The sequence below is a fragment of the Salibacterium salarium genome, assembly GCF_030813635.1.
Lineage (GTDB): Bacteria > Bacillota > Bacilli > Bacillales > Marinococcaceae > Salibacterium > Salibacterium salarium.
This window is the reverse complement of sequence record NZ_JAUSUM010000003.1, coordinates 346,029-403,699: the sequence shown is the minus strand read 5'-3', so window position 1 is coordinate 403,699 and position 57,671 is coordinate 346,029. Positions and strand designations below refer to the sequence as shown.

The 57,671-nt window shown below is 40.3% G+C and carries 49 protein-coding genes and 1 pseudogene (2 of these 50 cut by a window edge); 36 read left to right on the top strand and 14 right to left on the bottom strand.

The features are described 5' to 3' along the window. Together J2S78_RS13545 and J2S78_RS13540 are read right to left on the bottom strand one after the other, a co-directional pair. Nucleotides 1–650, bottom strand: the 5' portion of a protein-coding gene (locus tag J2S78_RS13545; protein ID WP_306899388.1) for a FecCD family ABC transporter permease. Its footprint begins 394 nt before the window's first position; only the first 650 of its 1,044 coding nucleotides appear in the window; the start codon lies at nt 648–650; the stop codon falls past the left edge of the window. Continuing rightward, the gene (locus J2S78_RS13540; RefSeq protein ID WP_306899385.1) at nt 625–1,710 is read right to left on the bottom strand and encodes an iron-siderophore ABC transporter substrate-binding protein; all 1,086 of its coding nucleotides are present in this window, start codon (nt 1,708–1,710) and stop codon (nt 625–627) included. The genes J2S78_RS13545 and J2S78_RS13540 overlap by 26 nt, the downstream gene beginning before the upstream one ends. Before the next feature lie 135 nt (nt 1,711–1,845). On the opposite strand from J2S78_RS13540, the gene J2S78_RS13535 reads away from it, so the two are divergent. The 5 genes from J2S78_RS13535 to J2S78_RS13515 all read left to right on the top strand — a co-directional run bounded on the left by J2S78_RS13535 (nt 1,846) and on the right by J2S78_RS13515 (nt 6,969). Beyond that, nucleotides 1,846–1,986 (top strand): hypothetical protein, encoded by a 141-nt coding sequence (locus J2S78_RS13535; protein WP_306899383.1) that lies wholly within the window; start codon nt 1,846–1,848, stop codon nt 1,984–1,986. Nucleotides 1,987–2,230: 244 nt separating this feature from the next. Then, nucleotides 2,231–2,977, top strand: a complete 747-nt coding sequence (locus J2S78_RS13530; RefSeq protein WP_306899381.1) for a hypothetical protein — start codon at nt 2,231–2,233, stop codon at nt 2,975–2,977. A gap of 536 nt (nt 2,978–3,513) precedes the next feature. Then, nucleotides 3,514–4,341 (top strand): YitT family protein, encoded by an 828-nt coding sequence (locus J2S78_RS13525; RefSeq protein WP_306899380.1) that lies wholly within the window; start codon nt 3,514–3,516, stop codon nt 4,339–4,341. Nucleotides 4,342–4,605: 264 nt separating this feature from the next. Further along, complete coding sequence (locus J2S78_RS13520; protein WP_306899379.1) at nt 4,606–6,324, top strand: ABC transporter ATP-binding protein; 1,719 nt, start codon at nt 4,606–4,608, stop codon at nt 6,322–6,324. Between the two features lie 174 nt (nt 6,325–6,498). Then, complete coding sequence (locus tag J2S78_RS13515) at nt 6,499–6,969, top strand: glutathione peroxidase (RefSeq protein WP_306899376.1); 471 nt, start codon at nt 6,499–6,501, stop codon at nt 6,967–6,969. 92 nt (nt 6,970–7,061) lie between these two features. Here the strand turns inward: J2S78_RS13515 and J2S78_RS13510 are convergent, their stop codons facing one another. Next, complete coding sequence (locus J2S78_RS13510) at nt 7,062–8,453, bottom strand: MFS transporter (RefSeq protein WP_306899375.1); 1,392 nt, start codon at nt 8,451–8,453, stop codon at nt 7,062–7,064. Between the two features lie 131 nt (nt 8,454–8,584). On the opposite strand from J2S78_RS13510, the gene J2S78_RS13505 reads away from it, so the two are divergent. After that, entirely contained in the window at nt 8,585–9,574 is a 990-nt protein-coding gene (locus tag J2S78_RS13505) for an AraC family transcriptional regulator (RefSeq protein ID WP_306899374.1), read from the top strand. Nucleotides 9,575–9,667: 93 nt separating this feature from the next. Next, nucleotides 9,668–11,242, top strand: coding sequence for an alpha-L-rhamnosidase-related protein (locus J2S78_RS13500; protein ID WP_306899372.1), 1,575 nt, complete (start codon nt 9,668–9,670; stop codon nt 11,240–11,242). 77 nt (nt 11,243–11,319) lie between these two features. Here J2S78_RS13500 and J2S78_RS13495 read toward each other — a convergent pair whose 3' ends face one another. Further along, nucleotides 11,320–12,306: an aldo/keto reductase gene (locus tag J2S78_RS13495; RefSeq protein WP_306899370.1), complete on the bottom strand. Its 987-nt coding sequence runs from the start codon at nt 12,304–12,306 to the stop codon at nt 11,320–11,322. A gap of 310 nt (nt 12,307–12,616) precedes the next feature. On the opposite strand from J2S78_RS13495, the gene J2S78_RS13490 reads away from it, so the two are divergent. From J2S78_RS13490 to rpsN, 5 genes and pseudogenes are all read left to right on the top strand, one after another. Further along, the gene (locus J2S78_RS13490; RefSeq protein WP_306899368.1) at nt 12,617–14,311 is read left to right on the top strand and encodes a SulP family inorganic anion transporter; all 1,695 of its coding nucleotides are present in this window, start codon (nt 12,617–12,619) and stop codon (nt 14,309–14,311) included. Nucleotides 14,312–14,343: 32 nt separating this feature from the next. After that, the gene (locus tag J2S78_RS13485) at nt 14,344–15,528 is read left to right on the top strand and encodes an ROK family transcriptional regulator (RefSeq protein WP_306899367.1); all 1,185 of its coding nucleotides are present in this window, start codon (nt 14,344–14,346) and stop codon (nt 15,526–15,528) included. A gap of 392 nt (nt 15,529–15,920) precedes the next feature. Continuing rightward, a complete protein-coding gene (locus tag J2S78_RS13480) occupies nt 15,921–17,234 on the top strand; it encodes a metal ABC transporter solute-binding protein, Zn/Mn family (protein ID WP_306899364.1) in 1,314 nt (437 codons plus the stop codon). Between the two features lie 17 nt (nt 17,235–17,251). Continuing rightward, nucleotides 17,252–18,442 carry a GTP-binding protein gene (locus J2S78_RS13475; protein WP_306899363.1) on the top strand — a complete coding sequence of 397 codons (1,191 nt, stop codon included), beginning with the start codon at nt 17,252–17,254 and terminating at the stop codon, nt 18,440–18,442. Nucleotides 18,443–18,467: 25 nt separating this feature from the next. Beyond that, a pseudogene (gene rpsN / locus J2S78_RS13470) lies at nt 18,468–18,736 on the top strand (30S ribosomal protein S14). Nucleotides 18,737–18,847: 111 nt separating this feature from the next. On the opposite strand, the gene J2S78_RS13465 reads toward rpsN, so the two are convergent. From J2S78_RS13465 to J2S78_RS13450, 4 genes are all read right to left on the bottom strand, one after another. Next, entirely contained in the window at nt 18,848–19,735 is an 888-nt protein-coding gene (locus J2S78_RS13465) for a fructose bisphosphate aldolase (protein ID WP_306899359.1), read from the bottom strand. A 209-nt stretch (nt 19,736–19,944) separates the two neighbouring features. Continuing rightward, entirely contained in the window at nt 19,945–22,002 is a 2,058-nt protein-coding gene (locus J2S78_RS13460) for a glycosyl hydrolase 115 family protein (RefSeq protein ID WP_306899357.1), read from the bottom strand. A 511-nt stretch (nt 22,003–22,513) separates the two neighbouring features. After that, nucleotides 22,514–23,812: a glycoside hydrolase family 30 protein gene (locus J2S78_RS13455; protein WP_306899355.1), complete on the bottom strand. Its 1,299-nt coding sequence runs from the start codon at nt 23,810–23,812 to the stop codon at nt 22,514–22,516. Between the two features lie 254 nt (nt 23,813–24,066). Next, a complete protein-coding gene (locus J2S78_RS13450; protein WP_306899353.1) occupies nt 24,067–26,805 on the bottom strand; it encodes a beta-glucosidase in 2,739 nt (912 codons plus the stop codon). Between the two features lie 926 nt (nt 26,806–27,731). Between J2S78_RS13450 and J2S78_RS13445 the strand changes: the two genes are divergently transcribed. The 13 genes from J2S78_RS13445 (at nt 27,732) to J2S78_RS13385 (ending at nt 38,924) form a co-directional block, all read left to right on the top strand. Further along, nucleotides 27,732–28,193, top strand: coding sequence for a GNAT family N-acetyltransferase (locus J2S78_RS13445; RefSeq protein ID WP_306899350.1), 462 nt, complete (start codon nt 27,732–27,734; stop codon nt 28,191–28,193). 353 nt (nt 28,194–28,546) lie between these two features. Further along, complete coding sequence (locus J2S78_RS13440) at nt 28,547–29,131, top strand: DJ-1/PfpI family protein (RefSeq protein WP_306899349.1); 585 nt, start codon at nt 28,547–28,549, stop codon at nt 29,129–29,131. Between the two features lie 176 nt (nt 29,132–29,307). After that, entirely contained in the window at nt 29,308–29,982 is a 675-nt protein-coding gene (locus J2S78_RS13435; protein ID WP_306899616.1) for a response regulator transcription factor, read from the top strand. Next, nucleotides 29,979–31,337: a HAMP domain-containing sensor histidine kinase gene (locus J2S78_RS13430; RefSeq protein WP_306899348.1), complete on the top strand. Its 1,359-nt coding sequence runs from the start codon at nt 29,979–29,981 to the stop codon at nt 31,335–31,337. The genes J2S78_RS13435 and J2S78_RS13430 overlap by 4 nt, the downstream gene beginning before the upstream one ends. Nucleotides 31,338–31,727: 390 nt before the next feature. Next, complete coding sequence (locus J2S78_RS13425) at nt 31,728–32,648, top strand: ABC transporter ATP-binding protein (RefSeq protein ID WP_306899346.1); 921 nt, start codon at nt 31,728–31,730, stop codon at nt 32,646–32,648. After that, nucleotides 32,632–33,363, top strand: a complete 732-nt coding sequence (locus tag J2S78_RS13420; RefSeq protein ID WP_306899345.1) for an ABC transporter permease — start codon at nt 32,632–32,634, stop codon at nt 33,361–33,363. Before J2S78_RS13425 ends, J2S78_RS13420 begins: the two co-directional genes overlap by 17 nt. 31 nt (nt 33,364–33,394) lie before the next feature. Continuing rightward, nucleotides 33,395–33,574: a hypothetical protein gene (locus tag J2S78_RS13415; protein ID WP_306899344.1), complete on the top strand. Its 180-nt coding sequence runs from the start codon at nt 33,395–33,397 to the stop codon at nt 33,572–33,574. 50 nt (nt 33,575–33,624) lie between these two features. Further along, nucleotides 33,625–34,398 carry an IclR family transcriptional regulator gene (locus tag J2S78_RS13410; protein WP_306899342.1) on the top strand — a complete coding sequence of 258 codons (774 nt, stop codon included), beginning with the start codon at nt 33,625–33,627 and terminating at the stop codon, nt 34,396–34,398. Nucleotides 34,399–34,548: 150 nt separating this feature from the next. Further along, nucleotides 34,549–36,723, top strand: a complete 2,175-nt coding sequence (locus tag J2S78_RS13405) for a malate synthase G (protein ID WP_306899340.1) — start codon at nt 34,549–34,551, stop codon at nt 36,721–36,723. Nucleotides 36,724–36,846: 123 nt separating this feature from the next. Continuing rightward, nucleotides 36,847–36,981 carry a hypothetical protein gene (locus J2S78_RS13400; protein WP_306899338.1) on the top strand — a complete coding sequence of 45 codons (135 nt, stop codon included), beginning with the start codon at nt 36,847–36,849 and terminating at the stop codon, nt 36,979–36,981. Then, a complete protein-coding gene (locus J2S78_RS13395; RefSeq protein ID WP_306899335.1) occupies nt 36,971–37,174 on the top strand; it encodes a hypothetical protein in 204 nt (67 codons plus the stop codon). The genes J2S78_RS13400 and J2S78_RS13395 overlap by 11 nt, the downstream gene beginning before the upstream one ends. Before the next feature lie 33 nt (nt 37,175–37,207). Beyond that, entirely contained in the window at nt 37,208–37,984 is a 777-nt protein-coding gene (locus tag J2S78_RS13390) for an alpha/beta hydrolase (protein ID WP_306899334.1), read from the top strand. 79 nt (nt 37,985–38,063) lie between these two features. Beyond that, nucleotides 38,064–38,924, top strand: coding sequence for an ROK family protein (locus tag J2S78_RS13385; protein WP_306899614.1), 861 nt, complete (start codon nt 38,064–38,066; stop codon nt 38,922–38,924). 338 nt (nt 38,925–39,262) lie between these two features. On the opposite strand, the gene J2S78_RS13380 is transcribed toward J2S78_RS13385, so the two are convergent. Next, nucleotides 39,263–41,086: a UbiD family decarboxylase gene (locus J2S78_RS13380; RefSeq protein WP_306899332.1), complete on the bottom strand. Its 1,824-nt coding sequence runs from the start codon at nt 41,084–41,086 to the stop codon at nt 39,263–39,265. 297 nt (nt 41,087–41,383) lie between these two features. Here J2S78_RS13380 and J2S78_RS13375 point away from each other — a divergent pair, with 297 nt between their 5' ends. From J2S78_RS13375 to J2S78_RS13365, 3 genes are all read left to right on the top strand, one after another. After that, complete coding sequence (locus tag J2S78_RS13375) at nt 41,384–42,415, top strand: metal ABC transporter solute-binding protein, Zn/Mn family (RefSeq protein ID WP_306899329.1); 1,032 nt, start codon at nt 41,384–41,386, stop codon at nt 42,413–42,415. Between the two features lie 159 nt (nt 42,416–42,574). Next, nucleotides 42,575–43,747, top strand: coding sequence for a TraB/GumN family protein (locus tag J2S78_RS13370; RefSeq protein WP_306899327.1), 1,173 nt, complete (start codon nt 42,575–42,577; stop codon nt 43,745–43,747). 14 nt (nt 43,748–43,761) lie between these two features. Further along, entirely contained in the window at nt 43,762–43,950 is a 189-nt protein-coding gene (locus J2S78_RS13365; protein WP_306899325.1) for a hypothetical protein, read from the top strand. A 322-nt stretch (nt 43,951–44,272) separates the two neighbouring features. Here J2S78_RS13365 and J2S78_RS13360 read toward each other — a convergent pair whose 3' ends face one another. Next, on the bottom strand, nt 44,273–45,514 hold the full coding sequence (locus tag J2S78_RS13360; protein WP_306899324.1) for a SulP family inorganic anion transporter: 1,242 nt from the start codon (nt 45,512–45,514) through the stop codon (nt 44,273–44,275). Nucleotides 45,515–45,583: 69 nt separating this feature from the next. After that, the gene (locus J2S78_RS17155; RefSeq protein WP_503167828.1) at nt 45,584–45,826 is read right to left on the bottom strand and encodes a YczF family membrane protein; all 243 of its coding nucleotides are present in this window, start codon (nt 45,824–45,826) and stop codon (nt 45,584–45,586) included. Between the two features lie 112 nt (nt 45,827–45,938). Here J2S78_RS17155 and J2S78_RS13355 point away from each other — a divergent pair, with 112 nt between their 5' ends. Genes J2S78_RS13355 through J2S78_RS13345 form a run of 3 tightly spaced genes read left to right on the top strand, consistent with a single transcriptional unit; the run spans nt 45,939 to nt 49,902 of the window. Continuing rightward, nucleotides 45,939–47,540: a spore germination protein gene (locus J2S78_RS13355; RefSeq protein WP_306899322.1), complete on the top strand. Its 1,602-nt coding sequence runs from the start codon at nt 45,939–45,941 to the stop codon at nt 47,538–47,540. Nucleotide 47,541: 1 nt separating this feature from the next. Next, nucleotides 47,542–48,762 (top strand): Ger(x)C family spore germination protein, encoded by a 1,221-nt coding sequence (locus J2S78_RS13350; RefSeq protein WP_306899321.1) that lies wholly within the window; start codon nt 47,542–47,544, stop codon nt 48,760–48,762. 27 nt (nt 48,763–48,789) lie between these two features. Beyond that, entirely contained in the window at nt 48,790–49,902 is a 1,113-nt protein-coding gene (locus tag J2S78_RS13345) for a GerAB/ArcD/ProY family transporter (protein WP_306899320.1), read from the top strand. Between the two features lie 59 nt (nt 49,903–49,961). On the opposite strand, the gene J2S78_RS13340 is transcribed toward J2S78_RS13345, so the two are convergent. From J2S78_RS13340 to J2S78_RS13330, 3 genes are all read right to left on the bottom strand, one after another. After that, a complete protein-coding gene (locus tag J2S78_RS13340) occupies nt 49,962–50,981 on the bottom strand; it encodes a DUF3231 family protein (RefSeq protein WP_306899319.1) in 1,020 nt (339 codons plus the stop codon). A gap of 70 nt (nt 50,982–51,051) precedes the next feature. Continuing rightward, nucleotides 51,052–51,537 (bottom strand): hypothetical protein, encoded by a 486-nt coding sequence (locus tag J2S78_RS13335; RefSeq protein ID WP_306899318.1) that lies wholly within the window; start codon nt 51,535–51,537, stop codon nt 51,052–51,054. A gap of 73 nt (nt 51,538–51,610) precedes the next feature. Beyond that, entirely contained in the window at nt 51,611–52,621 is a 1,011-nt protein-coding gene (locus J2S78_RS13330) for a DUF3231 family protein (RefSeq protein WP_306899317.1), read from the bottom strand. Between the two features lie 158 nt (nt 52,622–52,779). Between J2S78_RS13330 and J2S78_RS13325 the strand changes: the two genes are divergently transcribed. The 5 genes from J2S78_RS13325 to J2S78_RS13305 all read left to right on the top strand — a co-directional run. Next, a complete protein-coding gene (locus tag J2S78_RS13325; protein ID WP_306899316.1) occupies nt 52,780–53,622 on the top strand; it encodes an alpha/beta hydrolase family protein in 843 nt (280 codons plus the stop codon). A gap of 146 nt (nt 53,623–53,768) precedes the next feature. Then, the gene (locus J2S78_RS13320; protein ID WP_306899314.1) at nt 53,769–54,476 is read left to right on the top strand and encodes a response regulator transcription factor; all 708 of its coding nucleotides are present in this window, start codon (nt 53,769–53,771) and stop codon (nt 54,474–54,476) included. Next, nucleotides 54,473–55,474: a sensor histidine kinase gene (locus J2S78_RS13315; protein WP_306899313.1), complete on the top strand. Its 1,002-nt coding sequence runs from the start codon at nt 54,473–54,475 to the stop codon at nt 55,472–55,474. Before J2S78_RS13320 ends, J2S78_RS13315 begins: the two co-directional genes overlap by 4 nt. Nucleotides 55,475–55,560: 86 nt before the next feature. Then, on the top strand, nt 55,561–56,325 hold the full coding sequence (locus J2S78_RS13310) for an ABC transporter ATP-binding protein (RefSeq protein WP_306899311.1): 765 nt from the start codon (nt 55,561–55,563) through the stop codon (nt 56,323–56,325). Further along, nucleotides 56,300–57,671: the 5' portion of an ABC transporter permease gene (locus J2S78_RS13305; RefSeq protein WP_306899310.1), read on the top strand. 509 nt of this gene lie beyond the right edge of the window; 1,372 of the gene's 1,881 nt are visible here — the first part of the coding sequence; the start codon lies at nt 56,300–56,302; its stop codon lies beyond the right edge, outside the window. The genes J2S78_RS13310 and J2S78_RS13305 overlap by 26 nt, the downstream gene beginning before the upstream one ends.

The window sequence follows — 57,671 nt, the reverse complement described above, 5'->3', positions numbered from 1 at the left end:
ATAAAAAGAAACGGAAGAAACGTTGTAATCGCACTCCAGTTTCCCGCTCCTACGCTTCCCACCTGCCAAAACCTGAATTGATCCATGACATTGGTCCGCGGAATCATAATGGCACTTACCAGGGAGGAAAGGGCGGCGCTGGTGGCTGCACCCGCCAGGACAAGCTTAAGCGGTGTGGCGCCGTTGCGGCCCATTGAGCCGATACCATAGACGAAAACGGCAGTAATCATTGCCCCTGCTATCGCCAGCCATATGTATTCCCCAGCTGTGCTTATGTTCAAAAAAGCAATACCGCTGACGACAAACAGGGAGGCTCCTGTATTTACACCCAGAATGCTCGGGTCGGCAATCGGATTGCGGGTGACCGCCTGCATCAACGCGCCGGAAATGCCAAGAGCTGCCCCGCAGCATAAACTAAATACCGTCCTTGGGATTCGTTCGCGGACCACGGTGGCTCCGTAAGAGTCAATGTTCGGATGAAACAAGCCGGCAATCAGGTCCTCCTGCATTACCAGGCGGGCCCCAAAAACGAGAGAAGCTAACACGCTTGTAGCGAGCATTACAACAGAAAGGACCAGTACTGTCGTTAAATACTTCGGAAAATGTGCGCCCGGGCCAACGTTTTTACTCCTCGATGTTAGAAATGGCATCTCCAATTAACTCCAGGTAATCATCAATGGTATAAGGGATGGATAGCGCGCTCGGAGTGCCGGAAGCTGCCAACACTGTCCCATCGCCGATGAACGCAACCGAACCTCTCTCAATTGCCGGGACCTGGCCAAGGCGGGGATCCGCTTGAACAGCTTCTTGAAGACTTTCATCGCCGTATCCTATGATGAGATCTGCATCGTTTAGAACGTCTGCATTTTCAGCACTTATACTTAAGGAGAAGCTGCTGTCATCTTCAATCAGTTCTTTCACACTTTCAGGATATTCCATGTCCAGTTCTTCCGTTAGAAAAGAACCGCGGGAATCTGCAGGAGTATAAACATGAAACTCGGACAAGTCATCAGCCGAAAAGTTAGCCCAGACAACTTTTTTGCCTTCCATTCCAGGATATTCACTTGCTTTTTCGTTAATCAAGTCTTCCGTCTCCTGAACGAGCTGCTCGCCTTCTTCCTCCATGCCCATTCCTTTCGCATTCATTGTAATCTGGTCCCGCCATGAGGTGGTCCAAGGCGACTCAGGGTAGGCTACAACCGGTGCAATATCGCTTAATATCTCGTAATCTTCCTGGGTTATGCCGGAGTAAGCAGCGAGAATAACATCCGGGTTGGAAGCAGAAATCGCCTCAAAATCAAGACCGTCTGTATCCTGAAAGACATTAGGGTCGTCTTCACCAAGTTCCTCAACTTTTTCAGCTGTCCATGGTAAAAGACCGTTTTCGTCTGTAACACCGTAGTTCGCTGCCGAAAAACCTACAGGTACTACACCAAGAGCAAGGGCCGTGTCATGGTTTCCCCACTGAATGGTGGCCACTCTATCAGGCTTTTCTTCTAAGACCGTTTCGCCAAAAGCGTGTTCGATGACAATTGAATCTTCTTCCTCTGCTTCTTGAGAAGTGGTAGGTTCGTCCTTTTCTGAATCATCCTCCGCTGAAGTGGATGCTGGCGTTGTATCGGAGGACTCGCTTGAACAGCCAACCAGTGCAATCAATAACCCCGCCAAAATAAGTAAAACACTTAATGGAATCTTTCGTTTGGAAAACATTTCCTATCCCGCCCTTTAGCTATAATATGTTGAATATTGCGTTGAATGAATTGTCTTAAGATGTCTTACAGGGGTGTTAATTCGATAACGATAATCATTATCAATTATTGTATAACCACTTTGGTGAATTGTCAATTGAACATAGCGCTTTTTCTTTCGGCAGTTCTCGCTGGGTTTGTGAATGTAATGAGCATGGAGGAAGAATCGGATGAAAGATTAATAGATAAAATAGACAACGAGGAAGTGGAGGGGAAAACAGGAAGATATAAAACATAGTTTATCAGTCTTGAAGTGCCTCCATTGTGCGGACAAGTTTTACATAACCCTTAAACGAATACTTCCTTAGTTAGGATTGAGAACTAGAGTTAGAAAAAGGGAGTAGAAAAGCTTCTCCAATGTTATGAAAAAGAAAGGCTACTTGTTCCAAGTTAATGGATGCAGATAGACAATCGGGAGCTATTTTCTTATAACTATCCAAGTGAAAAATCTGATATAATCATTAAAAAGGAGGGCTGACATTTTGAATGAAGAGGATGTACTAAACCAGATTCTCGGCGTCGTACAAAGTTTAGAACAGCGTTTACAATCTGTTGAAACGAATATGATAACGAAAGAACAGATAGCTTTGCTTCCTACCAGAGACGAGGTAAACCAGTTTATGAAAGAAGAAACAAAGTCTTTGGCGACGAGAAAAGCCTTAGAAGACTTGGCTACCAAGGAAGAGATAGCTTCGTTGCCTACGAAAGATGAAGTATACCAGCTTGTGAAAAAAGAAACGAAGTCTCTCGCGACTAAAGAATCTCTTAAGGAACTAGCCACAAAAGAGATGCTAGAAGAATTAGCCACGAAGGAATCTCTTAAGGAACTGGCCACAAAAGAGATGCTAGAGCAATTAGCTACGAAGGAATCACTTAAAGATCTGGCCACGAAAGAGATGTTGGAGGAATTGGCAACAAAGGAGTCTCTTAAGGACTTGGCGACCAAAGAAATGTTAGAAGGACTAGCGACAAAAGATTCGCTCAAGGACTTAGCTACAAATGAGGCAATAAAAGATGTAGCAACAAAAAATGAGATTGGTGCACTTCAGGAAACAATGAACCGCATGGAAAGCAAGCAGGAATTGGTATATAATCAAACGGGCAAGCTATCCGAATATTATACTGATTTAAAAATGGAATTTTCGGATGTTAAAGACAGAATTTCCTTCCAGACACACAAACTTAGTGAGGCCGAACTAGAATTGTTTAAACTAAAAAAATCTCAATAAAAAGGCGCCAAGGACAGGTTCTCACTACCACAACAATGCATAACTATCCTCTAACTTTGTGTTCTTTTCTAAGCATTTCTCCAAATGCAACGACTTTCATGATTGATAGAAAAGTCCCTCATTTTCCCTTGAGCGTCATGGAACGACAGCCTTCTCGAAAACCAGTCACCCCATACTTCTGACTATGCAGAAAATAACCTAAACTAGAAACAAGGTAAATGATGTCGATGTAATCCCCTGTATTCTCCCCGAATCGTTTAATTGACTGCTACTCCGATTTGTTTTATTTTTCCCGAGCGTCCTGACTTGTTACTCGTTATCAACATCCCTATCTTTCTTCACCATCTATCGAAAAAATCAGCCTCTACCTTCGATATGGTTATCGAAGGTGATTGGAAGAGGTATTTGAGCTGTGATATGATAGAAAAAATGATAAGAAATCATCCTTATCGTAAAATCAGGGGGTGATTTCTTTTTTTAGGTTTAATTATCGTTTTTTACAATTCATAACTTACAATAGGAAGGGAGTATCTAACTTGAAAAATACGATTTATATCATCATAGGAACGCTACTGTTTGCCCTCGCTGTGACACAGTTGGGGATGCCGAACTCCATTGCCGAAGGCGGGATTGTCGGTATTTCTTTGCTTATTTACTATGGTATGGGTTTGTCACCGAGTATTTCCACCCCGATTATTTTTGTGTTGCTGTTAAGTATAGGGATCCGTTACCTGCCGCGGCATATGGTGTACAAAACGATTTTTAATGTTGTGTTATTCTCCTTTTATGTTTGGGTTTTTGAAGGGATGTATGCCCAGCCGCTGGAAGATACACTGCTGGCGGCGATTTTTGCAGGGATTATAACCGGAATCGGCTTTGGTTTTATTTATCAGGCGGGAAGCTCTGTCGGGGGTACATCGATTCTCGCCCGTGTCTTTAATCAGCAGCTGGGCTGGGATCTCACTGGGACAACGCTTGCCCTTGATGCAGTAGTAGTGATTACGGGAATATTCATTATTGGTCCCGTATATACCATGTATACATTAATCACCCTGTATATTGGCAAAGTGGTCACGGATTTTGTACTCGGTGGTTTTGATTCGAAAAAGGCTCTTAACATCGTTTCACCGTACTCCGAGGAGATATCCAAACGGATTACGCATGATTTGGCTTCAAGTGCCACCGTGTTTTACGGAGAAGGAGAATACATGAAAGAACAGCGCCGTGTGTTGTACATTGTTATACACACACATAAGTTGCTGCAGTTGAAACGGGTGATTAAAGAGGTGGACCCGGATGCGTTCATTGTCGTCCATAATGTCAAAGACGTTTCCGGCGGGTTTATCTCCGGAGCATCGTTTTGAACAAAAGAACAAACCACCCGGTCTTACAAGATTCCTGCCGTGAAAAAACTGGGATCTTCAAAAGATGAGAAAAGCATAACTTGGAAAAATGAAGAAGAGCCGGGGATTCGATCCCTGGTTTTTCTTTGTGCTACATGATTTTTTCGAAAATGATTATCATTATCATTTTTAAAATGGTAATATAATAAATGAACAAGACACGGGGTTTGCGGATGAATCGGCTGTGGACAACCATTTATTTATCGTGTATTAGGGGGATTGATCATGCTGCGCCGCTTTTTTGCCTACTATAAACCATATAAAAAATTATTCACGTTGACTTTCGCATGTGCGATTTTTGTTGCGCTTTTGGATTTGGTGTTCCCGCTCGTCGTCAACCAGGTGGTTGATACTTTACTTCCACAAGGGAACATTAGCGTTATCATTTGGGCATGCATTGCTCTTTTTTTCATTTACATATTTAACACGGGTGCTCATTTTGTCGTGACTTACTGGGGCCATCGCCTTGGTATTAATATCGAAACCGATATGCGCGACGAGTTGTTTGACCATGTTCAACGGCTTTCTTTTACGTATTATGACAATAATAAAACCGGGCATCTACTTTCCAATTTAACAAACGATTTGTTTGAAATTGGCGAAGTGGCCCACCACGGTCCGGAAGATGTGTTCATTGCATGTATGACACTTTTCGGTTCTTTCGGCGTTATGTTATATATCAATGTGAAACTCGCCCTGCTCACTTTTCTAATTGTACCGCTGCTCATTCTTATCATTATCTACTGCCATCGTCGTATGACAGCGGCTATGAAATTTATGCTGAAGCGGATGGCCGACTTTAACGCCCGGGTGGAAGATACGATCGGTGGCATTCGTCTCGTCCAAGCCTTCGCGAATGAAAAGCATGAACGCAAGTTATTTCAGCGGGACAACCAGAATTTTAAAGATGCGAAAATTTGGTCTTACCGTGTGATGGGGTTGAACAACTCCCTCAGTTATATGATGATGCGGATCATGACCCTGTTCGTTCTTTTATGCGGTGCTTATTTTATCGTGCAGGGTGAATTATCGATTGGAGATTTTATGGCTTTTATTTTATTGACAAATATATTTTTTCGTCCGATTGAAAAAATAAATGCTATCATTGAAAGTTATCCGAAAGGGTATGCCGGTTTTAAGCGTTACATTGCTTTGCTGGATACAGAACCGGATATTATGGACAGCCCTCATGCAAAACCGTTGGATGACGCGAAAGGAAATATAGTTTACAGCGGCGTTCGTTTTGGATATGATGATGAGCGCCCTGTACTAGACGGCATCGATCTTTTTATTAAGGCTGGGGAAACCGTGGCGTTTGTTGGTCCGTCTGGTGCTGGTAAAACGACACTGTGTAGCATGCTTCCTCGATTTTATGACATTCAGGATGGGGCGATAACAGTGGATGGGGAAGACATCCGTGACGTCCAACTGTCTTCTTTACGACGGCAGATCGGCATTGTCCAACAAGATGTCTTCATGTTTTCCGGTACGTTGCGTGACAATATTCGTTACGGCAAATTAGATGCAGCGGATGATGAAGTGTGGGAAGCTGCCCGACGCGCGGAACTGGAATCATTCGTTAAAGATTTGCCTGAGGGATTGGATACGATCGTTGGAGAACGCGGGGTGAAATTGTCTGGAGGTCAGAAACAACGCCTTTCCATCGCGCGTATGTTCTTGAAAAACCCACCTATTTTGATTTTGGATGAAGCGACATCGGCTCTTGACACAGAGACAGAGGCTTCGATTCAACGTTCCCTTTATGAACTAGCGGAAGGAAGAACAACGTTGATTATCGCCCACCGTCTTGCGACCATCCGCCACGCCGATAGGATTATTGTAGTGACGACTGAAGGGATTGAAGAACAGGGAACCCACGAAGAGTTGCTGCAGCGCGACGGTCATTATGCGAATCTGCACGGAGCGCAACATACGTATATATAACAATCACACTAGCAGAAACGTAGAGAGTAGAGAAGTTGCGCGGATATTTAGTCCGTTATTTGACAGGAATGATAACAAAACGAAACGATTTTCCAAGCTCCGTCCTTTATAAGCAGAATTTATAAATAAAAAAAGAAAAGCAGGTATAATGAAAATGAAAGAGGAGGGATAAGGATGAGTATTTATGATATGTCTGTTACGAAAGCAGATGGAGAAACGTATACGCTGGATGAATATCAAGGTAATGCCATGTTGATCGTTAACACGGCCACAAACTGCGGACTGAAAGGGCAGTTTGATAGTCTCGAATCGTTGTATCAAAAATATAAGGAGAAGGGCTTTGTTGTACTCGGTTTTCCATCGAATCAATTCAAACAGGAACTGGATGATGCCGTGGAGGCGGAACAATCCTGCCGGCTGAATTATGGAGTGACATTTCCGATGCATCAAATTGTCCATGTGAACGGCAGTGAGGCCCACCCGCTGTTTCAATTCATCACGGAACAACAGAAGGGCATGTTCGGAAGCCCTGTAAAATGGAATTTCACCAAATTTTTAGTAGATAAAAGAGGACAAGTGGTAAAACGATTCTCCCCCCAGACGAAACCGGAATCATTGGAAGAAGATATTCAACGTGTCTTATAATCAATCTAGGGGTTGTCTTTTTGAGACAACCCCTGAATTTTTATAAAGATATTTGACTATTTTTTCAAGCCTTTCGGACTGTTTTTTCCTGTTTACTGCCGGGTTGTATTTAATTCTTGTATAATTTTAGGGTACTCTTTATCTAGCTTATAAAATGAAAGAAAGACGGCCATTAGTAGTGCAACGATAATAGGAAAAAAGCTAAACATAAATTCAATAGCGGTAAACGCAGAAGTCGGCTGTTCAGCATTGCTTCCGCTTACATAACCTCCAATAGCGAGTACCCATCCGACCGAAGCCGAACCAAGGCCGCCTCCGACTTTTGTTCCAAAACTTCCTCCGCTGTAAACCATTCCCTCGGTACGGACGCCGGTTTTCCATTCACCGTATTCAATAGTGTCCGCCATCATGGCAAATACCGTTCCCAATAATGGGGCGAAACCGATTCCTCGGATGATGGAAGCAATAATTGCTACAGTGGCACTTGCCGGGTTAATGAATACGAATGCGCTTCCAATAATGATAAAGCAGATACCGACAAGCATGCTGTTTCGTTTTCCAATACGTTTGACAATTGGAGACATTGTCATGATGGTAATCAATGTCGGAAGCGTCAAGCTGATGGTTAAGGTGCCGACCATATTCGCATCACCCAGAATATTTTCTGCATAATAAATTGTAATTCCTGTGACACTCCCTTGAAACAGGAAGGTGGAGACCGCAATAAGCACAATAAGAATCCAGTACTTATTCTTCAGGAGCGACGAAAGAGCTTTTGTAAATGGTACTTCTCCTAGCCCCTGCGTCATCGTTGAAGGTGCAACTCTTTCTGTGGTGGAATGAAAGGTGATGTAAAATAAAAATATGGTAATAACAGAAAATGCACCGAAAGTCAGCTGCCACGACCCAGCTCCGCCTCCGAAAAAATTAACGAGCGGCAGTGTAAAAGTACTTACAAGAAGTGTGGTGATCTGCCCGGCAGACATTCGGAAAATATTTAGATCAGAACGCTGATTTTGGTCCTGGGTAATTAAGGAGTTTAATGTTCCATAGGGTACATTGATGGCTGTATAAACAAAAAACAATAGATTATATGTGACAGCGATGTATATCAGTGTTGCGGTAGTTCCCCAGTTTTCCGGCACACTGAAGACCAATGTTGTTACCACTGCAAATGGAATAGCCATCCATAGGATCCATGGTCTTGCTTTGCCATGTCTGGACTTTGTCTTGTCAATCAAAACGCCCATTCCAAGATCCGTCACCCCGTCTAAAAATCTCGATAAGAGAATAATAGTTCCGATGATTCCAGCGGATACTCCAATCACATCCGTATAGTAATACGTGAGAAACGAACTGACAGCGACCACGACAAGGTTACATGCCAAATCACCGAGGCTGTATCCAGCTTTTTCCTTGACAGAAATCTTTCCGTCCGCAGAAGCAGGATGAAACGATTGATTTTGATCCAATTCGGGTTTCATTTTTGTTTCCATCCTTTCGTTTTAGTTTTTTGAATGTGTTTTCATTGAACCACTCTGTAATAGCGCTTACAATATTCTTATCACATCTTTTATTGTTCGAATTACAGGTCACTTCTTCAAGGAGGAACAAAATGAACACGAAAGAATTGGATAGGTTTTTACGCGAATTTGATGATATCGAAAAACTTCAGTATAAAACCCATGAAAATATAAATGACTTTGACGGGTACGAGATGCAGATGGACACGAGAGAAGGGATATCCCGGATGCAGGATCATTATTTTTTTGATCAGGGGCATGTGTTTATTAGCAAGCATCACCGTTTTGCGCCGATGCCTCGACATGTTCATGCATTTATCGAAATTAACTATATGTATTCCGGAACCTGCACACAGTACGTGGATGGACAAGAAATACAGCTCTTTGAGGGTCAGGTTTGTCTGATGGACAGCGACGTTCCCCACAGCATCGAAGAACTTGGTATGAATGACATTCTTGTCAATGTCATTATGAAAAAGAAAACATTTTTATCTGCTTTTTTAGGAAAATTGAGCAGTCATGGACTGGTTACGGAGTTTCTGGTCAACGCCATTTCGGAAAACCAGAAACATGATCAGTATATTATTTTTCATTCCGAAAAAAACAAAGAACTGCACGATGTTTTTGAAAAAATGATGTGTGAATTTTTTGATCCTGCCGATTATTCGAGCGATATTATTCACGCTTATCTTCCGGTTATGTTTATTGAACTGATGAGAGTATATAAGTATGATATTAATTTTGACAGAAACAACGAAAAAGCAGTAATCGCCGAAATTCTTCAGTACATGGAAGAACATTATCAGGATTGTACGCTTTCGTCGCTTGCGGAAGAATTCAATTTTAATAAAAATTATTTAGGTAATCTTCTGAAGGAAAGAACCGGCAAAACGTTTATTGAATTTATCCAGATGCAGCGGATGATTCAAGCTGCTAATCTGCTCGCAAATACGGATGTGAGTATAGAACAGGCTGGAATAGAGGCAGGGTATGAAAGCACTAGCTTCTTTTACCGGAAATTTAAAAAATATTTTGGCATGACACCGAAAGCTTTCAGGGAAAATAAACGCACCTACCTGTAAATCGAGCAGAATGAACTGTAGAATATTCCTTGTCGGTCTGCGTCTTCTCTTTTATATTTCTATAAAGAGATACTGTTTTTAAGAGGTGTTTACGTGGAGAATCAAACTTTTTTTCAGCAGCACAACGGACAACAGGTGAACAGGGAAAAACAGCTACTCGACAAAGCAGAAGATGCAAGGCCTTCCCTTCACCATAAAGAGATACAGCCTGTATCGACGGTAAAGCTAGTAAGAGACGATTATTACATTCACGGTTGGAAAGCAGAGTTTTCTGAAACATATGAACGAGCTATCGGAAAAACATACCCTAGGGGAAGTGTGTTCACCTTAGACTTTGGTGAACATACTGTTGGGTACTTGAAGTTGCAGTTATCCCCTGTAGGAAGCCCGCCGGATGCTCCTCTCTGCTTAAAATTTAAGTTCGGGGAAATGCCGGTGGAAATTGGTGAATCTTTTTCTGAATACAACGGCTGGTTAAGCAGCTCGTGGCTTCAAGAAGAAACCATATACGTGGATACACTGCCGCAAGAATACCAACTGCCTCGGCGTTATGCGTTTCGTTACGTACAGGTGGAGGTGGTGGAGTCCTCTCCCAAGTACGATGTTTGTTTTGATTTTATATCCTGCACGGCGGTATCTTCGGCAGAAAAAGATAGATATCCGGTATATCTGACGGACGATAAACTGAAGAACATGGATAACCTCAGCGTGAAAACGCTGGCTGATTGTATGCAGGATGTTTTTGAAGATGGTCCTAAACGGGATCGCCGGTTATGGCTGGGAGATCTGAGACTGCAGGCTCTGACGAATTACTGGACATTTCAGCAGAATGATTTGGTGAAACGGTGTCTTTATCTGTTTGCAGGGGTTCCGAATAAAGAAGGACGAGTAGCAGCGAATGTATTTACGGAGCCGGCTGTTATTCCGGATGACACCTATCTGTTTGACTACGCGCTGTTTTTTGTTACATCCTTGGTCGATTATTATGAAGCGACTTCTGATATAGAAACATTACAGGAGCTTTGGCCGGTGGCTCGAAGGCAGATTGAGCTGTCTGAAAAACAAATCGATGAGAACGGTATACTGAAAGATCAAGAAGGCTGGTGGTCTTTCATTGACTGGAAAGAAGGATTGAACAAGCAGGCGGCTTCTCATGCCATTTTTATTTACTCGGTGAAAAAAGCCATTTCACTGACTGAGCTTCTGCACAACGGGGAAACAGAATGGCTGCACCGGCTGTTACACCGGCTGGAGCAAGCTGTATCCTTTTTCTGGGATGCGGAACAGCTGTTTTTTGTTAGCGGAAAAGAACGGCAGGTATCATGGGCTACCCAGATTTGGATGGTACTGGCCGGTGTGTTGAAGCCGGATGACAGCAGGGAGCTGCTAAAACGTTTGAGAAAATGTCAGCCTGCCTATTCGCTATCTACGCCTTATATGTATCATCATTTCGTGGAAGCATTGCTTTGTTCAGATATGAAACAAGAAGCTGTTGAGGTATTGATGGAATACTGGGGCGGGATGATGGATGAAGGAGCCGATACGTTTTGGGAATTGTATAAGCCACAGGATGCATCGTTTTCTCCTTACGGCAGTCATATTATTAATAGTTACTGCCATGCTTGGAGCTGCACCCCTGCCTATTTTATAAGAAAGTACCAGTTATAAAGATTAAAAACCGTATTCAAAGCGCCTTATAATCATAATGGAAAACCGCACCCAAACTGGACGCGGTTTTTCACTGCTTATTTGCTGATTGGAAGCGGAGCCTCCGGTGAAACGATTCCCTGCTCCCGCAGTTCGTGCCAGAATGCATCGGGAATGTTGGCGTGTAAAGCCGCTTTGTTTTCTTGGATCCGTTCCGGACGGGTTGTTCCCGGAATAACGGCAGCGACCGCAGGATGGGAGGCGGAGAACTGAAGGGCTGCTGCAATGAGATCAACGCCATGGCGCGCTGCAATTTCATTCATGTGGTCCACCCTGGATGTCACTTCTGACGGGGCTTTACCGTATTCGTAGTGAGTACCACCGGCAATGATGCCTGAGCCGTACGGGGCACCGACAACGATGTTCATCCCTTGCTCTTCTGCAGCCGGCATTAAGCGCTGCAGGGCATGTTCATGGTCGAGCAGGGTGTAGCGGGTGGCCTGCAGGCTGATATCCGGGTTAGCATTCTCCAAATCCAGTGCCAATTCAATCGGCTCCGTCCGGTTGACTCCGATGCCCCAGGACTTAATTACCCCTTCGCTGCGGAGGCGTTCCAGTTCGGGAAATGCACCGTTTCTTGCTTCATCAAATCTGGTGACCCACTCGTCTCCGTGAAAATCTGGTGAAATGTCATGAACGTAGATAAAGTCAAGCCGGTCGGTCTGCAGGCGTTCCAGACTCTGTTCGATGGACCGCCGTGTTCCTTCGGCGCTGTAATCGTCAATGACTTTGTTTGGACGCCCGTACTGGAACAGTCCTTCTTTTTCTTCTGTTTCTTCCGCAATATATCGTCCTACTTTCGTGCTTAACACGTAATCATCACGTTTATGTTTGGACAGAACCTTGCCAAGCCGTAATTCAGCAAGACCTGCTCCGTAAAGCGGCGCGGTGTCAAAGTAACGGATGCCGTTGTCCCAGGCTGCTTCCACGACCGCTTTCGCTTCTTCCTCCGGAATATCCCGGTACATGTTTCCTAATGGAGCGGTACCAAATCCGAGTTTTCCTTCCTGTTTCAAATCTATCATACGTCTACCTCCTTTTTGATTAAGGACAAATTACAATCTAACGAAGAAACTTCCTTTAGACAAATATATTGCTTAAAAGGAGTTCCTTATTTGTAGTAACCGTTTCTTCAAGATTGTAAACATTTGTAAGCGGATACGTCTAAAAATCAGTGCGACGGAGATTTTCTTAGAAGGATAGTCCGACATTTGATTTTCATGTATAAAAACAGCTCTTGAATGACATACAAAAACGAAGTATAGTGAAATTATATCACTTTTATCCAAAATGGATAAAATTAATCGATGCGTTTTTAGAAAAGAGGGAAGAGGAATGCCTAAGCTGCCTGAAGGAGTATTAAATCTTCCAAAGGACTATAATCGTAATTCATTAAAACAGGATATAATGGCGGGGCTAACCGTTATTGTTATGCTGGTTCCGCAAGGGATGGCTTATGCGCTTTTGGCCGGCCTACCACCGGTTATGGGGTTGTATGCTTCCACGGTTCCGCTCATTATATACGCACTATTTGGTTCTTCTAGGAAGCTAGCCGTCGGGCCTGTTGCTATGGCATCCATTCTCATATTCTCGGGTGTGTCCCTGCATGCGGAGCCCCAGAGTTCAGAGTATATTACATTGGTGCTGTTATTAACGCTTATGGTAGGCGTGATGCAGTTCGTATTAGGTGTTATTAATGCAGGGGCGTTCGTCAAATTTATTTCTCAAAATGTTATCAACGGGTTTACCTCGGCTGTTGCGATTACGATTGGGTTCAGTCAGCTGGGAAATTTTTTCGGCATTGAGATGCCGAACCAGAGTCGGATTCTGCCTTTATTAACGGCATTATTTCAAAACATTCCCGATATTCACATACCGACGGCTATGATAGGAACGGTAAGCCTGCTGGTCTTAACAGGCTTGAGAAGACGTACGAAACTACCGCTTGCTTTACTTGTTGTCACCTTGAGTATCGTAACCGTTTTCTTTTTCCGGTTGGATCAAGAAGGGGTGCAGATTGTTGGAGGCGTGCCGAAGGGATTTCCCGGTATCGCGCTTCCTCCTTTGGATTTATCCGCCATGCAGGTATTATTCCCTACTGCTTTAACGATTGCCCTAATCGCGATGATGGAGTCTCTTTCGATTACAAAGACGCTCGCTGGCAAAGACAGTCCGCCGCTGAATGTAAACAAAGAATTACGGGCGATTGGTCTATCCAATATGATAGGAGCTTGTTTCTCGGCTTATGCAGTCACCGGCAGTTTTTCACGAAGTGCGGTGAACCACGGGGCGGGAGCTGTATCGCAAGTGGCGATGATTATTACGGCGGCTGGCGTGGGACTAACTTTATTTTTTTTAACGCCATTGTTTTATTACCTGCCGCAGACTGCGTTGGCCGCCATCATTCTCTCCGCCGTGGCCGGATTGATCAATATCCCGTCTTTACGCTATGCCTTCCGTATCAAACCAGCCGACGGATGGGTCTGGGTTGTTACGTTTGCTGCCACTTTATTGATAGGCATCCAATGGGGACTGTTAATCGGCGTAGGAGTCTCACTCTGTATTCTTATCAACCGTATCTCTCACCCTCATATTGTAGAAGAAGGATGGGATGAAAAAAGCAAAAGCTATCGTGATGTGAAGCGTTTCCCGCAGGCAAAACGCGTGTCGGGAAAAGTGTTGCTACGTATTGATGCTAGAATCCACTTTTCCAACGTCAGTTATTTAGAAAAGGTGGTGGAAACAGCTATTAAAGAAGCAGAAGAAAACATGGATACGCTGCATGATGTTGTCATTGATATGGGTGGGGTAAATGATATTGACACCGCTGGCATTGAGGCGCTGGAACGGTTGATTCGAAAATATAAGTCCCGAGAACATATCAATGTTTGGTTTGTCCAGTTAAAAGGGCCGGTCCGGGACTTATTGTTGCGCGCCGGATGGAAAGAGCGGTTCCCTGATGTCATGAGCTATTTGCCGATGGATGAGTTTTTGAAGAAAAAACAGGAGCCAAATGATTATATGATATGATATTAAAAAAAATGGATGAAGGAGAAAATCCCGTGGTTGAGGAATTATTGCACCGCCATTCCCCTAAATTTTATGGAATGAAAGAAGTCTACCGTTGTATTCATCAAGAGAATTTTATTACGAAAGCGGAACTATTAAAGCGGACCAATATGAAGCAGACGACAGTGGTCCGACATTTAGATGCATTAAAAGAGTACGGCTTAATCCGTATTGCGTCCTATGATGAATCCTCCGGTGGAAGGCCGCCTGCCCTTTATGCCATCCAGCCTGAAGCGGCCTTTATCATTGGTATTGCTCTCTCCCGTGTGGAAACGACAATCACTATCGTAAACATGTCTTTTCAGCCTGTTGCAAGCGAAACCTTTCAAATGACAGAAAAGCATACTCCCTCCCACACGATATCTTTGTTGAAAGAAACCATTGCTTCTCTGTTGGAAGAACATCATATAGATATTAACGCCCTTTTAGGCATCGGTATTGGAACCGTAGGGCCACTGGATCGAAAAAAGGGTATCATGTATCCGGAAGGGTTTGTGGCTCCCGGCTGGCATAAGGTTGCTATTGTGGAAGAGATGAAAAGAACATTTCAGACGGATATTTTTCTCGAAAACGGCGCGAATACAGCAGCTTTATATGAATCTTTGCGTAATAATGGAGGCAATAAAACAATCCTTTATTGTATCAGCGGCTGGGGACTTCGCTGTGGGGTGCTGGCAAATGGCGCCATTATGCAGAGCCGGAAAGGGGACGCGAGTTCTTTCGGAGAAATGATCATTGACGTTACGTCTGGCAGAACCTTGGCTTCTTATATTTCCTATCACCAGATTGTCACAGAAGTAGCACGGATGATAAAAGCGAGTGAACGTAACACTGATTTTTATCCAGACCTGAATGACAATAAAAATGAAATCATGGAATATGTGCTTGATGAGCTGAAAAAAGGCAATTCAGTGATCGAAAATGTCGTGCTGGAGTCTGCCTATTATTATGGTATCGGTTTGGCAAACATGATAAACGTTCTCCACCCGGAAGTCGTTGTATTGAATAGTGAAATTATGAACATATATCCCGCTTATTATAATAAAGTGATTCACACAGCGGAGGCCTTCATTTTGCAAAACCATCAGCAGGAGCCGTCATTTCAGCAGGCCGAGGACGCCGAAAATCCAATCTCAATCGGGGCCTGTACCTTAACCTTCCAATCTAAAATTGGCTGAGTGGGAGATAGAATCGGCGTTTTTTGACAACGTACCAGCGAACCCAACTCCTCAACGCAAAATAGCCCAACATGGCCGGTCCGGAAGAAGTAACAAATTTATTATCTGTACCTGGCTTTGGATGAAATCAGTTATTCTAGTGGTCTGAATTCATTGTAGACGGAGGTATGACAACAGGATAAGAGAGAACTGGAATGGCTCAGGCTGTTCCGGTTTTTTCGTTCAAAAAGCATCGTGAAGGCTGAGTGGTAATGGTGAGGGAAATCATGCCCGGACAGGTGGAAGAACATTCACTAATCATAAATCGTAATTATTATTATTTACAAATCGTAATAGTTACGATATACTAACGAGGTATAAATCGTAATAATTACGAATTGGAGGAGCTACATATGATGAAAAATCGATTTAATTTTCCTCTTGTGGTGATATTATCTGTCCTGATGGTGGCTGCGTGCGTAAGTGATGAGGAACAGAACGCGGTAGAGGAAAATGGTGAAAATCAAACAGAACCTTTACAAATCTATACTACGTTGTTTGCCTGGAAAGATTTTGCGGAAAAAATTGGAGCAGAGGAAGTAGAAGTAGAAAATATTATACCGGCCGGGGCGGATCCTCACAGCTTTGAGCCGACATCTCAAACGATGATAGACATTGCCGAATCAGATTTATTTATACTTAATGGGGCTGGAATGGAAGGGTTTGCAGAGGCTGTGGAAAGAACACTGGAGGAAGAAGGAGTATCCTCGTTAGAAGTGACAAACGGCATCAATCTTATTGGTTTTCATGAGGAGCATAACCATTCTCACGATCATGATGAAGAGCACGATCATGATCATGGGGATGTTGATCCTCATGTATGGCTGGATCCGGTGAAATCTATGGAAGCCGTAGATAATATAAAAGATAAACTTATCGAACTACGCCCGGAGCAGGAGGAATATTTTGAGGAAAATGCGGAGGAGCTTCATAACGAGTTATCCGAATTGGATGAAACTTTTGCAGAGATGGCAGATACGGCAGAGAACAAGCAGTTCGTTGTATCCCACGCAGCTTACGGGTATTGGGAAGAACGTTACGGCTTAGAGCAAATCAGTGTTTCCGGACTATCTCCGTCAGATGAGCCTTCTCAAAAAGAATTAGAAAGTATCATAGAGACGGTGGAAGAAGCTAATATTGGCCATATTATGTTTGAACAGAATGTCGCTTCAAAAGTAACAGAAGTTATACAGGATGAAGTAGGAGCAGAAGCATTAGAGCTTCATAATCTATCGGTACGGACAAAGGAAGAAAGAGAAAACAAGGAAGACTATTTTCAGTTAATGAGACAAAACATAGACAATCTTGAGACTGCATTCAAAGCGGGAGGGCATTCCGAAGAAGATAGTAATGATAGGGAGACACTAGATATAACGGTGGAAGGTGCACAAGAACATTATCACACCGGGGATGAAATAGAACTGACATATAACATCGAAGGGGAGACAGACTCAGAGCATGTCCATTGGTTTGAACAAGGTCCAGAGGCAGAAGAAGCAGAGGTGGTTGGTGGAGAAGAAAGGTATACTGCTGAAGCCGCAGATGAATTGGAAGGCATGGAAGTATCTGTTGCGCTGTATGATGAAAACCATGAGATCATTGCTCAATCCGAACCAGTTGTACTTCACATCGATAATCATAACGAGGAGCATAATCACAGCCATTAAGAAAGGGTGTAAAGAGAATGAAAAAAATTCCTGTGACAGTGTTGAGCGGTTATCTTGGAGCTGGGAAGACAACGGTTCTGAATCATGTCTTAAACAACAGGGAAGGTCTTAAAACGGCAGTAATTGTGAATGACATGAGTGAAGTAAATGTAGATGCCGATATCATTTCTAATGGCGGCTTTAAACGAACGGAAGAAAAAATGGTGGAGATGTCAAATGGATGCATTTGCTGCACACTCCGGGAAGATCTGCTGGTTGAAGTAAAACGATTAGCGGAGCAGGGGGATATTGATTATATTTTGATTGAGTCCTCCGGGATCAGTGAACCTGTTCCTGTTGCCCAGACATTCAGCTATATAGATGATGAAATGGGTATAGATTTAACGAAATACTGTGAGCTCGACACTATGGTTACGGTAGTAGACGCCAATCGGTTTTGGGAAGATTTTTCATCGGGAGAATCATTGCTAGACCGAAAACAGCAGGCGGTGGAAGAAGACGAAAGACAGGTCGTGGATCTGCTAATTGATCAAGTAGAATTCTGTGACGTGATGCTCCTTAACAAAATCGACATGGTTCCACCCAAAGAAAGAGAACAATTGAGGGCTTTCTTACGGAAACTACAGCCGGAAGCGGTACTCATAGAAACGAATTACGGAAACGTTCAAGCGCAGGATATTGTCGGAACAGGACTATTTCACTTTGAGAAAGCAAGCGGGTCTGCAGGATGGCTGAAAGAGCTGGAAACAGAGGAACATACCCCGGAAACCGAAGAATACGGGATTCGTTCCTTTGTATACCGACGCAGAATCCCGTTTCATACGGAACGGTTAAAGCAATGGTTTGAGGATTATCCCAAAGAAATTGCCAGAGCTAAAGGTATTGCCTGGCTTTCTACTCATCATACAATGGCTTTTATGCTATCGCAGGCGGGTTCTTCCATCACGCTGGAATCTATTACGTATTGGGTGTCGGCACTTCCATTAGCTGAAAAAGGTGAAATCCTGAGGGAGCAGCCGGAAGTAAAGGAGGAACTCGAGGCATATGAGTTTGGGGATCGGAAGACGGAGCTGGTTTTTATCGGAGTAGATCTGGATACGGAGGCTATCGAACAGACCCTGGACCAATGCTTGATTCAACCTAATGAAACGGATAAATGGAGAAAAGCATTAGAGGAAGCGCAGGCGAAAATGCCAGGATTGCTTTAAAATATTAAAGGAGGAATTTAAAGACATGGCTAAAAAAGCAAAAATAGCAAAAGAAAAAAAACGGCAGGAAATGGTCCAAAAATACGCGGCCTTGTAAAAAGAATTAAAGAAAAAGGCGATTACGAAGCATTAAAGAAATTACCACGTGATGCCTCCCCTACCCGGCTGCACAACCGTTGTGAAATCACTGGAAGGCCGAGAGGGTATTTGCGGAAGTTTGAGATGTCCCGGATTGCTTTTAGGGAGCTTGCTCATAAAGGGCAGCTCCCCGGGGTGAAAAAATCAAGTTGGTAGATGGAGTCATCTTGAACGGGGCTTGAGAGATAGAAACGGATCGCCCCATACTAAAAAGTGCCGTACTCCGGTTACATTACGGAGTACGGCACTTTGAATGACATCTTCCATTTACGTGATGGAAGCGTCGTAAATGGAATTGACTGCTTTCCCAATTTGGTCGTTGAATTCTTGATCAGACTGCTTTACATTCAAGTCTTGGGTCAAGGCACGGGAGAAGCTGGCGATCAAGCCGTTATTTTCTTTCAGCTTTTTATTAGCTTCTTCGATTTCGTAACCACCGGAAAGGGCAACAACCCGGACAACATTTGGATGCTCAATTAGCTCTTTATACGTATTGGCAACGGTTGGTATAGTAAGTTTCAGCATGACGTGATCATCCGAGCCAAGCTGGTCAAGATGCTTAAGGATCTCCGCTTTAAGTAGTTCTTCGCATTTTTCTTTATCCGTGCTGTTAATGTCTACTTCCGGTTCAATAATTGGTACAAGATCAGCGTTAATAATTTGCTGGCCGATTTCAAACTGTTGATCCACTACGGCCTTAATACCTTCTGGGTTAGGCTCTTTGATTACAGAACGCATTTTTGTTCCAAAAATATTACGCTCATTGGCGCGCTTCAGCTTGTCCTCCAAGTCTCCAATCGGCTTCATCTTCTGAACGCCATCTGACTCTGCGTCAAGTCCGTTATCGACTTTCAAAAATGGGACAACACCTTTTTTCTCCCATAAATAATCAGCGGTATAAAGGCCTTCGATTTCACGGTCCATTGTTTGTTCAAATAAGATGGCGCCAATAATTTTATTGGAATCGAACGCAGGGGCGGTAATAATCCGCGTCCGCATGTCGTGGACAAGCTTAAACATTTCTTCTTCGCCTGAATACTGATCTTCTGTTACGCCGTAGAGAGCTAGTGCTTTAGGCGTGCTGCCGCCACTTTGATCCAATGCGGCAATGAATCCTTTTGCATTTCTCATTTGCTCCAAATGTTTCTCGTTCATGAACATAACACTCCTTTTATAATAGTAAATAACTGATATGCATAACACACACATGTACACTATATCATGATTAGGGGGATGTCCTGTAGTCTTTTGAAAAAAAGAAAACTATCTAATCTTTTTTTACTCATTGGAGAGAAAAAAAGAGTCCGTCAGACAAAGCGTCAGCAAGCATTTGCCAAATGTATCTAGCAACTTCATCAGAAATGCTAAAACAAATATTCTAAAAGAGCATTTGCTAATTTTTCATCAGATAATGGTTCGCGGTGCGTGTTTTCTAGATAAATATATTTTTCCGTTTCCGGCATTAGATATTCTTTGTACCAAATAAAATAATCAGGGTTGTCCCCAAACATTCGAATGTAACTACGTAATGTTTGTATACTATAGATTGTGGCATCTATATTTGTTAACCAATCTGCGCTGTAAAAGTTCTCCCATTTTCCATGTTCGGACTTTTTCATGGCAGTTTTTCCTTCTTCATAATACTGCAATGCGAGGTGAGCTTGGACAAAAGCTAAAGGGTATTGTTTGTTCTGTGCCGAGAAGTAAGCGTCGCACAAGGAGACAAACCCTTTGCATCCGGATTCATGAATTTTTATTTGCACTAGGAGTTGATCATAAAACCTTTGCTGCTCTAGTGCTGACAGTTGCTCCATGGTTGTTTCTGCTTTTGTTAAAAGGGAGGTCCAGCTTTTTAGAGCCTCTGAGCATTTATTGTGAAACCATACCACTTGTTCATAAAACGCTTGTTCACCTGCGGCCCATATTAATTTCTCTTCCGGCTCGTTTCCCTTCCCTGTCATCCAACGACCTATGATTATTCTGGCCGGATGATGATAAAATTCCTCCCCCGCTTTATCGTCCCGGTGTGACCCGTATTGAATCGTACATTCAGAAAAAAACTTGTATATATCAATAATTTCTTGATGGAGGGAGCTATAGGCCCGTTCAACAAACTGTTTTAAATGATTATCAACGTCTACTTCTTTGTTCATCCACATTTTTGAAATGACATCTAAGTAGTAAGTATGCATTCTTATATTACCACTGTTTATTAACCAGTATCTGGTGATATCATGTTTGAAAACGTTATCTAATTCCTCCTGAATCAACCCTGAAGAGGATGGAAACATGGTTAAATGGTTGGATGCCTGTAAATCATGAAATGTTACATGATAATATAATCCATGGACTCCTGGTTCTGAAGGAGATGGAAGAGAAGCAACGCGTTTGTTATCATTTCCGTGACGCCTTGACACCATTCTTCCATATCCATTGTCTGCCCATATTTTTATTACTTTCTCCGGCAGGTTGAGCATTCCCTGCTGATATAATTCTGCGATTTCCCCATACATTGCTGTACAGCAGTAAGGATCCTCTACTTTTTCCTGGATGAGTTCAAATTGTTTCCAAATCACTTCACTAATCAATGCTCCTCTTTTTTCCGGGGTATCAAAAGATGGATCATCTTCCCAAAAAGGTTTGTCCCCTTGTCCGCGAAAAGAAAGAACCCATACTATTTTTTTGTTCTTTTGTTTTTCTATCGCCTCTTTCCACAATTGTTCAAACAACATGGGATTTTCTTGATAACTAGGTTTTTCTCGTGGATATGCTCTTAAAAACATTTCAGCTCCTAGAGGTTCAGCATGGTGATGGGTGACCCACAGCCCCATTTCCGCAGCTAGTTCAGCGTGAATGCCATCTTTAGGGAGATCTGTACCGGGAAGTACCATGTTCCCGCCACATCGTAGTAATGCTTCAAATACTGGAAACCACGTATCTTTTGTTGGGGGATAAACATCGTCCCAGCCTATTAAACAGACTTCATCATTGATAAACCAGCCTCTGAATTCTACTGCCGGTTTGATAGAATCATATGGAACCGTTGGAATGGAAATCGCGGACCGGGGAGTGGGAGGCAAATCCGCCCAATACCAGAATGGATCGATAGAAAAGTAGGTTTCACTTATATGTAATAAACCATAAACAATTCCGAGATCGTCAGCCCCTATTACATACATAATCGTTTGATTGTTAGTACGGGTGAAGCGGATGGAATAGCCCTCAGGATGCTGAGTCGTATCGTCTTCTTTATCGGCGTAGCGGATGATAAACGTAGCGTTTTCTTCGGATGTAGGCTTTGGTCTCCCCTGTAGCACTTTTTCAACATCTTTCAGAAAGATATCAATGCCGTGCTGGACAGACAGTGGAATGTTTTGTGGATAAAAGATGGTCGTATTTTTATCGAATATAAAATCTTTCATTATCTACTCCTCTTCCCATGATTTGTAGTAATCTTTTATTAACGAGAGTTTTCTATCAGCGCAACAAAAATAGAGAGATTAAATATCCTTACAGTTACTACTAAGTTTAATGGAAAAAGGTGTTAGAAACAACGATGAATAACAGACACTAAAAGTAAAAAAAGAAGAGGTTGACGTATCGGCTGCAATAGCGTCATTTTCATGAAAATAAAAAATTAAGTGAATTCTTTTATTTTGAAATAATTGGTATTAACTCTGAAGTTGCATAATTAATGTAAAAAAACCCCATTAATGTTCATAAAAAGACAGACCCTCCAAATCTGAGGTACGATGAATGTACCACCAAACACGTACACAGAGGAGTTCTACCGTATGTCTACTGTATCGACAATTTCTTAAGACAAATGGATGTATCCCTTCATGTACCAAAGCCGGCATCTTTCGTATCTTCTACAGGAAATGATTCAAGAGCGGCGAAATGTTGTTATCTTTTGACGGTGTTGTCCTCATCTCATTTCCACCATTTGAATGTTACAGCACTGTTTGGATCCAATGTATACGTAAAAGATCTGTCTCGAAATACGACTTGAAAAGATTCAGTTTCAGAGCTTGTATTGGCTGCAATTAAAACGATGGAATCATTCGGATTCTTATATCCCACCGTCTCTATACTATCTTTATATTGGGAGGTGCTGATCCGTAATGCTCCAGCTTTCACAAATTTACTTGCGTGCCCCAATGCGTAATATTCACTGTTTTTTGTAACTTTTCCTCCTTCCCCATCAATTGTTACAACCCCTCTGCAATCACTACAACCGCCATTTGTCGGCCCTCCGTTGGTATCAAGCGCAATATTCCAAAGTAATACCGCACGAGACCAATTCCGAGGTCCCCCAATGATAAGATTTGACATATACCAGCTTAAATTATCGCCAAAATCCGGACTCCACTCTCCTCCACTACATTCCGTTAAATAGATATTTTTGTCAGGGAATTGTTTATGTACCTTTGTCATGCTATCAGGCTGCCCCTTATAACAATGAAAAGCAACACCATCTGTGTACTTATCAGCCTCCTTATCATTCAAAACATTGTTCGCATACTCAACTCCATTTTCCCAATTATGATCATACGCCGCGATTTTGGTTGATATTTGATTTTCGGAAAAAGCTGGTCCTAGATAATTCTTAATAAACATTGCCTGTTCGTTGGCATTCATACTCATCGTAGGATATGATTCTGACGTATGTCCCGGCTCATTCTGTATAGTTATTGCATCAACCAGAATACCTTTGTCCGCATAAGCCTTGATATATTTCACAAAGTAATCAGCATATGCTTCATAAGTGCGATGATCTTTATAATTTAAATACGATCCATTTAACTTCCGGTTGTATTTCATCCATGCTGGAGCAGTCCATGGGGTACCAAGTATGCCGATCTCCTTGTTTAGAGAACGAATATCCTGCATCAGATTAATAACATCTTTATCCTTTTCAATAGAAAAATGATCTAAATTATAATCAGTTCCAGTTTCTAAATCATTATATGTGTAGGTGGCCGGACTGCCTTCATGATCCACCGAAAAATCGGATGCTCCAATTGTATGACGGATATAGCTCATATGAATGCCGTCTCTTGAAAACAAATCCTGCAGCAGTTTCTCTCTCTGCTCCGAACTTAATTGTTGATTGATAAGATAAGCAGAAGATCCGGTAACCGCTGCTCCAAATCCCTTCATTGTCTGAAATTCTACATTTGGATCAACTAGAATTGTTGGAGTATCCGTTTCATCTATATCCCCAAACAATAAAGGTTCCTGCTTTGTCAGGAGGTTTTGTTGATCAGGTGTGGTTAACCAAAGGTTTACTTTTTCTTCTTTCATAGTTGCAGATGAGATGAATAGGATCATAGCAATTATTAGGATAGAAAGATTTATGTTTTTATTACGAATGATATTTCCTCCTATCTAAAGGAAACGTAGTTTTTTAGTAAATGATGCTCCCTTTTCAGTATTTGATTTGAAATGAAAGAAGTTGGGGCTTAACACCCCAACCTCTTTCATTACTTAATAGTGACACTTGTTTCCTGTCGAATGTCATTTGAAGAACTTCCCACATAAATGGGAACTTCGCCACTTGGTGTTACCCATTTATCTTTCCCGGCATCCCAGTATGAGAATGCTTTCGGATCAAGTTCAATTTTAAGGTGTTGTTGTTTTCCGGGCTTCAATTCCACTTTTTTAAAACCTGCCAATTGTTTGGAAGGCGTTTCGACATTTGCCGGTAACTTTCCGGCATAAACTTGAACAACTTCAGAGCCGCTCACATCACCAGTATTACGCAAATTGAGTGAAACGGTAGTTTCTAAATCTTTATTTTTTCCTTTTCTCTTGGCCTTTGCTTTTACGTTGTTTCGATAATCAAATGACGTATAGGATAATCCATGCCCAAATGCATAAGCCGGCTCAATTCCTTTTTCTTCGTAGCCTTTATACCCTACAAATACACCCTCAGAATAATCAGAGACACCATCTACCCCAGGGAACTGATTTTCATTTGATACAGGTGTGCTGTCTTCATCAACCGGGAATGTCATTGGCAGTTTACCAGATGGATTAACATCACCAAATAACACATTAGATATGGCATTTCCCTGTTCCTGCCCTGGGAACCAAGCTTGTACAATAGCAGGTACATTGTCCTGCCAAGTATTCATTTGTACTGCTCTACCACTCATTTGTACAACGATCGTGTTCGGGTTTGCTTTCGATACTTCATTGATTAATTGATCTTGGTTATTCGGAAGATCAAGGGTTGAAGTGTCCACATACCCTTCGCTGTCATAAGTGTGAGTGACAACGACTGCAACATCTGATTTTTCAGCTTTTTCAACTGCTTTTTGGATTTTAGGATCCACTGCTTCTTTAGGCGGCTCCCAACCAAAGCGGATCATACCGCCAAAGTCCTGCCGTCCACCAGCCTTACCTGTACTGTATTCAATTCGAATATCATGTTGTTCTCCTTCAACAAAAGAAAGGGCCTTTTTAGAGGTGGCTAATTTCTTACTTTGATTATCAATGACAAGCTTGTCATCAATGTACAATTTGCCTGATCCCCGACTTGAAAGAGAAAGCGTATATTCACCTGATTCAGGTACGGTGAACTGACCTGTCCACCGTGCGGACATTTCACTGTTAAATTTACCAGGTAATTTTTCCAGTTTAGGTGATTGTGCATTTAATCCTTCATAATTATAGAACCCAAGATTCAAGTTTAGTTGATTGTCTGTGCGAACCAGTGAAGGTTCACCTTCACGGTTAATATTCGTCCAATATTCTGCTGTTAATCCGTGCTCATTTTCTCCGCCGTCAACCGGACGTAATAATGTGGATGGCACAGCTGAAGGTCCCGGCAGAACATCGCCTGCACTAATCGGGTCAGTCCCTGGTGCATAGGTTACATCTACATTCTCTCCAACTTCATTTTTAATCCCCTCTAATGGGCTGACAGTATACGTAGGGTTTACTAATGAACTTCCGCCACCGGCAGCTGAAGCATTATCAGCATCCGGCCCGATAACCGCAATGGAATCCATTTTATTTTTATCCAAAGGTAATGCCTTATCTTCATTTTTCATTAGAACCATGCTTTGTTCCGCGATTTTACGAGCAATTTTTCCGTGCTCTTTTGCCGGGATTTTGTTATTAACAGTAGGATTATCGAATAAACCTTTACTAAACATTTCAGTCAGGATTCGATCAGCCATGTCATCGATTCTTGCTTCACTAACTTTGCCTTCTTTCACTGCTGTAAGCAAATCGTCTCCCCAATAACCGTCTGGATCACCAGGAGCTTCGAAATCCAACCCGGCAATGGCAGATTCAACTGTAGTATGATTGGCACCATAATCACTCATTACAAAGCCGTCAAAATCCAATCGATCTTTCAATAAATCTGTAAGTACATCACCATTTTCACAGGCATGCTCACCATTCACTTCATTAAAAGAACACATAACAGAGCTCAAGTCAGCATGTTCGATCGTTTCCGCAAATGGACGTGCATAAACTTCATGAAGTGCGCGCTCACTTGCTTTGGAATTAATGGTGAAGCGATCTGTTTCCTGGTTATTCAATATCCAGTGTTTAGCCGTTGCCATTACTGGATAACTTTGAATACCATTTACGTACGGAACAGCTAATTCTGACTGTAATAATGGGTCTTCACCTAAGGATTCAAAATTACGCTCTCCCCAAGGAAAACGTGCAATATCGAGCCCGGGGGCGAGTGCCACATTATGTGTCGTGTTAAATGCTTCATTTCCCAAAAGTTCCCCATAATTTTTCGCTGCATCAACATCCCAGGTAGCCGCGAGAGCAATCGGTGCAGGAAGAGCAGTTGCCTTTTGATCTTGGATGTTTGGATTCGCAATACGGATTCCCGCAGGACCATCTGCCATTGTTAATGCCGGAATACCAAGATCATCCATTCCTTCATTAAAAAAACCATAATAATTATTAAGGTTTCCTGTGGCTAATTGAACCTTTTGCTCGAGGCTCATTTTTTCAAGCAGTGATTCACTACGTTCTTGTGCGGACAATGGTTCACCACTTGCCGGTGCTGGTAATGATTCAGTACGTTTCTGTGCAGGTTCCGGCAGTGATTTACTGTTTTCTTGTGCTGAAGGAGCCCTGTTCTCCCATGGATGTGCGGTTTCAGCTGATACAGAATGAAAGGGTGTGATGATAATTGCGATGATTAATGCAACTGTCAAAAGTCGAGATTTCGCTGATGTTGTCATCTTGTTAGCTCCTTCTGAAAATAATATGTATTACTATTCTTAAGACTTCTATCCTCCTCTCTTTTTTCTTTTGTCAGTTTAATTCAAGCTGAATACTGACATGAGCTAAATGGTAACCTGCGTTGCATATGCTGTCAAAATGGGCTTTTAACAGGCACGATCTGGATGTCTAACATCCTAATACCTATTAATTACGCAGAATCACCAGCAACATTAGAAAGCACTTTCAAAAATAGTGAAAGGAACTGTTTTATTACATAAAATCAATCTAAACACTCGCATAAAACTTTTTTAGTACAACTACATCATTCGATTAGATTAATTTTTGTAACAGTTCTTTAATACTCACAGTACGTTTCGCCCTATTCATAAAAAATTTTGTGATACAGACTCCATTATTTGACTCAATCATAAGTCATAAGAAAGGTTCGGCGTCAAATATTGGGAGAAGAGTTGCTGCTCCTGCCTTTTTAATCTATTTGAACTACGATGGTTCACAGAAATAAGAACCGGAATTAGAGTTAGTCTTAAAAGTGGACACGTTCTTAAGAGAAATATTTTATAATGAAGATACTATTTAAAGAGGACGTGGAAGCATTGAGGAACCAATATAATCAAGAGTATAAGGATTATGTAGCGAAATTAGTGGTGGACGAAAGGTAGTGAGCTGGCGTATGAATTGGAAATCTCGTATTCGACCATGCGAAAATGGGTGCCCGTGGCCAATTACAAGGAAACCAAAGACAAAAAGCCGGGAGAACAGTATTTAACCCCGAACGAACTGGAAAAAGAAAGGAATAAACACGAAAAAGAAGTATATTAAGAAAAAATGGTAGGATTATTGAACAAGGATTACGTTAACTTTTCTATATAGGGAGAGGAAGTCGATGAAAGTGCATTCAAATTCACAATCAGGGGTCAATAAAATGGATGTTGTTATTCGTCCCATAGAAAAACCTGATTTAAGGTATATTAATGAAATAAGACATCAACCATCCGTTATAGACAATACAATGGCATTACCTTCTGAAAGAATAGAAACAACGGAACATTTCTTTAATAGTCTAAGTAAAGATGACCATGTAATGGTAGCGGAAATAAATGAACGGGTCGTTGGTATAGCTACTCTTGAAGCAAGAAGTGGAAAACTAAGATACAGTGGCAATATTTCATTAATAGTTCATGAAGAATTTCAAGGAAAGAAAATTGGTGCCTTATTAATTGATACTTTGCTTGAAATAGCCGATAAGCACTTGGGCTTAATAAGGTTAGAATTAGATGTTAACATACAAAATGAAAAAGCTATTAGTCTATACAAGAAAAAGGGATTTGAGATAGAAGGGAATTTAAAAAAGCTCATTTTAGTAATGGAAAATTTCATGATGTAATTATAATGGGAAGGGTGCGAGAAATATTCTTGTAAAGTATATCACTTAAATCATCGGGAGCTTATCCGGAACAAGGACATTTGAGAGGACTAGTAAATTAATTTTTTAGGAGGACCAAGAATAACTTATACTCTTACATCGACCTTACAGTATGAAGACGATGAAAAATTGTTTGAAAGTTTTTCCACGGTTTCGAATTAACGTTTTTGTTCTCGCTTTGTCCATGACTACGAATGGACTATTGTTATTTATTCTCTTTTATAGTACTATAATGCAACAATATAGATGGAAGTAATTTACACCATTGCGTCTATCATGTCCATGGAAAGCATAATAAAGGAGCTGATCTTTTCTTGAAAAAGATAGGTATATATATCTTTGACGACGTGGAAGTTTTGGATTTTGCGGGTCCGTATGAAGTGTTTTCAGTAGCCTTTGCTCAGCCGGATCGCCAAGAAGAAAAGTTGTTTGATGTGACGACGATATCAGAATCCGGTGAAATGGTTTCTGCTAGCAATGGACTGCAAGTGATGCCGGACACGAGTCTGGAGGATGCCCCGGAATGCGATGTGATAATTATTCCAGGAGGCAAAGGGGCTCGGGCGAACGAGGCTTATAATGAAAAGCTGCTGGCGTGGATTCGTGCGCGTCAAGTTTCTACAAAGATTATAGCATCAGTGTGCACAGGTGCTCTTGTACTGGCAAACGCGGGACTTCTGGACGGTAAAAAAGCGACAACACATTGGGGGTCGTATGAACGTTTGGCTGCTTTTTCTTCCGTTGAGGTGCAAAGGGATGTAAAATTCGTCGATGAAGGTTCGGTGATAACATCCGGAGGTATTTCGGCTGGCATTAATATGTCGTTTCATTTGATTGAAAAATTGGAAGGAACGATAGCTGTATCTGAAACGGCTAAATGGATGGAGTATGATCTATAAGGACATTAGATTTCCACAAGCTAGAGATAAAGCTTGGTTTGAAGGCGGAACGGACATTTGTTCCTTTATTCAAGTAAATTCATATGAAGTCCACAAAATCTATGAAAACAGAAAAATCGATTAAAATAGCGGATTCTATAGCCGTGCCACACGATGCTAACGTCATAGGAGGAGCCATGTATAATCATATATTGTATATCGAGGATGACGAAGAGGTTGCAGCATTAGTAGAGCAAAACCTGCGAGATAGTGAATATCGGTTTACTTGGTTAACGTCAGGGAAAGATATAGACATTTATATAGATGAAGTAGACCTTGTAATACTAGATATCATGCTGCCTGGATTGGACGGATTCACGGTAGGAAAGCGAATGAAGGAAAAATATCAAAATCTTCCTATTTTATTTTTAACGGCGAGAACGGCTATTGAGGATAAACTGACAGGATTAGAATTTGCAGATGATTACCTGACAAAACCATTCCATCCTAAGGAATTATTGCTTAGAATTGATAAATTATTAAAACGATTTGAAAAAGTAACGTTAGAAACTATTAACATTAAACATGTAAAGTTCGATGTAGAAGCTAATCAAATTATTAATACAGATACCAACGAGGAAATCATACTGACGGAGAAACAATTTAAAATATTTCAACTTTTGGTTCAGAATAGCAATCACATTTTAACGAAAGAACAAATTTATTCAAGTGTTTGGAAGGAACCTTATATTGAAGGGGATAAAACACTAACCGTGCATATTCGATATTTAAGACAGAGAATTGAAAAAGATCCACAACATCCACAAATCATTGAAACCATTCGCGGGCTTGGATATAGGGTGAGACGGTGAAGTTATCAACGAAATATATTATGATTATTTTATTGTCTATCCTGATTTTTCCGATCTCTTTTTTGGGCGTTAATTTTCTTTATTATCTTTTCGTTACACAAATGGCTGATGTTTCGTCGGAAGAATATTATGAGCCTGAAGAGATAGAGGAATATTGGTCTGAGGAAGTCCTGTCATTAGAAGGGATGGCAAGGGAGGACGTGAATGCTCATTTGCACTCATTTGATACATATCCGAAAGCAAAGATATTTTGGGTGGAGGATAACGGGCAATTATTAATGTCCCAAGGTCTGCCGGAGGAATTAAACAAAGATTGGGATATATCAGCATTCATAAGCTATATAAAAGAAGACAACGAACAAGAATTATTTACAACGTCTTCCTATCTAGAAGGAGCGGAAGACAGTGGGCATGTTTTTCTTCAACTTCCTTTGTCTTCTATTGAATCGCAAGTGGGGATGGGGCAATACCAATACAGTACTATTTGGTTCATTGCCATAGGTTCCTTTTGGGTATTATTTGTTTATATTTCTTGGTTATTTTTCAATAAAACAAGGAAACGATTGGTGAAAATCGAGGAGAATATGAAGACAACGAAGAACCAGCTGGTCCCTTCGAAAATGGATATTGAAAAAGATGATGAAATAGGACAGATAGAACACTCTTTTAATCAAATGGTCGACCAATTGAACGAGAGCCACGAAAAAGAGAAAAATGAAGCGTTGATACGGAAACGATTAATTTCGAGTCTGTCTCATGATTTACGTACGCCCCTTTCCATTATTAATGGACATGCACATAAGTTAAACCAGTATCACATAGATGCAAAAATGCGTGAATCCGTCCACGTCATTAATGAAAAAATAGAATTTCTAGCTGAACTCATCGATAATTTAACTTCATTTACAGTGCTCAGTGAAGGGAAGCTTCCCTTCAATTACGAGACAATCGATATAGTAGAGATTGTTCGATCTTCTCTCATTGCTTGGTATCCCATATTTGAAGAAGCGGGATTTGAAATTGAGGTTGATTTAGATGAATCCGCTTATTGGGATATGGATCGCATGTGGTTCCGCAGAATTTTGGATAACCTTTTGCAAAATGTACACCGGCACGCCCAAGAAGGTAAATATCTATCCGTTCGAACGGAAAAAGAAGGGGAAGAGGTTGTTTTGAAAATCGAAGATGGTGGACCTGGAATGTACGCATCTTCTAAAAACAGTGGCTCTGGAGTCGGTTTGTCTATTGTTAATATGATGTTAGAGCAAATGAAATTGAAAAAAACAGTGTCCTCGTCTCAAAAAGGAACAGTAGTCACTATAAAGAAGAAAGAGCACGAAACGATTTATAATTAAGAAACGAAGCATATCAATCGCCCAAGATTCATCTTTCTTTTTAATCTTGGGCACCTGTTGAATGTCCTGCGCTGTAGCCGGACGCTTTCAGCAAGGCTGCTATCAGGTCCCTTGAGCCCTGCTCTCGAGGGGTTTTCACCTCATGCTTTTCTCGCTGGAATCGTCCACCTCGAACTCACCTAGTGGAACCACAAACAACATGGATCTCCTCCAGTACTCAATAATCACCAGAACACCTGTAGCATCAGTACAAGCTTATTCTTTCTGTTACGGATGCTGCTAGTGTCATTTCCACATTTTTAACTTACTTTTAACCTCTCTCTTCCTTTGATTTAATGTCAGTGGTTTAAAATGAATCTTAAATCAATGGAAAAGAGAAGGTGTATTCCAATGAAGCCCTTGTTAAAAACCGAAAATTTAGATGTACAGTTAAATAAAAAAAACATTTTGAAGGATGTCAATCTGACGTTTGATCGAGGAAAGATATACGGATTATTAGGTCCAAACGGAGCGGGAAAGACAACGCTCTTAAAAGTGCTGTTAGGCGTATTTCACCCATCAGCGGGAATAGTCACATTTCAAGACGAAGATCTGTATAACCATTCACGAAGGGGACTCTCGAAACAAATCGGAAGTATTATAGAATACCCCGGTTTTTATTATAATTTGACACTAAAAGAAAACATGACATTGCATATGAGATATTTAAAAATAACACCTTCCTCTGAATATGTTGAATCGTTGTTAAAAGAAGTAGGGCTTTTTAAGCAAAAAGACAAACTATTTTCAGAAACATCTTTAGGAATGAAGCAGCGTCTTGGTGTGGCAAGATCATTGTCTCATCACCCTACGTTATTGTTACTTGATGAACCTACCAACGGTTTGGATCCACAAGGTATTAAAGAGGTAAGAGACATGCTTGTTAAAGAGGTAATCCAGAATAAAACGACGATTATTATTTCTAGTCACTTGTTAAATGAAGTTCATTTAATGGCTGATGAATTAATCTTTATGAATCACGGGGAAATTATTTTTGAAACGATAAATGTAAATGAAGGAGATAGCAGTCTATATAAGGTAACAACCACATCACAAATAAACAAAGAGTTAATGGATAAACTTGAGGCTCAAAGGGTGCTTAGTCAAGAAGATTACACAGAATTTGTGTCAACTCTTTCGTATCAAGAAGTGGAGATGATACTTCTGCAGGAGAATATAGTAATTAACAAATTGGAGGTGTTTGGAATCTCTTTAGAAGACTTATATTTGAAATTATTATCGGGAGGTGGAGCGTATGAATTTACTAATTAAAAATGAGTTACTAAAAGTAAAAAGAGTAAAAATGGTATACGTCATTTTAATTATTAGTTTTGTGCCTTACGTCATTAATACAGGCGGTATGTTATTTACAGGTGACCTAGATGTCAATAATTATTATTTCTTTGTTTTTAACCAGTATGCCATACTATTTCCGGCTCTAGTATTCATCTTCTCCGGTTTCTTTTTTTATCATGAGTTTCAAAACCGGACAACATTAAACTGGATTTCTTATCCTTTTCATCACTTCCGTTTAATCGTGTCTAAAATGATGGCTGCCTTTGTCTTACTATGGGGGACATCGATAGTTAATCACCTTATTCATATATTTACGCTCTGGTTCTTATTCCGGGAAGAGATAGGATTAGTGGAAATGGGATCAAGGTTTCTTACTTCTACTCTTTTCACTATGTTAACTCTTTTAGTCATTCCGATCGCTGCGCTCATGACATTTGTTACAAAAAGTATTTTGAGTGTTGTTGTGGCTGGGCTTGCTTCCATTTTTGTAACGACAGTTTTATTAGGGGCTGATTTTTCTATTGTGTTTCCGTTTTCTTTTATTTATAGAATAACTATACAATTCTATGATTCAGCAATGGGATATGAAGGAACTCAGCTTGAATTATGGGGATCTGTTATCTTGTTTCTATACATTGTTAGTTCATTAATTGGATTATATAAATACTCACAAAAAACAAGGATAACTTAATTATTGATAAAATTTTCAATGAGGGGGAAGTATGGAACAATTCCTTTTTATCGTTGCAATGGTATCACTGGCAGGGGCGGTTATTCTATTCATTGCAGGGATTTTAAATCAAGGGATGAATGGAGTACGAAAGATTGCCAAATGGTTGACGGGATTATTTCTACTATATGTAGTGACCTATCTTATTTATCTTTCTTTTCAATTAATATAATGAGGTAAATGTTATAATGAATGGACATGTATAATAAGTGGGGGATCAACATGGTTAAGTCAGTGGATAGAGCTATGACTATTATTCAATTGGTAAGTACTAAAAAAGATGGCTACAGCGTTACGGAACTAGCGGAAAAATTGGGGCTAAATAAAAGCTCTATTTTTCGTATTGTAACAACATTGATCGAGCATGGATTTATTCAGCAGGATGAAGAAACAAAAAAGTATCGTTTAGGGTATCAATATTTGGAATTAAGTTCAAAACTACTTGACTCTATTGATATCCGTAAGGAAGCAACGCCCTTTTTAAAAGAGCTGGAGGAGTGGACAAATGAAGTTATTCACCTTGTTATTTATTCACAGCAAGAAGCCGTTTATATTGAAAAGTTAGAAGGAAACGAAACACTTCGCATGCACTCGCAAGTTGGGAAACGAGCCCCGATGCATTGTACCAGTGCAGGAAAAACGATTTTAGCTCACTTACCTGAAAAAGAAGTGAAAGAAATCATAGAGCAAAAAGGGTTACCCAAACATACGGAAAAGACAATGACAACCGAAGCGGAATTAATGAAAAACATACGGGACATTCGAACGAATGGTTTTGGTGTGGAACGAGACGAAAATGAAGTCGGCATCACATGTATGGCTGTCCCGATTTTTAATTTCCGAGGAGATATTGCAGGGTCTATCAGTATTTCTGGTCCATCGATTCGAATGAGTGAAGAAAGAATAGAACAGCTTAAAGATCCATTTATGACAATTGGATACAAGGTGTCGAGACGATTAGGATACGCGCGAACGACGAACGGAGAAGAAGTGTAGTTATACTTATTCTCCGTTTTTGTTGTTAAGACAAAAAGTGAATATAGTTTTCTGAACAATTGAAAAAATACATTTTAGATGGTAAAATAAAATTTATAAGAAACGTCGTTTCGTAATAAGCAACAATTTTATGTAGAAAGGAGAATGACGATGACAAGTTATGTGAAAACAGGAAATTTGCAAGTAGATGCGCAGATGTATGAATTTATTAATCAAGAAGTGATCCCAGGAACTGGTTTAAACAGCAGTCAATTTTGGCAAGGTTTTGATGAAATGATTCACGAATTAGCCCCTGAGAATAAATCACTTCTGCAAGAGCGTGAAGAAATGCAAACAAGTATTCACAACTGGCATAAAGAACGTAAAATATTTGATGAGGATCAATATAAACAGTTTTTACAGGAAATTAATTATTTGGAACGAGAAGTAGATAACTTCCATGTAACGACAGAACATGTGGATGATGAGGTCGCGTATAAAGGGGGGCCCCAGTTAGTTGTCCCAATGACCAACGTCAGATATGTGTTAAATGCAGCGAATGCGAGGTGGGGAAGTCTTTATGACGCGCTATATGGAACAGATGCCATTAGTGAAGAGGACGGAGCAGAACAAACAAATGAGTATAATCCGGTCCGCGGACAAAAAGTTATAGCCTACGCAAAATCCTTTCTTGATGATGTGATTCCGTTAGAAAAAGGTTCTCATCAAGAAGTAGTGAAGTATTATATTCGCAACGGTGAACTTCATGCTCAATTTGAAAACGATTACAATATAAAATTGAAAGAGATATCGGCATTTGCGGGATATCAAGGTGATAAAGAGAATCCATCGGCTATTTTGTTGAAGAATAATGAAATACATTTTGAAGTCCAAATTGATCGAGGACATGCAATTGGCAAAATGGATCCGGCGGGAGTGAAAGACATATTTATGGAATCGGCCATCACCTCTATTATGGATTGCGAGGATTCCGTCGCTGCGGTGGATGCTGAAGATAAAATAGTGGTGTACCGTAACTGGCTTGGCTTAATGAAAGGTAATCTTACCGCAACGTTTAAAAAAGGGTCAAAAACGGTAACACGTACGCTGAACCCAGACCGCCTGTATCAATCACCTGAGGGCGTTGACATTACACTACCAGGACGATCTCATATGCTCATTCGAAACGTTGGCCACTTAATGACTAGTGATGCTGTTTTAGATAAAAACGGAGAAGAAGTACCGGAAGGAATGTTAGACGGTGCTGTGACGAGTTTGATTGCGAAACATGATTTATTAGGAAACGGAAAATATAAAAATTCGGAAAAAGGATCTGTTTATATTGTAAAACCAAAAATGCACGGTTCTAAGGAAGTGGCATTTGCTAATAAAATATTCACTAGAATAGAAGACTTGCTTGATTTACAGCGAAATACGCTGAAAATAGGAGTGATGGATGAAGAACGCCGAACATCACTGAACTTAAAAGCTTGTATTCGTGAAGTGAAAGAACGAGTGATATTTATTAATACAGGATTTCTCGATAGAACCGGAGATGAAATTCATACGTCTATGGAAGCCGGACCGATGATTCGAAAAGATGATATGAAAACATCTGCTTGGCTACAAGCTTATGAAAAGTCAAACGTATATAAAGGTCTAGAAGCTGGCCTGCAAGGTCACGCTCAAATTGGTAAAGGGATGTGGGCAATGCCGGAATTAATGGCAAATATGATGGAACAAAAAATTGGGCAATTAAAAGCTGGTGCTAGTACAGCTTGGGTTCCATCGCCGACAGCTGCCACTCTTCACGCTCTTCATTATCACCTAGTTGATGTTAAAGAGGTACAAAATCAGATTATAGAAACCTCCGTGCATCTTGAAGATGATATTCTTCAAATTCCAATTGTTGAAAACTCAAACTGGAGTACAGATGACGTTCAGCAGGAGCTTGACAATAATGCACAAGGAATTCTTGGCTATGTTGTTCGCTGGATTGATAGGGGGATTGGTTGTTCCAAAGTGCCGAATATTAATAATGTAGGTCTGATGGAAGATCGCGCAACCTTGCGTATTGCCAGTCAACATATGGCAAATTGGCTCCATCATGGTATATGTACAAAAGATCAAATTTTAGAAACGATGAAACGGATGGCAATTATTGTAGATAAGCAAAATGCAGAGGACTCAGCGTACCGTCCTATGTCAGAAAACTACGATGAATCTGTTGCATTTCAAGCTGCGTGTGACCTCGTATTTTTAGGCTATGATCAGCCCAATGGTTATACAGAACCAATATTGCATAAGCGCCGCATGGAGGCTAAAAAGAAAACACCAATTCAATAATAATCGGGAAGAAAGGTTGTTTCTGTATAAAGAAGCAACTCTTTGTTTGTCAATTCTGAAAGAATTATAATGTATAATGAAAAAGAGGTTAACGTTTACAGCTCAAGAAAGGAATTGTATTTTATGAAGCTTAGTATTTTGGATCAATCCAAAAACTTCGGCGAAAGCGAGCGAGATAGCAAAAGACGCCTGTCTTTGGTCGTTGCAAAAGGAAAAAGCGGAAACAGATCCATTAAAGAAGGAATTTTTGACGCATGAGGAAAAACAGAAAGTGGAAACGATGCAGGGAAAAATGATAATTGGTCATCCGCAAGAAGTGGCTCAACAGTTGTTGGAAGTGAAAGAAAAGTATCAAGCGGATGAGATTATGATTATTACCACAACGCGTTATCCACTAGAACGCCAGCAGTCTTATACGTTAATTGCAGAGGAAATGCTGGATGGACTATAGAAACTTTACTATGTAAAAAAAGGAGTGTTCCATATGGCATTGATAACATGTGATTTTTTCTCTGAAACTTTGAATCTAAGTACATCCATGACGGTCATTCTTCCGCAAGAAACGACTTCACAAATAGGATTGAAAAACAAATCCACCGGTGGAAAACATCAGACTTTATACCTTTTGCACGGATTTAGCGACGATCATACGATATGGACAAGGCGTACTTCTATCGAGCGTTATGTGGCCCCGCTTGGCTTGGCGGTAATTATACCTCAAGTGCATCATAGTTTTTACACGGACATGGAATATGGCGGCAGGTACTGGACCTTTTTGACTGAAGAACTACCGGCAGTGGCAAGATCTTTTTTTCCGTTATCAGAGAAGCGTGAAGATAATTTTGTAGCTGGTCTCTCAATGGGTGGATACGGCGCATTGAAATGGGCGCTTCGCTACCCAGATCACGTTGCAGCGGCCGCCAGTTTATCTGGTGTTACTGATATCGCGTCGCATGTCAATCAGGCTTCAACAGAAACAGAGAATCCGGTACAACAGGCATTTAAACTTATTTTTGGTGATAAAAATCTGGAAGGGACGGATGATGATTTATTACACTTGTTAGAAAAAACAGATGAAACAACACCATCTTTATATCAATGCTGTGGCACGGAAGATTTTCTGTATGAAGACAATAAGACATTTAAAGCCAAAGCGGAACAAATGAATGTGAATATCACAACTGAATTTAGTTCAGGAGAGCACGAGTGGGGGTATTGGGATAAAAAAATCCAAGATGTTCTGCAGTGGCTCCCTCGCTAAGTTTCATTTAGTCTGCTTATTTGGAAGAAAATCCAGAAACTGTTGCAGAATATTTGTGGGAGCGAAAGGAGAATGAATGATGTATTATGGAGCGGTTGAAGCGGGCGGAACCAAGTTTGTATGTGCCGTTAGTGATGAAAATTTTGATATCGTCCATCGTATTAGTATTCCTACAACATCCCCGTCCGAAACCTTGAGTCACGTGTTTGAATTTTTGAATCAATATTCTTTACAATCTATCGGTATAGGATCGTTCGGGCCAATTGACGTGAACGAAGATTCGGATACATATGGGTACATCACGAGTACTCCTAAGTCGGGATGGGATTATTTTGATTTTATAGGAACGATGAAAGAAAAATATAATATTCCGATGGCATGGACGACAGACGTTAATGCGGCCGCATATGGAGAATTTAGACAGGGAAGTGCTAAGGAGAATGGTAGCTGCTTGTATCTTACAGTAGGAACCGGAATTGGTGGTGGAGCCGTAGTGGACGGCAATGTTATCGAAGGGTTCGGCCATCCAGAAATGGGGCACATTCTCGTTCGAAAATATCCAGATGATTCCTTCGAAGGTGTTTGTCCGTATCACCAAAATTGTTTGGAAGGAGTGGCTTCCGGGCCGGCAATTGAAAAAAGATACAATAAAAAAGCGCAGGAGCTTGCGTCTGATCAAAAAGTGTGGGAATTGGAAGCGTACTATATCGCCCAGGCTTTGGTAAATTATACGCTTATTCTAAGACCGGAGAAATTCATCTTAGGTGGTGGAGTGATGAAACAAGAGCAGCTCTTTCCGCTTATTCGTCAGCAATTTGTGACCCTTTTAAATGACTATGTCGATACACCAGCTTTGGAGAAATCCATTGTGATGCCAGAATTAGAAGATAATGCCGCCATAACAGGATGTCTGTTGTTAGCGGCAGAAGCGAAGAAATAGATTTAGCTGCGTTAAGCAACGCATAAAAAATATAAACACTTTGTTCTTCCAAATAATGCGGAGAACAAAATGAAGAAAAAAGGAGCTGTATCAAAAGTCTACTACTATCCAAAAAAAGCTTCACTAACATTTAGGGCTTGCGCTGCAGGCGGGCGCTTTCACTCCAGAGCACAAGAGCGACATCGGCTCCCTGCGGATCACCGTGTCTCCTTTGCCGCGGGCAGCGCCTCAGCTTCTGCCCGTGGTTAAATTCTCTTTATTATAGAATGGAGCTGTACCTTTTGATACAGCTCCAAATAATGGTTCCAAACGATTATAATGTCTTTCATTCGAATTAATTACTTTCCGATGTCGGCTAAACTGCCGCTTTCATCAAAAAAACGCTCGATATTTTCTTCTACCTCCGGATCAGGAAGTAGCGGTGGGGCATGATGAGGTTTAATACGTGCATCCACAATCATATTGTCACAGCCCCAATGTTTGTTTTTATAAAAACTGTTCACCCCGTGTATATCATGTGATGGATTGCTTCGGGTGAAAGTAGCCCAAAGAAAATTCCTAGTGGAACCACTTAAAAAGTCGCTGTCATCGCAAACGATAATCAACGGACAATTAGCTACTTCCCCGTTAATAACCTGAGCGAAAGCCTCACATTCTTCTGCTGCTGTATCATAATCACGAAACACAGGAGCTTCTACTGCAACGACACCTGGCATGATGAGATGGGGGTTCGTGAAATTACCGGTGTTTTCGAATATTGCCGGGACTTCGGTACATAACTCACGTTTTTTATCTCCGTAAGCGGCAATCACAACCTTGCTTCCGCTATTTAATCCTTCACCTGAGTAATCTAATGTATCTATCGTTGTTTTCGTTTGAAAGTGAAGATCTCGGTGTAAGTCGAGACGTTCTAGTATATGTTTTAAAAAATCGATTTCGTGATGAGTGTTCAACGGTTTGTCCTGTTCGGCTGTAATGAATAGGAATTTAGCCAAACTTAATTGCCCCGTCCCTAAAATTCGATTGGAGATCGTCAGTAATTCTGCTGGTTTTTTTACTTCCTCAAATGGCGTATATCGTTCACTTCCGATAGCAAACAACAAGGGATGAACGCCTGCTGCATCCACAGCATGTACTTCTTTTACCCCTGGAATCTCTTGTTTTACAGCATCTCCGGTAATTTTGTGTATAATTTCCCCAAAAGATGTATCTTCCTGGGGAGGGCGACCTACTACAGTGAATGGCAGGATAGCGTTGTCTTTAGCATAGACTTTATGAATGTGCATGACAGGAAACTCATGAGTCAGGCTATAGTAGCCTAAGTGATCGCCAAATGGTCCTTCTGGCTTCGTATCATCAGGGTAAATCTCTCCTGTAATAACAAAATCGGCATCGTGGCTAATACAGTATCCGTCCATATAACTATATTGGAAGCGGCGTCCGGCAAGTAACCCAGCGAAAGTCATTTCACTAAGCCCTTCTGGTAATGGCATCACAGCAGATAATGTATGTGCCGGTGGACCACCGATGAAAATGCTGACTTTGAGCGGTTTGTTCTGTTTCGTCGCTTTTGATTGATGGATGCCGATGCCGCGATGGATTTGGTAATGCAATCCGACTTCTTTATTCACCTCATACTCATTTCCGTCGAGCTGAATCCGATACATGCCTAGATTTGAATTCATAATCCCAGGTTTCTCTGGATCTTCGGTGTACACTTGAGGCAGGGTGATAAAAGCACCGCCGTCTTTTGGCCAGTGTTGAATAGATGGAAGATCTGTAAGTTGTATTTCTTTAAAAGGAGCCGTATTTGCTTTTTTCTTTGATGGGAGAGCATTCATGGCAGCGAAGCCGTTGCTTATATTTTGGAATGGATGCTTCATAGCTTTGATTGGATCGTTTCGAAGCGCCACCACATTTTGAACACGATCCCATGTCTTTCGAAAGATATATCGACTACGTTCTACTGTTCCAAAGAGGTTTGATACAGCTTGATAGTTGGAACCTTTAATATTTTCAAATAATAAAGCAGGACCACCTGCTTCATAGACCTTTAAATGAATGGATGCCATCTCTAAGTGTGGATCTACTTCTTCTGTTATTCGAATCAAATGTCCATTTTCTTCTAAATCTTTCACGCATTCTTCCAAGTTGCGGTACATTCTGTTAAAGCCCCCATCTCTATTTAGGCGTATTCTCATTTACCATTCTAATGTAATTCATGTAAGAAAAAAATACACTTTTCACTTAGAGAAAAAATATAGGCATGTTATGCAAAAAAGTTGCTAAACGGGCTAGCTGTGCTGTACTAATTATTAAATAGACTATATCGTTTTGCTCGTGACAGGAGATAGAGCATTTGTCATTAAAAAGAATAATTCCTATTTACAAATCGTAATTGTTACGATATACTTTGATTTGTTCAATCGTAATCGTTACGAAAGGGGAAGCTATACATAATGATAAAAAAACGTGTTGTAGTGTTATTTATACTTTTAATAATGGCTGTGTTTGCGGTTGGTTGTGCCTCAGACGAAGAACAAACCGGTGACGCAAGCGAGAATAATGAAGAAGAACCGTTGCAAATCTATACGACAATATTTGCTTGGGAAGATTTCGCAAACAAAATAGGCGGAGAAGAGGTTGAAGTTGAAAATGTGGTACCTGCAGGTGGAGATGCCCATAGCTTTGAGCCAACATCAAAAACGATGGTAGATATTGCTGAAGGCGATGCTTTTATGTACAACGGAGCAGGAATGGAAGGATTTGCGGAAGCGGTGAATGACACAATTCAAAATGAAGGTGCTCTTTCGATTGAAGTAGCGGAAGGTATTGATTTGAACAGTTTATCCGAAGATCACAGTCATGAGGATGAAGAGGAACACAATCATGACAGTGGAGACGTTGATCCGCATTTATGGTTAGATCCAGTACTAGCAAAAGAGGCGGCTGAGAACATTAAAGATGCGTTAATAGAGTTGCGTCCGGAGAAGGAAGAAACCTTTGAGGAAAATTTCGTAGCACTTGAACAAGATTTAGAAGAGTTGGATGAATCGTTTTCTGAAACCGTGACGTCAACGGAAAATAATGAGTTTGTCGTATCTCATGCAGCATACGGCTATTGGGAAGATCGATACGGGTTAAATCAAACTAGTGTATCTGGGGTTTCACCTTCAGATGAACCTTCTCAAAAAGAATTACAAGACATTATTGAAACGGTGGAAGAAGCGGGGATACAACATATCTTATTTGAAGAAAATGTATCATCCAAAGTAACGGAAGTCGTACAAGAAGAAGTAGGGGCTGAAGCGTTGTATTTACACAACTTGTCGACACGGACAGAAGAAGAAATCGATAATGGAAACGACTATTTTGATTTAATGGAACAAAATATAGAAAACATCGATACAGCATTACAGACTTCTAGTGGGGATATAGATTCAGAGGAGAATCATGAAAGTGACGACCATAATCATGATCATGACCATTAATATTTATTCTTTTTTAGCTGTTACTATGAGATAATCGTAGTAACAGTTTTTTATGGATTGTAAACTGCATCGCATAAAATAAAGTGGTATGATATATACACTCATTGTGATGGAGAAACAGGTTTAAATCGTGAATGACGATATAAAGGCAGGTAGGTTATGGCTGAAGAAAATATAACTAGACTAAATGTAGATGGTAAAGAAATTATACTTATTGGAACCGCCCACGTATCAAGACACAGTGCCGAAGAAGTACAAGAGGTTATCGAATCCGAAAATCCAGACACGATATGCGTAGAACTGGACGAACAAAGATATGAGTCTATAAAAAACAAAAACAATTGGAAGGACATGGATATATTTAAGGTTATTAAAGAAAAAAAAGCGACCTTGCTGTTAATGAATTTGGCTATATCTTCTTTTCAAAAGCGCACAGCACAGCAATTCGGCATTCAGTCAGGTCAAGAAATGATTCAAGGGATTGACTCAGCTGAAGAATTAGGCGCAAACCTCGTTTTGGCGGATCGAAATATTCAAATCACTTTTTCGCGTATTTGGCATGGCGTCGGATTATGGGGGAAAGCTAAACTCCTCATGCAAGTGATTTTCAGCATTTTTAATAAAGAAAGCATTACGGAAGAAGAAATGGAAAAAATGAAATCTCAAGACATGCTGCAATCGATGCTGGATGAACTAACAGAGAATTTTCCGAAATTAAAGGTTCCCTTAATTGATGAAAGGGATCAGTATTTATCCCAAAAGATTAAGGATGCCCCAGGTGAAAAAATTGTTGCGGTATTAGGGGCGGCGCATGTTCCTGGTATTAAAAAAGAAATATCACACCATCATGATTTGTCGCGCTTGACGGAAAAGCCGGTTAGTATTGCTCCTAAAATCTTAACGTGGGCCATTCCTATCGTGATTCTTGCTGTGATTGCGTACACGTTTCTTGCAAATCCTTCAGCAGGCATTCAACAAAGCATAAGCTGGCTGCTTTGGAATGGATCTTTTTCTGCACTAGGAACAGCGATAGCGTTAGGTCATCCACTTGCTGTTCTTACAGCTTTTATTGCAGCTCCGTTAACGTCATTAAATCCAGTTATTGCGGCAGGCTGGTTCGCGGGAATTGTGCAAGCTTATATCAGACGACCGCATGTGGAAGATTTTGAGCGTCTATCAGAGGATGTTCACACCGCAAAGGGATTTTGGGGTAATAAAGTAACTCGTATTTTACTTATTGTCGTGTTGGCGAATGTAGGAAGTATACTAGGTACAATCATTGGTGGTGCTGATGTCATTCGTTTGTTTTTAGATAACTTGTGGTATTTGTAAGGTGGGAATGAACGTTGACTTTTGAAGAATTTACATTTGTACTACTCCTATGCGCGATTGCAGGAATTTATATTTTTGTACAACTAATAAAATTTGCTGCAAGAGAGCTCGGGAGGACACTAGAGAACACAACTATTAATATTAACATAGAGAATAAAAATAGCTTTGACACAGACAAAGATAAAATTGACAAAGGTGAATGAATGTAAAAAAACCAGCATACGCGTTATGCTGGTTTTTTATATTTTCTCACATTCCAATAATTGTTACATCTTCATGAATGATAGTAGTGATACATAAAACAACAAAAGCCCTTCCTGCTCTTTCGTCCTTGCGGCTCCGATGACCGCTCCAGCGTGAATTGGTCTAAAACCATATTCATTTTCATTGATGTTCATTCATAGGGTTTGGGATAGTTCCAGCATGTAGGAAATGAATGATGATATGAGGATAATACATTGTGGAAAATAGATAAGAGGGTTACTAACCTTTACAAGTATAATAGCGTTATACTAGAAAGTCAAGTTATTTATTATCCCGATGGATTTCTGATTGATGTAATTTTTTCATTAATCCCCCTAATACAGAGATTCCTGTTCCTATGAAGAAACCTGTTTTCAATCCAAAAAGTAAAGAGCTTATGAACGTTATGGTGACAATCAGATCCGTTATAATGACAGTCCAACGAATGAGCTTATAGGCAGCGAAAATAATAATAATGGCCAGTACAGCATGAGGCAAATAAGCGAGCGGTGTCGTGAAAAAAAGCAGTAATAGGAAGACAAAGCATGCCGTGAAAACGGAAGAAATAATTGTTTTGGCGTTAGCATCTTTGTTAACAGCGGATCGTGAAAAAGCACCAGCTACTGGTACAGCTTGTACGAAACTTCCGCTGAAGTTAGCAAGACCCAAGGCAAACAGTTCTTGATTAGGATCTATATGTGTTCCTTTCTCCATTTGAGTAGCCATCGTGTAAGACTCTAGGAAACTAATCAAAGCGATAAAAAGAGCGAGGGGGAAAAGAGTTTTCCACTCATTTATAAATAGTTCAGGAATGTCCCAAGTCGGTAATCCAGCTTGTATCGTTCCTACCTTTTGAATCCCGATTTCTTCTAGTTGAAATAAATAAACGAAACATCCACTTATCACAACAATGACAAGCGCAGGGGACGGAACTCCTTTCACTCGAAGAAGAATGTAAAATAGAAATAAAGCAGAGCTGAATAAAAGAACCGGAAGTTGCACCATACTTAGTTGATGCAAAAAATCCATCAGAGCTGGAACAAATGGCATTTCTTTTTGAAAAGATATACCAAATAGCGGTTCTAGTTGATTTAAAATAATGGTTAAAGCAAGTGCGTTCATAAAACCCCTTAAGACGGAAGATGGAACGAACTGAAGTAGGATACCAAACCGCAGGACGGAAAATAATATCTGTAACATTCCTACCATTAAAGATAATGACGCAACAACAGACAGATAAATGCCAGCATTAGGGGAGGCTATCGAAGCCAGGCCTGTAAATACCATAATGGAAATCACAGCTACCGGTCCTACCGATAGAAGCGGGGATGATCCAACTAAACTGTAAACAAGCATTGGCAAAATGGACGCATAAAGACCATGAACTGCAGGAACGCCAGCTAACATAGCATAAGCAATGGCTTGAGGCACCAATAGAAATGCAACCATTAAGCCTGCATAACTATCTTGTTTCATCGTTATTAAGTTATATCCTTTAAGTTGTGATTGTATAGGAAACTCCATGGTTCTCCTCCATATGTGAGGGGGTTATTCTACATACGTATGAAAAAGAACAGGGAGTATGAGACAAGTTTAGTTTTTTTGATGTCTCTTTTTCCTTTTTTTTATAAACAAAAAAATGGTTTCTACAAAAAACATTAGAATAAAAAAAGTTAAAATGAATAGTTCAATTAACTCCATTACTTGGAATGGATTAAACACATTTCTCAACGCTGTGTTCATGTTATCCCCCATGCCCATATCTAACCCGAAGGATAAACAAGCTAAAAGTCCAAACATAAGAAGAGTTATCCCTAATGTTTTCACTTCTGTCATCTCCCATTTTTCATTTGTTCATTATTATTAGTTATTTAAAAAAACCTATGTATAAATGAAGATTCTTTGCAAAAAACTAACAATAATATACAAAAGAAAGCACTGATATATTATGTCCTTTAGATTGCGAAAATTTTTCAGGCCAAATCAAAAAGCAGCAGAGAAATCAGGCCATACCACCGAGCCATTAAATTCTTCGCTTCAGAAAAATTTGGATGCACTCAACAACAGAACGGGTTACAGCTCAGATATTATTATTCGAAAGTTAGAAATCGAAGATAATAAAAAGACGAAGGTAGCAATTATTTTTGTCGAAGGTATTGTTGACAGTCGTTCCATTAATGATTTTCTAGTTCACTCTCTTGTCAGTGACGGTGATCTACAGGACAAACAAGCGGATCAAAGCGTGTTAGATACCATTGCTGACAAAGTAGTTTCTGTGGGAATAGTAAACAGAATACACGATTGGAAAAAATTATATGAGTCACTAATGTCAGGACATACCATTATTCTTGTTGACGGTATGGAACAAGGGTTGGCGACTAGCACAAAGGGAGGGGAAAAGCGATCAATCGAAGAACCTCCTACTGAAATATCGATTCGTGGTCCGCGTGAAGGATTTACAGAAAATATTCGCACAAATACTGCATTAGTACGTCGTCGAATCAAAAATCCGGATGTAAGAGTAAAATCCATGACTATCGGTCAAGTGACAAATACAAATGTTGAAATTATGTACATCGAAGGGATCGCAAATAAAAAAATTATACAAGAAGTATGTGACCGATTAGAGCGAATTGATATTGATAGTATTTTGGAATCCGGGTATATCGAAGAATTGATTGAAGATGAACCCGTATCGCCTTTTCCGACGATTCATTTTACAGAACGACCTGATGTGGTATCAGGAAATATTCTGGAAGGAAGAGTTGCCATATTCGTTAATGGCACCCCCTTCGTTTTACACGCCCCTTCTTTATTTGTTCAGTTTTTTCAATCGGTAGATGATTACTACAGCAGAGCGTATATCGGATCTAGTCTACGTTTTTTAAGAATTATGGTTTTTTTAATTTCCTTGTATGCTCCAGCTACTTATGTGGCTGCGACAACATTCCATCAAGAAATGATTCCCACGCAGCTATTAATTGTATTATCTGCTCAAAGGGAAGCCGTTCCGTTTCCAGCGGTTGTTGAAGCATTTATTATGGAAATAACGTTTGAAATTTTACGAGAAGCAGGGATAAGGATGCCAAAAGCCGTTGGGCAAACGGTTTCTATCGTTGGCGCGCTTGTTATCGGCCAAGCAGCTGTTCAAGCTGGTATTGTGTCGCCGGCGATGGTTATTATTGTTGCGATTACTGCAATCGCAAGCTTCACTACTCCTTCCTATTCAATGGCGATTGCTGCTCGCTTAATCCGATTTTTTTTGATGGTTCTGGCAGCTTCTTTCGGATTTTATGGGTTGATCCTTTCATTCATCGTCATTATTGTCCATTTGTGCAGTTTGCGGTCTTTTGGTATTCCTTACATGTCACCGCTTGCTCCATTTATTCCAGCAGATTTTGGAGACTCTATTATTCGTTTACCGTGGTGGAGGGATAAAAAAAGACCTAAATTAATTGGCACTAATAATACGGTTCGTGTAGGGGGAAATCAGGAACCAGGTCCTCCGGATAGTAGAGACATGAAGAAAAAAACGAGAAAAGGTGACTGAGATGAAGGCTAACAGGCTGTGTACCCTTGTCGTATTTATAAGTACAGCCTTTCTGTCTGGTTGTTGGAGTAATCAGGAGCTCCCCGATCTTGCCCTTGTATCGGCTATCGGGATCGACAAGACAGAAGATGGTCAATATATGAATACCGTTCAAGTGATCAACCCTGGAAATGTAGCAGGCGAAAGCAGACAAGGAACGGGAGGGACAGAGAGTCCGCCTGTATCTACTTATATGGAGAAAGGTAACAATATGGTGCAAATACAGCGACAAGTCTCTAAAAAAGTGTCACGTCGACTATATTATGCGCATACAAACTTGCTTGTTATAGGTGAAAAACTTGTGAGAGAAGAGGGATTGAAAAATATTTTTGATGCTTTGGAGCGGGATAATGAATTTCGAACGAACGCAACCGTAGTCATTGCACAAGAATCCACAGCGTCGGAATTAGTTAAAACACTGACTCCTATTGATCAAGTTCCGGCGGAGAAGATTGTTAATACATTGAAAGTTACTGAGAGAATGTGGGGAGAAAATTTAAATGTAGCAATCAGGGATGTATTGCCGGATTTAGTGTCATCAGGAAAAGAGCCGGTTATTAGTTGCTTTAGCATGTACGGAGATGCCGCAACAGGGGAAACGCTTGAAAGTATCCAGGAAACGAAACCGAAAGCTCGTATGATGGCTTCGGGTCTGGGGGTATTTAAGGATGGCAAGTTGGTTGATATTGTTCAAGGAGATATGTCAAAAGGTGTTATATGGGCATTGGATGAAATAAAATCGACGCTTGTGTCCGTGGATTGGAAAGAGAAACAAGAAGCGGTTGTTTATGAAGTGATTCGACAAAAAACAGATGTTGGAGCAGAAGTTAATAAAGATGGAAAAGGGAAAATTACGATAGATATTTCAGTAGAAGGAGATATTGGTGAGACCGCAGTGCCGATAAGTCTTAAAAATCCAAGTATTTTATATGATGTAGAAGATAAAGTAGAGAAAAAAATTAAAGATAATATTCAGTCTTCCGTAAAAAAGGCTCAAGACTTACAAACAGATATTTTTGGATTTGGTGATGCGATTCATCAATCCAATCCAAAAGTGTGGAAAGAATGGGAAAAAGAATGGGATGACGTTTATTTTCCTGAACTCGAGATAAACGTTACCGTGGATGCTTTTATACGTCGAACGGGATTAAGAAACGAACCATTTTTATCAAGTATAGATTAACGAAAGAATAAAAGGGTGTGACGATGGGTGGAGAAGGCGAAAATAAACGCAAGCCAATTGTTTGTTTTAATCTTTCTATTTGAGCTTGGCAGTGCTCTGTTGGTTTCCTTAGGCTTAAGTGCTAAACAAGATGCTTGGATTGCTATATTGTTAGGAATGGTTGCTGGCATGGTTTTATTTTTCGTCTATCTCAGTCTCTACAATTATTACCCGGATATTCTGCCGACAGAGTATATGCAGAAAATCGTTGGGAGATTCTTCGGGAAATTTCTTGCTTGTCTCTATATTGTTTATTTTATGTATATTGCTGCCAGAGTACTTCGGGACTTTGGGGAATTGCTTGTAACTTTTGCGTATAATGAGACGCCGCTGTTTATTATAAACGCAGTGTTATTTTTAGCTATAGTATACACAGTCCGTAAGGGCATCGAAGTGATGGCAAGGACTGGAGAGATTCTTTTTGTTGTTCTGTATTTTTTGGCTATTGTTGGGTTCATATTAGTTGTAGTCTCGGGTTTAATTGAAATTAATAACTTAAAGCCGGTTCTAGAAGAAGGTATGGGAACGGTATTGAAAACGGTGATTACAGAAACATGGTACGTACCGTTCGGGGAAATTATTGTCTTTACCATGATTTTTCCGTATGTGAATAAGCCAAGAAAAATAAAAGTTGCATGCTTGTCAGCCCTTGCATTAAGTGGCATTAACATTACGATTACGACAGCTATCAGTATTTCTGTTTTAGGAGTGGATCTTGTCTCACGTTCACAGTTTCCTCTCCTTAACACGATACAAGCAATTCAAGTGGCGGAATTTCTCGAACGCTTAGATGTGTTTTTTATGGTAGGTTTAATCATGGCAGGGTTTTTTAAAATTAGTATTTATTTTTATGCAGCTGTTACTGGTTTGTCTAATGTATTTAACACGAAAGAAACATCAAAGTTAGTTTACCCCCTTGGGTTTGTTGTGTTGTTTTCATCTATGACTATCGCCAGTAGTTATTCTGAACATATCCGTGAAGGACTCCAATTTGTACCGTTGTACATGCATTTACCTTTTCAAGTTATAATCCCCAGTTTATTATTGTTGATTGCGTTTATAAAAAATAGAAAGAAAAAGAAAGGGGTCCATCAAAAATAAATTTTGTGGAACCCTTTCTTTAATCAAACCTATAACGGACACGCATTTTTCATCCTGTACTAATATTTATCTTTTTTTCTGACTAAATGCTCTTTATCTTTCGTTCCTGGTGGTTGTTCGAGCCAGTGATGCTTAATCATAATGTCGGCGCCGCTTTTTGCGAATTGAGCACTTTCTAAGGATAGTCTTTCATAATTAAGCGTTAAGTCGTTTCGTTGGCTGGCGGCAGCTGCTGTGGCATAATTACCTAAACCAGCAGTGCTTAAAAGCGTCATGTGATACATCATTAATTTATCAGAAAATGTGGGAGTGGTTGAGTCACTTACACTGAGATCAGGTAATCGTGTGGTTGGAACATCCCCTTCCTGCAAGGTGGAAGTGAAGATTTGAATGTGTTTATTGGAAATATCTTTTCCCCGTACCATATAATCTTGAATTTCTTTGGACGGAGAGGTTTGTGCAAAACTGAGGCAAAGTTTGACCCCGACGGAATTTGTTAAAATATTAGAATACAAATGAGATATCTCCACAGCATTTAATGGTCGGTCTTTGCTGAAGGGGTTCAATCCACTATAATACTTCTTACTATCGACGTAATCAGCTTCTTTCGGTACGTCTATATAAGGGTGTGTAGGGTGTATTCCTTTCGATAAAGCAATATCGGTTGTTTGGTTATAAAGCGTTGATGCTTCTGTTAGTGCTTGTGTATAAAAGTCTCTTATGTCTTTTCTTTTACTCATTGTAATAAATCCACCGTATTTAATCATTCCTACTTTTGACATGTGATTAACATAGCTTAAACAAAATAAATCTGAAAAGAGCCAAGGAGCTTCCATGTTCACATCCTCAGCTGAAAAGGCATGAGGAAAAGCGAATTGTTCTTGTTTAAATGTACTTGTGAGCTGGTCTAAGTGATAGCTAGATATATCGTAAGCATATTGGACAGCTGGTTTGATGTCTGTGTCTTGCAAATGTTTCAGCATAAATTCGAGTACGCACATAGACATACTGTCATCGTTAAATGACGTCCATAAGCAACCAATTTCTGCTGATGTTAAAGGTATTTTCTGTTCGCTCAATTTATTCACTCCTACATAACTTTATTCCATATCAAAAGCTGGGCACATGGGAAGGTCAGTATGTTATATATCAAGTATCCTTATAACTTTTTTTTAAAACCAACCATCGAATAATTGTGCCGACTATTAATCCAATAGGTAAAAACATCATCGGGAGCCAAACGGGTCCTATTAAGTATCCAAATATTGAAATGCGTGAAGAAAAAATTAATCCGACTGTTACAAAATAGGCTGAAAAAGCAAGGGGTAAGTAGGCATAAGCCTTTTCCCCTCCCCCTGCTTCTCTATAAGCATCCCAAATAGCGAAAAAATATAAACAAGGGTAGAACATGAGCCATTGGTAGTCGGTCTGTTCAATAGCCTCTTGAATTCTACCGTTGAAACTTAGTACAATAATATGATTAAAATTGCCGAGTACATTAATTAAAATTTCTAAAACAATTAATAATATACCCTTCACGTACTTCCCGATAATTAAATGAGCGAATCCGGGAAGGGCGATGCTCCATAGCAGCATTTCTAATTTATTACTTTTTTTGTTAATATTAGTTTGCATGTTAACGACCTATTCCGCTAAGTTTTTTGATTGCTCTTACGTGATTGTCATTGTTTCTATAGCACAATTTCTTTTACTTATTTCTTACTAACTCATCACGGTTGACCATACGAGGTGGTTCTTCTAACCATTCATTGTCAATCATCAAGGTAGCTCCGTCTTCAGAATACAATGCAATTTCTGCGGTGAGCCGAGTGTAGTGGACCGATAAGTCTCTTCTAATATTTGTAGAAATGCTTAGTCCATAGAATCCAATTCCAAGGGTGGTCATCCCGGTCACGTGATACATTATTAATTTATCGGAAAACGGGGAAACATTGGCAGAATCGGTTACCATAGAGTCTGATCCCATAGGTGTTGGGACATGATTTTCTTCTAAAATAGAACGAAATATATTCACATGCTTTTTGGCTATTTCAATACCTCTTATGATATAATTTTTTACCTCTTTTGATTTTACAACTTGACTGAATCCAGTTAACATTGCGATTCCTAGACTGTTTCGTTCTAAATTAGAGAATAAATAAGCAATTTCTTGGGTCATCAAAGGTCTGCGTTTGCCAAACCAACCGGTGAGAAAATTTCTCTTTTTCACAAAGTCCACTTCGTTTGGTGTTGGAACCGTAGGAGGTCGAAGATACAATCCTTTTTCAAGTGAAACAGAGGCAGCTTTTTGGTGGAGATGATTGTACTTTTGAAACCCTTCAGAAAAAAATGTATATATGTCGTGACGGATAGACAAGTTGATTGCAGCTGAAAAGGAAAACATTCCAGCCATGCCAAGCTGCAAAATATGTTGTAAAAAATAGTTGTCTGAGTATAACCGCGGAGCATTTGTGTTAAGATCTTGATCGTTGAAGCCAATCGGAACCGGTTTGTTTTCTTTTGTGAACATGTGAGTTAATGTTTCTGCGTGAGTTGTTGTTAATGTCAGAGCTTCTTGCAGGACAGATTCTATGTCTGGATCTTCCACTTTTGCCAGAAAGTATTTAACTATTGTAGAGGTTATGCTGGCGTTCATATAGGCGTTCCACAACTGAGCGTGCTCCGCTGACGTTATGTTTGTGTTTTTATCTAATTCCATGAAATACTTGTCTCCTCCGTAAACGCTTGCTTTTGAGATTAGTTTGTCGGAATTTTATAGTCTTATACACAAAAAATATAACAGTAAAGTGTGATAAGATATCAAAAAAGACTATGGAGCATAGAAGTGGCAATGAAACATAGAAGGAGGGGATCAATGTGTTATACGAAAGTATCGAAAATAACTCCTTTACAATTTCATTAGGAGATGATTTGTACCTTAGAGGGGAAGTTCATGCACCTAAAGAACGTGCAAATAAACCGGTTATTTTGGTCTGTCATGGGTTTAAAGGGCATAAAGATTGGAATTTTTTCCCTTATGTTGCAGAAGAATTAGCAAATAACGGGTATTACGCTATTCGCTTTAATTTTTCATGCAATGGTGTAAAAGACAATGATTTTGATGAGTTAGACAAATTTGCAGTTAACACGTACTCCAGAGAGTTGGAAGATATTGCAGTTCTTATGGGGCAAATGAGAGAGCAAAAGCTTCCTTACTCTGATCAGTTTGATATGGAACGTATTGGGATGATTGGTCACAGCCGCGGTGGTGCAACTAGTATTATTTTTGCTTCAGAACGCTCTGAAATAAAAAGTGTGGTTTGTTGGAATGGTGTTTCCGATGTTGATTTCTTAAATGAAGATCTCAAACAAGATATTCGGAAAAACGGTGTAGGATATATTGTAAATAAGCGGACGAATCAAAATATGCCCTTAAAATCGAACATCTTAGAAGATATCGAAAATAATCAAGAAAGATTTAATATCTTGTCTATATTAGAGTCAATACATGTACCGGTTCTTCTCGTACAAGGAGATGCAGATGGAGAATGGCTGAAAGAAGGAGCGGAAAAGATGAATGACGCCTCCGCGAAGCCTTCTCTTGTGAGAATTGAAGATGGAACCCACACCTTCAACGCAGCTCACCCATTAAATGAAGTGCCGGTACAGCTCGAACAGGCATTGCATGAAACCATATATTTCTTCAATCAAAATATATAAATATTTACATCCATTATCAATAAAAAAGCCAGTGTCCTGCATAATGAGGGCACTGGCTTTTTCAAATGTACGATATAATATAGAAAAATCCGTTTTGTGGAGAAATACATTCCATGCCATAATAAAACAATCAGGGAGGGGAACATATGCACCAAATAATGATTGTGGAAGATGATCCTAAAATAGCAGAGTTATTGAAATCTTACATAAGTAAATATGGGTATGAAGTCACCAATGTTCAGCATTTTGACAAGGTTATGGAAGCTTTTCATGAGCATAACCCGGACCTTGTTCTGCTGGATATTAATTTACCATCTTATGATGGATTTTACTGGTGTCGGCAAATACGAACGGAATCGATCTGTCCAGTTTTATTCATTTCAGCAAGAACGGGGGAGATGGATCAAGTGATGGCACTTGAAAATGGTGGGGATGATTACATAACAAAACCGTTTTATTCTGAAGTTGTGTTGGCTAAAATTCGCAGTCATCTGCGTAGAGCTTACGGTGAATACGCCTCGGGCAACGATGAAAGAGTACTTCATAAAGAGGGGTTGCGACTATATCCGGAAAGACTAGAGTTAGCTTTCGGAGACAAAATGGTATCCATCACGAAAAAAGAGTCAAATGTTATAGAAAGCTTGCTGGACCGTCATCCTCGTGTGGCGGGAAGGGAAGTTTTGTTGGAAAAACTATGGGATGACCATGCTTACGTCGATGAGAACACATTGAATGTTAATATCACACGTGTGCGCAAAAAACTACTCGAATTAAACATTAAGGATGCAGTGGAAACAGTGCGGGGAGCAGGATATCGCTTGAATGTAACGTGGGTAAGGGAGAATGAAAAATGAAGTTATTTCTAAGAGAACATGTGTTATTAATGGTTATGCAACTAGTGCAATTCGCCTTAATGTTATCTGTGTTTTGGATGGATGGATACCAAAATATCCGTCCCGTTCTTTATTCCGTATTCCTGGGATTCTTTATACTGGGCGCTTATCTTTGTTATCACTACATTAGCAGGCGGCAGTATTACGATAGATTAAGCAGTCCTCTCGAAACGTTGGATGACTCCTTTCAAAAGGCGGAACAAACCCCCATGTCAGAATCACTAAATCAATTGCTAAAAGAACAATACCGCCATTACCATCAAAAATTAAAAACAGCAGAACAGCAGCAACAAGAGTATCAAATGTTTATGGAACAATGGGTTCACCAAATGAAAACCCCTTTATCTGTCATCGAGTTAATAGCGCATGATTTGGATGAACCGGAATCCTCGGACATTTATGCAGAAACGGATCGAATGAAAACAGGGTTGAACACGGTACTTTATATGGCAAGGTTACGAACGTTGGAGCAGGACTTTCACATAAAACCAGTTCAAGTAACGGACATCGTCCATGAAGTGAACAGAGAAAATAAACGGTATTTTATTCGAAATAAAGTGTATCCGAAATTACAAGAGTATGAGGAAGACATAATGGTTGAAACAGATGAGAAATGGTTGTTTTTTATCATATCTCAATTTATCCATAACGCTGTGAAATACTCGGCCGGAAAAGCAGACTATATCTATCTTTCTTTATACATAAGGGATGAAAAAGCAGTACTGGAAGTGAAAGACTATGGTGTTGGCATATCTAAGACAGATGTACGGCGTGTCTTTGATCCGTTTTTCACAGGAGAAAATGGACGGATGTTCAGAGAATCAACTGGGATGGGACTTTACATAACTAATGAAGTAGCCCAATATCTTGGACATATTATAGAGCTCGATTCAGAAGAAGGATCAGGTACGGCGGTCCGAATCATTTTCTCAGAAACGCAAAACCTTACATCATTGTAAGGAAAATGAAAGAAGATTCGATAGGTCTTATATGATGTAAACGATAAACTAATCACAGATCTAAAGAAAAGAAAGGAGATCTAGTGATGCTTGAGGTGAAACAGGCTAGTAAAATTTATGAAGGTAAAGTGGCACATAGAGCTTTGTCGGATATTAATTTATCGCTCGACAAAGGAGAATTTGTCGGAATAATGGGCCCCTCGGGAAGCGGGAAAACGACGTTATTAAACATGATAGCAACGATAGATGCTCCGACCACTGGGAATGTCTTCATAGACGGAAAGAATCCGCACCATTTAAAAAAGAATGAGTTGGCAAAATTCCGCAGGCGGGAACTTGGGTTTGTTTTTCAAGATTTTAATTTAATGCACACGTTAACGGTAGAAGAAAATATGGTATTGCCATTAACCTTAGATGGGAAAAAGGTTCGGGAGATGAAAGATAAAGCAACAGTAATGGCTGAGAAGCTAGGTATTTCAAGTATTATGAATAGTCGGACGCATGAAATATCTGGAGGCCAGGCCCAACGCGCAGCTGTGGCGAGAGCTATGATACACTCCCCGAAGCTGTTGCTTGCCGATGAACCGACTGGAAACCTGGACTCAGCTTCTTCTAAAGCAGTTATGGAATTGTTAGAATCGTTAAACCGTGTAGATGAAACGACGATGATGCTTGTTACTCATGATCCGCAGGCGGCAAGTTATTGTCAACGAGTGGTGTTTATTCAAGATGGGAAATTCTACTCGGAAATAAACAGAGGAGATAATCGGCAGACTTTTTTTCAGCGTATTATTGATACACTCTCTTTAATGGGAGGGGACGGCCATGACTTTTCGTCAATTCGCGGTTAATAATGTTCTCCGTAATATAAGATTGTATGCTGCCTATTTTTTAAGCAGCACGTTTACAGTCATGGTGTTTTTCACCTTCTCCGTATTTATGTTCCATCCAGCTTTAAACGGAACAGACATGAATCAAAACGTAGCAAAAGGTATGATGACCGCAGCTATAATTATTTATGTGTTTTCCTTTTTCTTTGTACTTTATTCCATGGGTTCCTTTCTTCAATCTCGAAAAAAGGAATTCGGGTTACTAATGATGCAGGGTATGTCTACAGGACAAATTCGAACGATGGTGTTTCTAGAAAACATGTTCATTGGATTTTTTGCAACTCTTGGAGGAATTACGGTCGGATTAGTGTTTACTAAGTTCATTTTGTTGATTGCAGAAAACATTCTTATTATTAGTACAGCATTGAACTTTTACATTCCATGGAAAGCTATGATGCTAACGTTCGGATCATTTATCGTTCTGTTTTTTATCATATCGATTTCGGTGTCGATTGTGTTGCGAAGTAAAAAACTTATTCACCTGATTCAAGGAAATAAAAGGTCTAAAGGAGACCCGAAAACATCACGTCTGTTGACAGTTATCGCAGCTGTACTACTTGCAGGCGGGTATGTAACTGCACTGGTTACTAGACAGATGCAAGTGGTCATTGCAATGGTTCCGGTGGTAACGATAGTGGTTATAGGTACGTATTTGTTATTTACGCAATTAAGTGTATATGTCATTCGCAAGTTGAAAAACAGGAAAACTCTTTTCTGGCGAAAAACCAATATGATTTTGTTTTCAGATTTATCATTTCGGATGAAAGATAATGCGAGAACTTTTTTTCTGGTAGCCATAATTTCAACGGTTGCATTTTGTTCCATCGGGGCTTTATATGGTTTTCAGTCTGTCCTTACAAGCATGGCGCAAGGGAATCAATCCCTCCCGTTTTCTTACACAGCCTATGAAGATAACGAAGATGAGCGAGAAGATATAGAAACGATTTCACAAACCTTATCTGAACACGATTTAAATGCCACACAAGAAGAGATATCTCTTCGTTATTATGATGTGTTGGATAGTGAGGATACTTCTATGGTTATTAGTCAATCTGATTATAATCGTTTCGCTGCTATTACAGGGGAAGATTCAATCTCGGTAGGGGATAATGGAGTAATCATTTCTCACTTTGAGGCAAATATAAATCTAGGCGATCAAAAAGAGAAGGAATTAAAAGAGCTTGTTACTATAGACTCGGAGGTATCTGTACATCCTGAGCAAAATATCACCTCGCGAGCATTGCCGGAGGTTGATCCATATTTTATTGTATCGGATGAACAGTTTGAGCGGTTGTCTGAACCCGAAG

What these genes read in the sequence shown, in the direction of transcription:
- J2S78_RS13540 (WP_306899385.1), bottom strand. Translation starts at nt 1,710, where the DNA reads ATGTTTTCCAAACGAAAGATTCCATTAAGTGTTTTACTTATTTTGGCG.
- J2S78_RS13520 (WP_306899379.1), top strand. Translation starts at nt 4,606, where the DNA reads ATGCTGCGCCGCTTTTTTGCCTACTATAAACCATATAAAAAATTATTC.
- J2S78_RS13515 (WP_306899376.1), top strand. Translation starts at nt 6,499, where the DNA reads ATGAGTATTTATGATATGTCTGTTACGAAAGCAGATGGAGAAACGTAT.
- J2S78_RS13510 (WP_306899375.1), bottom strand. Translation starts at nt 8,453, where the DNA reads ATGAAACCCGAATTGGATCAAAATCAATCGTTTCATCCTGCTTCTGCG.
- J2S78_RS13505 (WP_306899374.1), top strand. Translation starts at nt 8,585, where the DNA reads ATGAACACGAAAGAATTGGATAGGTTTTTACGCGAATTTGATGATATC.
- J2S78_RS13495 (WP_306899370.1), bottom strand. Translation starts at nt 12,306, where the DNA reads ATGATAGATTTGAAACAGGAAGGAAAACTCGGATTTGGTACCGCTCCA.
- J2S78_RS13490 (WP_306899368.1), top strand. Translation starts at nt 12,617, where the DNA reads ATGCCTAAGCTGCCTGAAGGAGTATTAAATCTTCCAAAGGACTATAAT.
- J2S78_RS13480 (WP_306899364.1), top strand. Translation starts at nt 15,921, where the DNA reads ATGATGAAAAATCGATTTAATTTTCCTCTTGTGGTGATATTATCTGTC.
- J2S78_RS13475 (WP_306899363.1), top strand. Translation starts at nt 17,252, where the DNA reads ATGAAAAAAATTCCTGTGACAGTGTTGAGCGGTTATCTTGGAGCTGGG.
- J2S78_RS13465 (WP_306899359.1), bottom strand. Translation starts at nt 19,735, where the DNA reads ATGAACGAGAAACATTTGGAGCAAATGAGAAATGCAAAAGGATTCATT.
- J2S78_RS13460 (WP_306899357.1), bottom strand. Translation starts at nt 22,002, where the DNA reads ATGAAAGATTTTATATTCGATAAAAATACGACCATCTTTTATCCACAA.
- J2S78_RS13450 (WP_306899353.1), bottom strand. Translation starts at nt 26,805, where the DNA reads ATGACAACATCAGCGAAATCTCGACTTTTGACAGTTGCATTAATCATC.
- J2S78_RS13445 (WP_306899350.1), top strand. Translation starts at nt 27,732, where the DNA reads ATGGATGTTGTTATTCGTCCCATAGAAAAACCTGATTTAAGGTATATT.
- J2S78_RS13435 (WP_306899616.1), top strand. Translation starts at nt 29,308, where the DNA reads ATGTATAATCATATATTGTATATCGAGGATGACGAAGAGGTTGCAGCA.
- J2S78_RS13425 (WP_306899346.1), top strand. Translation starts at nt 31,728, where the DNA reads ATGAAGCCCTTGTTAAAAACCGAAAATTTAGATGTACAGTTAAATAAA.
- J2S78_RS13420 (WP_306899345.1), top strand. Translation starts at nt 32,632, where the DNA reads ATGAATTTACTAATTAAAAATGAGTTACTAAAAGTAAAAAGAGTAAAA.
- J2S78_RS13415 (WP_306899344.1), top strand. Translation starts at nt 33,395, where the DNA reads ATGGAACAATTCCTTTTTATCGTTGCAATGGTATCACTGGCAGGGGCG.
- J2S78_RS13410 (WP_306899342.1), top strand. Translation starts at nt 33,625, where the DNA reads ATGGTTAAGTCAGTGGATAGAGCTATGACTATTATTCAATTGGTAAGT.
- J2S78_RS13405 (WP_306899340.1), top strand. Translation starts at nt 34,549, where the DNA reads ATGACAAGTTATGTGAAAACAGGAAATTTGCAAGTAGATGCGCAGATG.
- J2S78_RS13400 (WP_306899338.1), top strand. Translation starts at nt 36,847, where the DNA reads ATGAAGCTTAGTATTTTGGATCAATCCAAAAACTTCGGCGAAAGCGAG.
- J2S78_RS13390 (WP_306899334.1), top strand. Translation starts at nt 37,208, where the DNA reads ATGGCATTGATAACATGTGATTTTTTCTCTGAAACTTTGAATCTAAGT.
- J2S78_RS13385 (WP_306899614.1), top strand. Translation starts at nt 38,064, where the DNA reads ATGTATTATGGAGCGGTTGAAGCGGGCGGAACCAAGTTTGTATGTGCC.
- J2S78_RS13380 (WP_306899332.1), bottom strand. Translation starts at nt 41,086, where the DNA reads ATGTACCGCAACTTGGAAGAATGCGTGAAAGATTTAGAAGAAAATGGA.
- J2S78_RS13375 (WP_306899329.1), top strand. Translation starts at nt 41,384, where the DNA reads ATGATAAAAAAACGTGTTGTAGTGTTATTTATACTTTTAATAATGGCT.
- J2S78_RS13370 (WP_306899327.1), top strand. Translation starts at nt 42,575, where the DNA reads ATGGCTGAAGAAAATATAACTAGACTAAATGTAGATGGTAAAGAAATT.
- J2S78_RS13360 (WP_306899324.1), bottom strand. Translation starts at nt 45,514, where the DNA reads ATGGAGTTTCCTATACAATCACAACTTAAAGGATATAACTTAATAACG.
- J2S78_RS17155 (WP_503167828.1), bottom strand. Translation starts at nt 45,826, where the DNA reads ATGACAGAAGTGAAAACATTAGGGATAACTCTTCTTATGTTTGGACTT.
- J2S78_RS13355 (WP_306899322.1), top strand. Translation starts at nt 45,939, where the DNA reads ATGTCCTTTAGATTGCGAAAATTTTTCAGGCCAAATCAAAAAGCAGCA.
- J2S78_RS13350 (WP_306899321.1), top strand. Translation starts at nt 47,542, where the DNA reads ATGAAGGCTAACAGGCTGTGTACCCTTGTCGTATTTATAAGTACAGCC.
- J2S78_RS13335 (WP_306899318.1), bottom strand. Translation starts at nt 51,537, where the DNA reads ATGCAAACTAATATTAACAAAAAAAGTAATAAATTAGAAATGCTGCTA.
- J2S78_RS13330 (WP_306899317.1), bottom strand. Translation starts at nt 52,621, where the DNA reads ATGGAATTAGATAAAAACACAAACATAACGTCAGCGGAGCACGCTCAG.
- J2S78_RS13320 (WP_306899314.1), top strand. Translation starts at nt 53,769, where the DNA reads ATGCACCAAATAATGATTGTGGAAGATGATCCTAAAATAGCAGAGTTA.
- J2S78_RS13315 (WP_306899313.1), top strand. Translation starts at nt 54,473, where the DNA reads ATGAAGTTATTTCTAAGAGAACATGTGTTATTAATGGTTATGCAACTA.
- J2S78_RS13310 (WP_306899311.1), top strand. Translation starts at nt 55,561, where the DNA reads ATGCTTGAGGTGAAACAGGCTAGTAAAATTTATGAAGGTAAAGTGGCA.